Source organism: Paenibacillus sp. NN59, from assembly GCF_057597225.1.
On sequence record NZ_CP199678.1, the window covers coordinates 3517698 to 3575368 of the forward strand.

Annotated in this window: 49 protein-coding genes and 2 pseudogenes (2 of these 51 cut by a window edge); 38 read left to right on the forward strand and 13 right to left on the reverse strand. The window is 40.5% G+C overall.

Annotation, left to right across the window (positions count from 1 at the left end; genetic code table 11):
• Window positions 1-178: the beginning of a nuclear transport factor 2 family protein gene (locus ACT89M_RS15430; RefSeq protein WP_308721743.1), read on the reverse strand. The gene continues 284 nt to the left of window position 1, outside the view; only the first 178 of its 462 coding nucleotides appear in the window; its start codon is at window positions 176-178; its stop codon lies beyond the left edge, outside the window.
• A 284-nt stretch (window positions 179-462) separates the two neighbouring features.
• On the opposite strand from ACT89M_RS15430, the gene ACT89M_RS15435 reads away from it, so the two are divergent.
• Together ACT89M_RS15435 and ACT89M_RS15440 are read left to right on the forward strand one after the other, a co-directional pair.
• Window positions 463-879, forward strand: a complete 417-nt coding sequence (locus ACT89M_RS15435) for a GNAT family N-acetyltransferase (protein WP_154959225.1) — start codon at window positions 463-465, stop codon at window positions 877-879.
• 34 nt (window positions 880-913) lie between these two features.
• The gene (locus tag ACT89M_RS15440; protein ID WP_154959226.1) at window positions 914-1369 is read left to right on the forward strand and encodes a GNAT family N-acetyltransferase; all 456 of its coding nucleotides are present in this window, start codon (window positions 914-916) and stop codon (window positions 1367-1369) included.
• 78 nt (window positions 1370-1447) lie between these two features.
• On the opposite strand, the gene ACT89M_RS15445 is transcribed toward ACT89M_RS15440, so the two are convergent.
• The gene (locus ACT89M_RS15445) at window positions 1448-2044 is read right to left on the reverse strand and encodes a TetR/AcrR family transcriptional regulator (protein ID WP_261769257.1); all 597 of its coding nucleotides are present in this window, start codon (window positions 2042-2044) and stop codon (window positions 1448-1450) included.
• Window positions 2045-2238: 194 nt separating this feature from the next.
• Between ACT89M_RS15445 and ACT89M_RS15450 the strand changes: the two genes are divergently transcribed.
• The 5 genes from ACT89M_RS15450 (at window position 2239) to ilvD (ending at window position 6932) form a co-directional block, all read left to right on the forward strand.
• Window positions 2239-2898: an SDR family NAD(P)-dependent oxidoreductase gene (locus ACT89M_RS15450; RefSeq protein ID WP_154959227.1), complete on the forward strand. Its 660-nt coding sequence runs from the start codon at window positions 2239-2241 to the stop codon at window positions 2896-2898.
• A gap of 39 nt (window positions 2899-2937) precedes the next feature.
• Window positions 2938-3582, forward strand: a complete 645-nt coding sequence (locus ACT89M_RS15455; protein WP_154959228.1) for an NAD(P)-dependent oxidoreductase — start codon at window positions 2938-2940, stop codon at window positions 3580-3582.
• 51 nt (window positions 3583-3633) lie between these two features.
• Entirely contained in the window at window positions 3634-4278 is a 645-nt protein-coding gene (locus tag ACT89M_RS15460; protein ID WP_308721742.1) for a DsbA family oxidoreductase, read from the forward strand.
• 281 nt (window positions 4279-4559) lie between these two features.
• Window positions 4560-5225 (forward strand): GntR family transcriptional regulator, encoded by a 666-nt coding sequence (locus tag ACT89M_RS15465; protein WP_308721741.1) that lies wholly within the window; start codon window positions 4560-4562, stop codon window positions 5223-5225.
• Window positions 5226-5240: 15 nt separating this feature from the next.
• The gene (gene ilvD, locus ACT89M_RS15470) at window positions 5241-6932 is read left to right on the forward strand and encodes a dihydroxy-acid dehydratase (RefSeq protein ID WP_090916349.1); all 1692 of its coding nucleotides are present in this window, start codon (window positions 5241-5243) and stop codon (window positions 6930-6932) included.
• Between the two features lie 389 nt (window positions 6933-7321).
• Here ilvD and ACT89M_RS15475 read toward each other — a convergent pair whose 3' ends face one another.
• Window positions 7322-7981 carry a YczE/YyaS/YitT family protein gene (locus ACT89M_RS15475; protein ID WP_308721740.1) on the reverse strand — a complete coding sequence of 220 codons (660 nt, stop codon included), beginning with the start codon at window positions 7979-7981 and terminating at the stop codon, window positions 7322-7324.
• On the reverse strand, window positions 7978-8418 hold the full coding sequence (locus tag ACT89M_RS15480) for a GNAT family N-acetyltransferase (RefSeq protein WP_308721739.1): 441 nt from the start codon (window positions 8416-8418) through the stop codon (window positions 7978-7980). The genes ACT89M_RS15475 and ACT89M_RS15480 overlap by 4 nt, the downstream gene beginning before the upstream one ends.
• Before the next feature lie 358 nt (window positions 8419-8776).
• Here ACT89M_RS15480 and ACT89M_RS15485 point away from each other — a divergent pair, with 358 nt between their 5' ends.
• Both ACT89M_RS15485 and ACT89M_RS15490 read left to right on the forward strand, forming a co-directional pair.
• Window positions 8777-8923, forward strand: coding sequence for a paeninodin family lasso peptide (locus tag ACT89M_RS15485; RefSeq protein ID WP_145331132.1), 147 nt, complete (start codon window positions 8777-8779; stop codon window positions 8921-8923).
• Between the two features lie 323 nt (window positions 8924-9246).
• Window positions 9247-10083: a class I SAM-dependent methyltransferase gene (locus ACT89M_RS15490; protein ID WP_308721738.1), complete on the forward strand. Its 837-nt coding sequence runs from the start codon at window positions 9247-9249 to the stop codon at window positions 10081-10083.
• Between the two features lie 346 nt (window positions 10084-10429).
• Here ACT89M_RS15490 and ACT89M_RS15495 read toward each other — a convergent pair whose 3' ends face one another.
• Entirely contained in the window at window positions 10430-11059 is a 630-nt protein-coding gene (locus tag ACT89M_RS15495) for a hypothetical protein (protein WP_308721737.1), read from the reverse strand.
• 774 nt (window positions 11060-11833) lie between these two features.
• Here ACT89M_RS15495 and ACT89M_RS15500 point away from each other — a divergent pair.
• A complete protein-coding gene (locus ACT89M_RS15500; RefSeq protein ID WP_373323179.1) occupies window positions 11834-11950 on the forward strand; it encodes a hypothetical protein in 117 nt (38 codons plus the stop codon).
• 130 nt (window positions 11951-12080) lie between these two features.
• Here ACT89M_RS15500 and ACT89M_RS15505 read toward each other — a convergent pair whose 3' ends face one another.
• Both ACT89M_RS15505 and ACT89M_RS15510 read right to left on the reverse strand, forming a co-directional pair.
• Window positions 12081-12995: an IS3 family transposase gene (locus ACT89M_RS15505; protein ID WP_341181917.1), complete on the reverse strand. Its 915-nt coding sequence runs from the start codon at window positions 12993-12995 to the stop codon at window positions 12081-12083.
• On the reverse strand, window positions 12992-13321 hold the full coding sequence (locus ACT89M_RS15510; RefSeq protein ID WP_308723560.1) for a transposase: 330 nt from the start codon (window positions 13319-13321) through the stop codon (window positions 12992-12994). Before ACT89M_RS15510 ends, ACT89M_RS15505 begins: the two co-directional genes overlap by 4 nt.
• 177 nt (window positions 13322-13498) lie before the next feature.
• On the opposite strand from ACT89M_RS15510, the gene ACT89M_RS15515 reads away from it, so the two are divergent.
• Window positions 13499-14125: a spore coat protein gene (locus ACT89M_RS15515; protein ID WP_308721736.1), complete on the forward strand. Its 627-nt coding sequence runs from the start codon at window positions 13499-13501 to the stop codon at window positions 14123-14125.
• Between the two features lie 86 nt (window positions 14126-14211).
• Here ACT89M_RS15515 and ACT89M_RS15520 read toward each other — a convergent pair whose 3' ends face one another.
• On the reverse strand, window positions 14212-14391 hold the full coding sequence (locus tag ACT89M_RS15520) for an H-type small acid-soluble spore protein (protein WP_308721735.1): 180 nt from the start codon (window positions 14389-14391) through the stop codon (window positions 14212-14214).
• A 1117-nt stretch (window positions 14392-15508) separates the two neighbouring features.
• On the reverse strand, window positions 15509-16225 hold the full coding sequence (locus ACT89M_RS15525) for a collagen-like protein (RefSeq protein ID WP_308721734.1): 717 nt from the start codon (window positions 16223-16225) through the stop codon (window positions 15509-15511).
• A 656-nt stretch (window positions 16226-16881) separates the two neighbouring features.
• Between ACT89M_RS15525 and nirB the strand changes: the two genes are divergently transcribed.
• From nirB to ACT89M_RS15550, 5 genes are all read left to right on the forward strand, one after another.
• Window positions 16882-19323 (forward strand): nitrite reductase large subunit NirB, encoded by a 2442-nt coding sequence (gene nirB / locus ACT89M_RS15530; RefSeq protein ID WP_308721733.1) that lies wholly within the window; start codon window positions 16882-16884, stop codon window positions 19321-19323.
• Window positions 19324-19343: 20 nt separating this feature from the next.
• Window positions 19344-19709 carry a nitrite reductase (NAD(P)H) small subunit gene (locus ACT89M_RS15535; protein ID WP_154891889.1) on the forward strand — a complete coding sequence of 122 codons (366 nt, stop codon included), beginning with the start codon at window positions 19344-19346 and terminating at the stop codon, window positions 19707-19709.
• Window positions 19710-20182: 473 nt separating this feature from the next.
• Window positions 20183-21520, forward strand: a complete 1338-nt coding sequence (locus ACT89M_RS15540; RefSeq protein ID WP_154891874.1) for an ABC transporter substrate-binding protein — start codon at window positions 20183-20185, stop codon at window positions 21518-21520.
• An 84-nt stretch (window positions 21521-21604) separates the two neighbouring features.
• Window positions 21605-22501 carry a carbohydrate ABC transporter permease gene (locus ACT89M_RS15545; RefSeq protein ID WP_154891873.1) on the forward strand — a complete coding sequence of 299 codons (897 nt, stop codon included), beginning with the start codon at window positions 21605-21607 and terminating at the stop codon, window positions 22499-22501.
• 31 nt (window positions 22502-22532) lie between these two features.
• On the forward strand, window positions 22533-23351 hold the full coding sequence (locus ACT89M_RS15550; RefSeq protein ID WP_373323178.1) for a carbohydrate ABC transporter permease: 819 nt from the start codon (window positions 22533-22535) through the stop codon (window positions 23349-23351).
• 970 nt (window positions 23352-24321) lie between these two features.
• On the opposite strand, the gene ACT89M_RS15555 is transcribed toward ACT89M_RS15550, so the two are convergent.
• Window positions 24322-25710: an MFS transporter gene (locus ACT89M_RS15555; RefSeq protein WP_154891870.1), complete on the reverse strand. Its 1389-nt coding sequence runs from the start codon at window positions 25708-25710 to the stop codon at window positions 24322-24324.
• Window positions 25711-25825: 115 nt separating this feature from the next.
• Here ACT89M_RS15555 and ACT89M_RS15560 point away from each other — a divergent pair, with 115 nt between their 5' ends.
• From ACT89M_RS15560 to ACT89M_RS15575, 4 genes are all read left to right on the forward strand, one after another.
• The gene (locus tag ACT89M_RS15560) at window positions 25826-26713 is read left to right on the forward strand and encodes a LysR family transcriptional regulator (protein ID WP_154891869.1); all 888 of its coding nucleotides are present in this window, start codon (window positions 25826-25828) and stop codon (window positions 26711-26713) included.
• Window positions 26714-27341: 628 nt separating this feature from the next.
• Window positions 27342-29792 (forward strand): chitobiase/beta-hexosaminidase C-terminal domain-containing protein, encoded by a 2451-nt coding sequence (locus tag ACT89M_RS15565; protein ID WP_261769644.1) that lies wholly within the window; start codon window positions 27342-27344, stop codon window positions 29790-29792.
• A 21-nt stretch (window positions 29793-29813) separates the two neighbouring features.
• Window positions 29814-35897, forward strand: coding sequence for a polymorphic toxin-type HINT domain-containing protein (locus tag ACT89M_RS15570; protein ID WP_487344739.1), 6084 nt, complete (start codon window positions 29814-29816; stop codon window positions 35895-35897).
• A 6-nt stretch (window positions 35898-35903) separates the two neighbouring features.
• Entirely contained in the window at window positions 35904-36443 is a 540-nt protein-coding gene (locus ACT89M_RS15575) for a hypothetical protein (RefSeq protein ID WP_154891867.1), read from the forward strand.
• 487 nt (window positions 36444-36930) lie between these two features.
• On the opposite strand, the gene ACT89M_RS15580 is transcribed toward ACT89M_RS15575, so the two are convergent.
• The gene (locus tag ACT89M_RS15580; RefSeq protein WP_308722008.1) at window positions 36931-37425 is read right to left on the reverse strand and encodes an arsinothricin resistance N-acetyltransferase ArsN1 family A; all 495 of its coding nucleotides are present in this window, start codon (window positions 37423-37425) and stop codon (window positions 36931-36933) included.
• Between the two features lie 146 nt (window positions 37426-37571).
• On the opposite strand from ACT89M_RS15580, the gene ACT89M_RS15585 reads away from it, so the two are divergent.
• The 15 genes and pseudogenes from ACT89M_RS15585 (at window position 37572) to ACT89M_RS15655 (ending at window position 50948) form a co-directional block, all read left to right on the forward strand.
• Window positions 37572-38000, forward strand: coding sequence for a MarR family winged helix-turn-helix transcriptional regulator (locus ACT89M_RS15585; protein WP_029881702.1), 429 nt, complete (start codon window positions 37572-37574; stop codon window positions 37998-38000).
• 68 nt (window positions 38001-38068) lie between these two features.
• Window positions 38069-39481, forward strand: coding sequence for an NAD(P)-binding domain-containing protein (locus tag ACT89M_RS15590; RefSeq protein ID WP_308721730.1), 1413 nt, complete (start codon window positions 38069-38071; stop codon window positions 39479-39481).
• Window positions 39482-39556: 75 nt separating this feature from the next.
• Entirely contained in the window at window positions 39557-39679 is a 123-nt protein-coding gene (locus tag ACT89M_RS15595) for an NAD(P)-binding protein (protein WP_308722007.1), read from the forward strand.
• Between the two features lie 21 nt (window positions 39680-39700).
• Window positions 39701-40585 (forward strand): annotated as a pseudogene (locus tag ACT89M_RS15600) (flavin-containing monooxygenase); the annotation flags it as partial.
• 28 nt (window positions 40586-40613) lie between these two features.
• Window positions 40614-40880, forward strand: a complete 267-nt coding sequence (locus ACT89M_RS15605) for a hypothetical protein (RefSeq protein ID WP_308721729.1) — start codon at window positions 40614-40616, stop codon at window positions 40878-40880.
• A gap of 93 nt (window positions 40881-40973) precedes the next feature.
• Window positions 40974-41303 (forward strand): ArsR/SmtB family transcription factor, encoded by a 330-nt coding sequence (locus tag ACT89M_RS15610; RefSeq protein WP_154891865.1) that lies wholly within the window; start codon window positions 40974-40976, stop codon window positions 41301-41303.
• Window positions 41300-42736: an arsenic transporter gene (locus ACT89M_RS15615; RefSeq protein ID WP_154891864.1), complete on the forward strand. Its 1437-nt coding sequence runs from the start codon at window positions 41300-41302 to the stop codon at window positions 42734-42736. Before ACT89M_RS15610 ends, ACT89M_RS15615 begins: the two co-directional genes overlap by 4 nt.
• A 2-nt stretch (window positions 42737-42738) precedes the next feature.
• A complete protein-coding gene (arsC, locus tag ACT89M_RS15620) occupies window positions 42739-43164 on the forward strand; it encodes an arsenate reductase (thioredoxin) (protein ID WP_024634603.1) in 426 nt (141 codons plus the stop codon).
• Between the two features lies 1 nt (window position 43165).
• Complete coding sequence (locus ACT89M_RS15625) at window positions 43166-43603, forward strand: protein-tyrosine phosphatase family protein (RefSeq protein WP_154891863.1); 438 nt, start codon at window positions 43166-43168, stop codon at window positions 43601-43603.
• A 723-nt stretch (window positions 43604-44326) separates the two neighbouring features.
• On the forward strand, window positions 44327-44845 hold the full coding sequence (sigV, locus tag ACT89M_RS15630; RefSeq protein WP_154891862.1) for an RNA polymerase sigma factor SigV: 519 nt from the start codon (window positions 44327-44329) through the stop codon (window positions 44843-44845).
• Window positions 44838-45722, forward strand: a complete 885-nt coding sequence (gene rsiV / locus ACT89M_RS15635) for an anti-sigma-V factor RsiV (RefSeq protein WP_154891861.1) — start codon at window positions 44838-44840, stop codon at window positions 45720-45722. Before sigV ends, rsiV begins: the two co-directional genes overlap by 8 nt.
• Before the next feature lie 185 nt (window positions 45723-45907).
• Window positions 45908-47026 (forward strand): stalk domain-containing protein, encoded by a 1119-nt coding sequence (locus ACT89M_RS15640; protein WP_308721728.1) that lies wholly within the window; start codon window positions 45908-45910, stop codon window positions 47024-47026.
• 757 nt (window positions 47027-47783) lie between these two features.
• A complete protein-coding gene (locus ACT89M_RS15645) occupies window positions 47784-48914 on the forward strand; it encodes a dimethylarginine dimethylaminohydrolase family protein (protein WP_154891859.1) in 1131 nt (376 codons plus the stop codon).
• A 26-nt stretch (window positions 48915-48940) separates the two neighbouring features.
• Complete coding sequence (locus tag ACT89M_RS15650; RefSeq protein WP_154891858.1) at window positions 48941-49636, forward strand: response regulator transcription factor; 696 nt, start codon at window positions 48941-48943, stop codon at window positions 49634-49636.
• Window positions 49623-50948: a sensor histidine kinase gene (locus ACT89M_RS15655; protein ID WP_154891857.1), complete on the forward strand. Its 1326-nt coding sequence runs from the start codon at window positions 49623-49625 to the stop codon at window positions 50946-50948. The genes ACT89M_RS15650 and ACT89M_RS15655 overlap by 14 nt, the downstream gene beginning before the upstream one ends.
• Before the next feature lie 196 nt (window positions 50949-51144).
• Here the strand turns inward: ACT89M_RS15655 and ACT89M_RS15660 are convergent, their stop codons facing one another.
• Together ACT89M_RS15660 and ACT89M_RS15665 are read right to left on the reverse strand one after the other, a co-directional pair.
• Window positions 51145-53316, reverse strand: a complete 2172-nt coding sequence (locus ACT89M_RS15660; protein ID WP_261769641.1) for an amidase — start codon at window positions 53314-53316, stop codon at window positions 51145-51147.
• Window positions 53317-53360: 44 nt separating this feature from the next.
• A complete protein-coding gene (locus ACT89M_RS15665) occupies window positions 53361-54665 on the reverse strand; it encodes an agmatine deiminase family protein (RefSeq protein WP_154891856.1) in 1305 nt (434 codons plus the stop codon).
• Between the two features lie 287 nt (window positions 54666-54952).
• On the opposite strand from ACT89M_RS15665, the gene ACT89M_RS15670 reads away from it, so the two are divergent.
• From ACT89M_RS15670 to tnpA, 3 genes and pseudogenes are all read left to right on the forward strand, one after another.
• The gene (locus ACT89M_RS15670) at window positions 54953-55657 is read left to right on the forward strand and encodes a response regulator transcription factor (protein WP_154891855.1); all 705 of its coding nucleotides are present in this window, start codon (window positions 54953-54955) and stop codon (window positions 55655-55657) included.
• Window positions 55654-57459, forward strand: coding sequence for a sensor histidine kinase (locus tag ACT89M_RS15675; RefSeq protein ID WP_154891854.1), 1806 nt, complete (start codon window positions 55654-55656; stop codon window positions 57457-57459). The genes ACT89M_RS15670 and ACT89M_RS15675 overlap by 4 nt, the downstream gene beginning before the upstream one ends.
• Window positions 57460-57645: 186 nt before the next feature.
• A pseudogene (tnpA, locus tag ACT89M_RS15680) lies at window positions 57646-57671 on the forward strand (IS200/IS605 family transposase); it runs 447 nt beyond the window's last position.

The following is a 57671-nucleotide window of genomic DNA, read 5'->3' on the forward strand; positions in this document are numbered from 1 at the left end:
TTAGTAAAGAAATAATTTCTTGGCGGCCTGTTATAAACTCGCTCCGATTTCTCCAATAACAATCTTCAGTATACACAAGTGAGACACGCTCAGGGTCTCGGCTATTCCAGCTGTCTTCTGCCATACGAGTTTTTTGAATTGCTGTCTCAAGTGTGAATGGGGGAGTTAAATTATTCATTATTTTTTCCTCACTTTCTAAACTGTTTGTATCAGTATAAACCGATCGGTTTATAAAAGCAAGTTCATATCACAATACTTTAGCTGACAAACGTGAAGATCTTGTGGTGGACCAAATAGCAGAATTGGTATGTTGTAAAAGAATACAAACTGGTACTTACTTGATCCCAATTTAAAATGCTAACATAATTCTTAGATTACGATGAGTTTGACTCTGATGAAAAATACCAAGGCAAGCACTCGACTTCATGGTGAGTCTAAGCATAGAATTAGGGGGTTGATCTGATGCTAATCAGAGAAGCAAATATAAAAGACTATCCACAATTGAGACAAATTTATCTGGATTCGCGTCGTAAGAGTTTTCATTGGGCTAACAAAGATGAAATGACGCTTGATGATTTTGACCGGGATACATCGGAAGAACAAATCCTTCTTGCTGAGGAGAATTCCCATATTCTCGGATTTGCTTCATTGTATGTACCTAACCGATTTATTCATAATTTGTTTGTACACCCCACTGCTGCTGGCAAAGGTGTTGGCGATCTGTTACTCAAACGGGCGGTAGCCGAACTGGGAACGCCAGTCACATTAAAATGTGTTTCCGAGAATCAAATAGCATTGAATTTTTATAAGAAACGGGGTTGGAAAGCTCTTGTTGAGGAAGGAGAGCCTGGAGCGAAATATTGGGTTCTGAATTTATGAGGTTCATACTTAACATTAACGCAGGAGGGTTACAATGGATATTCGTGTAGATGATTTGACCGGGGCACAAGTGATTGGGTTAATTGCAGAACATTTGCAAGGAATGGCAGATGACTCTCCACCAGAGAGCATTCATGCCCTTAATCTGGACGGTTTGAAGAAGCCCGAAATCACATTCTGGTGTGCATGGGAGGAGGAAGAGATTCTTGGTTGTGGGGCTATTAAGGAATTACACAAAGAGCATGCAGAACTCAAATCGATGCGTACAGCTAAGAATCATAAACGCAAAGGTGTAGCTAGACATATTCTTGCTCACATTATTGAAGAAGCTATCAAACGTGGATACAAAAGGATCAGTCTAGAGACTGGCCCCACGGATTCATTTATTCCAGCTCGCAAGTTGTATGAAAATTTTAGCTTCACGTATTGTGAAGCATTTGCAGATTATATCCCAGATGGGAATAGTACATTTATGACGAAGGAACTGTAGATCTTGTAAAGAAGAGGAGCCCTCATTCGAAGGGCTTCTCTTCTGTTATGTCTCCCCGTTACGTAAGCATGGATCACTTTAATCATTGATTGGAATCCCCGCAGCTGTTAAATGTCCGTGAGTTAAAATTTTTCCAAATTGAGAGGCAAGTTCACTCGGAGTATACGAAAAATCATTTTTAACCCACCATATTACAATGCCCATAAAAGTAGATGCGATATATTGAAGTAATAATTCCTTTGAAATCTTCAGAGGGGTATGATCCAAGCCATCTTCCACAGTATTTTTTATAATCTCCTCCATTTTTGATTGAAAACCATAAATTCTGTTCTCATCCAGTAAGAATGCTTTGTAAAAGGGGATATTGTCCTTAATTTTCTCCAGTATGGTTTGCATCAGTTGTTCAAGCATAGAGCCACTTATACTAGATTTGCTACTCGAACAAAGCTTGAGTGTACTCTTTAACTCATCTAATAATTCGTCCATAGATACATTTAACAAATCGGGTTTGTTCTGATAATGAAGGTAAAATGTATTTCGGTTAATCATCGCCTTATCGGCTATATCTTGGATCGTAATCCCCTCGTATCCCTTCTCATTGAGAAGTTCTATAAATGCTTTTTTTATCGAATGTTTGGAGCGAATGATACGCAAATCGGTTTTTTTCTTCATCATGACCCGTTCCCTTAACTTTTTTTGTTAGATATACGACATTTGAGTTGAAACTGTATTTTATCTCTCAAAATCAAAATTAATAAACATTGAATGCTGATCTTTTATTAATCATAATAAACAAAAGATAAATATACAACACGTTGACCATTATTTATCTTACTGATCATTAACTCTATTCGAAGGGAAGATATGAAATGAAAACGATAGCGATTGTTGGAGCAGGAGCAGGATTAGGAGTGTCCATTGCGAAGAAATTCGGACACAATGGCTTTCGCGTAGCTCTTATTGCGCGAAATGAAGAAAAGTTGAACCAACTGGTTATTGAATTAGAACAATTGGGAATCGAAGCGGCTTCTTTTCAGGCGGACATATTAAACAAAGAACAAATTGAGATGGCATTTGCTGCTATTAAAGAGAAATACGGATTTATCGATGTTCTTGAATACAGTCCAACGCCGAGCTTTGATTCCGTAGCGCCAACATTAGATGTAACTGAAGAAAATGCGTTATACCAATTTCAATATAATGTTTTAGGTGCTTTATCGAGCATTAAACAAGTACTTCCGGATATGCTGGATAAGCAAAGCGGTGCTCTGTTATTTACAACCGGAGGTGCTTCAGTCCACCCCGTTCCAAGGATGGGTAATGTCGGAATTGCAATCTCAGGACTTCGTAATTATATCTTTAATTTGAACAGCGAATTAGCGGACAAAGGAGTATATGCAGGGCATCTTTCGATCGGAATCTGGATGCAGCCGAATTCAGGCGTTCAGGATAAAATCGCTGATATTTGGTACGACATGTACACCAAAAGAGATAGAGTAGAAGAGTTTATAACTGAAGATAAAGTGTGAGTTGAATAATTTATTTTAAAGGAGATACAAGAGAAAAATATGAATATCACTGTTTTTGGTGCAAGTGGTGCAATTGGACAGCTTGTAACACAACTAGCTTTAGATCATGGAGATTTCGTTACGGCATATGTTAGAAACCCCGAAAAAATCAGCCTCAAACATCCAAATTTGAGCCTTGTACAAGGGGAACTTTCGAATAGTTCAACTATCGAGAAGGCCGTTGCCGAATCAGATGTAGTTATTAGCACATTGGGGCCAGCATCCGATATGTCACGAAAGCTTAAAGGCACGCCGATTGCTGACGGGCACGAACGGATCATTAAGGCTATGAACAAACTTAACAAAAAAAGGCTCATTACACTTGCGACGCCGGCTTTGCAATCCGATGACGATAAGAAAAACATTTCCACGATACTTCCAGGTGTCTTAGCGAAAGTTTTCCTACCAAACGGTTATGCAGAAATGAAGAAACTGGAAGGAATGATTAAGGAATCCAAACTGAATTGGACAGTCGTTCGAATTATTAATCCCAATGTCAAATACAAAGGGCAATCTTATGATTATTCATTCGGTGATAAACCAGCTAAATTAGGTGTTTCCAGAGAAAATGTTGCTAAATTCATGTACTCTTCCGCTCTTGACAACGCATTGATTAGGAAAATGCCTATTATTTATAACAAATAAATTTAAATGTAGTATTCACCGATTAAGGTGGTTAGTGAGGGAGGATTCAAAATGAAAATCGAGATATGGTCGGATTATGTTTGTCCATTTTGTTATATTGGTAAACGACGATTAGAATCTGCACTGGAGCAATTCGCTACTCCGAATGAAGTGTTTATTGAATATAAAAGCTTCGAACTTAATCCGCAAACATCCATGTACTCAGGCAAAAGTATGCATCAAATACTTTCGGAGAAACATGATATGAGTCTCGAACAAGCGAAAAAGGCACATGCTGAACTTGAACAACAAGCAGCAATGATGGGTCTCGTGTATAATATCGACCAAATAAAGCCCACCAATACGTTTGATGCGCATCGTTTAACCCAGTATGCCAAATCTGTGGGTAAAGATCAGGAATTAGCTGAGAAGCTGTTCTATTCTTATTACACGGACGCCAAGTTAATTAGTGATCATGATACTTTAGCCAGTATTGCAGAATCAGTTGGAATGAATAGGGACGAGTCAATCGCAGTTCTCCATGACTCCTCCAAATATGCTAGCGAAGTGCGTTCAGATGAAGCCACAGCAAAACAATTAGGCATAACAGGAGCGCCTTTCTTTGTCATTGATAGAAAATACGCGATATCCGGTGCACAACCAACAGAGGTATTTTTAAAAGCTCTTAAACAAGCATCTCAGGAACCCTTCGTATGATTTAAATGATTATAAGCAAGTTTTAGTGAACATTTTAACACAACATTTTGGTTTAACTAACTAACAGATTCAATGATGAATGTAAATCTAACCGTGCTTAATAAATCAAGGAGGCAACTGATCTATGATTGGTTGCTTTTTTCATGCATTCGAACGGGCAAAAAAAACAGGTAGTTATCAGAATAAACTTAAATAAGCGAGTTAAAATGAAATAATAATTGCTTCTCAATCCTGTATGCGATATATTGCATATAAGAATAATTGTAATGAGGATGAAAACCATGCCAATTCCTAAAGATTTTGCCTTACCCGTCCGTATGTCCGCAAAAGAAAGAGCCTTTTCTCAGATTCAGCGATGGATTATTGATGGAACACTGCAGCCAGGTGAAAAGCTGATTGATGCGGAAATGGCTGAATCACTTGGAGTCAGCCGGACTCCGATTCGAGAGGCATTTCAGTTACTCGAAGTTCAAGGCCTCGTGTCGATGCATCCAGGGAAAGAAACAAAGGTAACGAATATTGAGAAAAACGATATTTTTAAAATGTATTCAACGATGGCTGCTCTTCAGGCATTAGCTGCTGAAATCACCGCCCAGATTATTGTTCCAGAACAGATCGAGAAACTAAGATCTATTAATTTGGAATTCGCAAGTTCCATTAAAAATGGACAAGTGTATCAGGCTATGGAGGTAGATGAGCAATTTCATAATTATATTGTGGAGCTCTCAGATAATCCTTATGTAGCCACATTTAATGTCTCTCTTCAGATTCACATTAGGCGTTTTAAATATGTGTTTTTAAAACAACATATTACAGCTACACTTGCTTCAGTCGAAGAGCATGATTTGATTATTAAAGCTTTTGAAGGCAAAAATAGTGAGGATGCTCACAAGTTAATGAAACAAAATTTTATCAGGCCGATGCAGGAACTGAGTGAAATACTTTGAAATGAGGGAAGAAACATGGAAAATAAAAAAGATCTTCGTATTCGAAGCAAGGTAATCAGTGAAGGAGCTAACCGGGTACCAAACAGAGCAATGCTGCGTGCGGTTGGTTTTCAGGATGAAGATTTTAAAAAGCCAATGATCGGCATAGCGAGTACCTGGAGTGAGGTAACACCATGTAATATGCACATTAATGATTTAGCGGTACAAGCTAAGCAGGGCGCACGCGATAACGGCGGTGCTCCACTAATTTTTAATACGATTACCGTTTCGGATGGGATTTCGATGGGGCATGGCGGGATGTTGTTCTCACTACCAAGTCGGGAAGCTATCGCTGATTCGATTGAAATTGTGACCGGAGCTGAGCGTTTTGACGGCGTTGTTGCAATCGGTGGTTGTGACAAGAATACGCCTGCATGTCTGATGGCTATTGGACGGATGAACATTCCTTCCGTTTATGTATACGGTGGAACCATTCAACCAGGTAATCTCGATGGCAAAAAAGTAGATATCGTTTCCGCTTTTGAAGCCGTTGGTCAATATCAAGATGGCAAAATAACAGATGAACAGCTACATAAGGTTGAATGTAGTGTTTGCCCAGGCCCAGGGGCTTGCGGGGGTATGTATACCGCTAATACGATGGCCGCAGCTGCAGAAGCAATGGGTATGTGTTTGCCTGGTTCTTCTTCGACATCAGCGATTTCAGCGGATAAAGCATTAGAATGCGAAGCAGCCGGTAAACAGGTCATCTCACTGCTTGAACAGGAAATCTATCCAAGAGACATTATGACGAAGAAAGCATTTGAGAATGCGATCACCGTTGTTATGGCTCTGGGAGGATCAACTAACGCATTTCTCCATCTGCTAGCGATTGCGCACTCGGTAGAAGTCGATTTAACCTTAGATGATTTTGAACGCATTCGTTTGCGTGTTCCTCATTTGGCGGATCTGAAGCCAAGCGGCCAATATGTGATGCAAGATTTGAATGATATCGGTGGCGTTTCAGGGGTGATGAAGCTATTGCTTGCTGAGGGATTACTTCACGGGGATTGCCTCACGGTAACAGGTAAAACGTTGGCGGAGAATTTAGCGGAAGCTGATCCACTTCCGAATGATCAAGAGATTATACGTCCGCTCGATAATCCGCTGAAGCCAGATGGACCATTAGTTGTGCTTCGAGGAAATCTCGCCCCTGAAGGTGCTGTTGCCAAAATGTCAGGCATGAAGATCCAGCAGTTCTCCGGCCCGACCAAGGTGTACGATAGCGAAGATGAAGCAACAATAGCGATTACGAATGATGAAATTAAAGAAGGCGATGTCGTGGTCATACGTTACTGTGGTCCGAAGGGCGGCCCAGGTATGCCAGAGATGCTTTCCGTTACAGCACTTATCGTAGGCAAAGGACTCGGCGGGAAAGTGGCTCTCATCACGGATGGTCGATTCTCGGGTGGCTCACACGGATTTGTAGTCGGACATGTATCACCTGAAGCACAAGTAGGCGGACCGATCGCGTTGCTCAAAAATGGGGATATTATCACCATTAACAGTGATATTCAGGAAATGAAGGTTGAAGTATCAGAAGAAGAATTAGCCGCTCGAGCGAAAGCGTGGGTACAACCTCCGCTGAAAGTAAAATCCGGTGTACTCGCCAAATATGCTAAATTAGTTTCCTCCGCTTCCAAAGGGGCAGTAACCGATTTGATGGAATAGACCAATAACCATTGAGGCTGGATATGGATGGAAAAAAATTGTTTAGTGTGCAATTATCAAGGACTGTATGAAGCACCATACATAGAGGTGTACCCTCTGACGAAATATGTCCTTGTTGCGGATTTCAGTACGGATTTGATGATGATGGAATTTACAACAATGAGGAATCATATCGAATGTGGAGAGACGTTTGGATAAACAATGGTTGTAATTGGTTTTCAGGAGGTAGAAAACCTCCTGATAATTGGAATGCAAAATCACAAATAAAAAGATAGGTAACAATTAAGCAATGCAAAGTACGGTGTCGTGGGAAAGAACATGTTCCAATTCAAGTCGCTATTTTAGCGGCTTTTTTATTTTGTCAGTACAAGTTCTTGCCCTCGGGTATTCTAAACGGAATGGTTTCCATCGACCTCATTACTTCCTGATTCTGTTGAACTCCATTTTTCTATCATCTCTCCAATACATGGCATAAAAACATTTAAAATAGCCCCGCTGAAGCAGACAGCCAGTGCAGTTCCTATACCTATAGGTCCATTAAAAATGAATGCCATGAACAGGATTACAACATTAATCAGAGTTCTCGCAAAAAATATATTCGTTCGAGTTATTTTTTGTAGTGAGAGTGTTAACCGATCGATCGGAATCGGTGCAAAATTGGTCTGTAGATACATGGCCGTTCCTATTCCTGCAACAACCAAACCAGAGCCGAAACACAAAAATTTCAAAAACAATAGATCAGGTGCCACCCAAGTCCGTAACAATAACAGCCAGAAATCAATACAAATGCCTGTTATAAGTGCAGTTACTAAACCCAAATATTCAGGTTTCTGTTTTTGTAGCAACGAATTTAAAAATATCATAACTAGAGCGATGATAATCTCCCAGCTACCAATAGTTAAACCTACGTTTAGGGACAATCCGACTAGAAGAGCGTCGAATGGAGAGCTTCCAAGCTCTGATTGTATGGTCAACGTAATGCCAAGAGTTAGAATTAAGATACCTATTGCATAAATTAAATATTGATTTACACGTGATAACGGCATCATTTCGATAATAATTCTTTTACCATTAGATAATGCGGAATTCCATCTTCCATAAATACATCGGAGGTCGTCTTGTATCCTAGCTTGTGATAAAACCCCTCTGCATGTGTCTGTCCGTGTAATTTAACTTTGGATATTCCTTTATTTTCTGCAATTTCTTCCAGTGATGTAACGATTAATTTCCCAAGACCATATTGGCGATAAGGTTTTAAGATACATATTCGATCGAGTTTACCTACGCCATCTTGAATAATAATTCTGCCTGTTCCGGCGGGTAGTTCATTAAAATAGACCAGGATGTGCTCACACTGTCCATCTAAATTATCATAATCATCAAACTCATCTTCAAGTGGTACATTTTGTTCTTTCACAAACACCTCTTCTCTAATTTCAAAAGCGATCTTGAGCTCCTCAATGTAGTCAATTTTTTTTGATTTCATTTCTAATAATCCTTTCAGAAATTCATTTTGTAATTAAAAACAAATTAAACGTTCTTTTAGATAATTATAAATGATAGCATTTTTGTTGTAAATACAACAAAAAAAAGGGGGGGTAAGGGACTAGAATTACGAAAAGATGGTTCCGATCAAGGTAACCGATAGATGAATTAGCACAGTCTTTATGTGGGATGTCGCACTTCATATAGAAAGGGATGAAATATTTGTTTACTTAGATACGTAATGTATCTTATAATTTTCATAAAGATACATTAAGTATCTCAAAAGGTTTGTATTGCGCAAGTAATGTAAGGGTGCTCGCGTCTTGGTTCTAGTTTTTGTTGAAAGGAGGGGACGACCGATGGAAACGAAAAAAGCACCTTGGCAGGCACCGAAATTAGAGGTTCTGGATGTGCGGCAGCAAACGATGGCTGGCCGTGGATATAAGCAAATTGATTGGATCTCCGAACATGATGCAGACCTCTATAATCCAGCGTCCTCAAGTTGAAAATCGTATTCTTGCTCAAAAGGTCGCCTATGGGCGGCTTTTTCGATGCTCAGATGAGGGAAAATAATATGTTTCAATTACCTATTAGATAAATATCTAAGTGTAGAAGTCATGTGATAGACAAGGGAATGACAAACAATTTGACTTTGGAAACCAAAATACATTGGTCCCCAATCTAATGAAGGCCTTCTTCTTCGTATACATAAGCGATTTCAACAAAATCATGGTGATGCATCATCGTAAACGGCTCTTCTTTGAATTATTTGTTATGTTAGAACAGCTTCTACACCATTTATAGTGTTGTGAGAGGGGATTGGGTCATTTTGAATACATCTAAACAAATGATGCCTCAGAATTCCAATGATCTTTTTAGTAAACTTGGAATTTATAGCGTCCAAAGTGTTTTTATTATTTTGTTCTTGCTGTTAACCCCTGTCTACTATTTGAACAAATGGGACTTCAAACGTCACAAAAAACGGAAACCTTTCTACACTAGTAAATTGGTTCGATTGCAAGAGCGTTATCCGATTTTCTACGAATTGGCCATGTACGTTCAAAATTTCCCTATTCCTCGTAATGTCTACAAAGTTCTACCCCCTTTAAAGGGCGATGTTCTACAAGTGGGCTGTGGTACAGGTTTATTGAACAAGTATCTTCGCAAGCAGAAAGATGTTCGTTTTCTCAACATGGATCCGAATTTAAATGCTCTAAAACTTGGAAAGAAGTGGGGACGGTTTGATTCTTATATCCATGCTTTCATTGATAAGCCTACTTCTTTACCTGACCATAGCTGCGATATGATTTTGTTTGCAAGAAGCTTTCATCACATTCGCTATCACAAAAAAGCCTTCATAGAGAGCTGTAGACTGTTACGTGACGGTGGATCTATTATTATTGCAGACCCGGTCATTCTCAAGTCTCTTTCAGGTTCTGTAACGGACGGTGGATATATGGCGAACTCTTCGATTGATGGTGTAATTTGGAGATTTACCAAAGAAACATTAATTACTCACATAGAGCGCTGTCTTCCTCCTGAATTAAAGATTGAATCCGTAACCGAAACGAGACAAGTGCATGTAACGAATTATAATTTATTTGTACCTCAGACAGATATCGTAGTGGTACTGCGAAAAAGAGAAGCTGTAAACAATGACAACTAAATCTATTTATGGTGTTTGAAATCTGTAGCATTATTCAATGTTTATCCTTTGCTCAGCCAGAAACATGTCTTGCGGATAAATTAGCCAAAGGTACCTCTCCACAGAGGTGCCTTTTTTTGTTTATGATAACGTTCAGCCACTAAATAATGATTTTGAAAAATAGAAAAAGAATTTTTGATACCAAGAGTAAAGTCTGCCAAGGCATGAAAAAAGTTCAACACCACAAATCTATACTCAACAATGCAGAGCAGTGTGTACATAGTTTGAAGATAATGAAGCAGTTTTTATTTAGAATTCATTTTAATGCTCTTAGGATGACTAACAATTCTATGATTAATATTGCTGGTTAATCACAAAGGCCGCTGATCCACCTGTTTCTAATCACTCCAGGCTCATCGTATTCACTATTCTCAAGTTTTGGTTTTAACCTCCAAAAACCTTTTTCCCACTGTGAACAATCGGGTTCAATATATTGAAGTCCGCTAATTACAGAATCAATATACGAAGGGGAGAGATCGATGAGTTCTTTTTTATGGAATAGGGCTGTAAAGCCGTGTTCAATAGAAACTCTGCAGTTTTTGTTAAAATTAAGGGAATAGTATGAATGCCCATCTTTAGCATGTTCATGTAGAATCTGAAGTATAGGAAGACCTACATATGAATGGAGATCCTCTATTTTTTTAGGATAAATCGATTCAAACGAGTGATTTTGTTCATCATATATCTCATAAGCAATGCCGTATAATTGCCATTCCAACAAACTTTCTAAGAAGATCGTATATATCTCGTGAAAATGCTTTTTAACAAAATGAATTGTACTTAGATCTTCGGTGGTTAGAGCATATTTAGTATCAATAAACGTATTAAGCGAATATATCTCCGTATTAAATAAATCTACCGAAGCTTTAACCTCCAATGATCCTTCCCAACTTTCATATTTTTCGATGTATCGCACTTGATCTAATGTTCCGTTCATTGTTCACCTCATAATCAATCTTTATTGAATCGTACAGCTTTCTCACAAGAACTAAAATCCATACTAAGTCGGCAGAGAGAATCAGTGTTTTCTTGTCACTCTGTATTTTTAACAGAGAAAGAGCAGGTAGCTATTAAAGATGCAACATGAATTAAATGTGTTAAGAGGGTCCAGCTTTATATATGTAGCTTGTGTCATATACACAAAGATCGAGATACCTAACATAATTCTCAGCACTTGAGCAGATGACTGACAAGAATTTTGATATGGTTGAAAGTAAAATATATGATATTCCACATATAACACTAAAAAGTAGAAGTGTACCATGATTAGCAAAGCAAACCTTTTTTTATAAAAACTGATACGTCCTCTCTATCACTAATTAATATAACAAAAAATTAGGCTTGTTCCTTGACATGCCCGGTAAAATCCTTGTATTACGTGCAGCTCCCAACACGTAGTGCACTCCTTCATGACGAGGGTGGTCAGCCACTATTTTGTTAAGTTCATTTCTTCCCTACCATGGTTCTTATTGTTGATTAGGCGTGTATCTAATCGTCATCTTGCCCTTCAATTCATTAAACTAAGGCAGGATCGTTCGTTTTAGTCATGGAGAATCGTATCCATAAATAGCGTGGGAATTTTTCATGAATATAGGTGATACGGATACTGGGAAAAAATACCATTTAAAAAAAGGAGTTACTTATTAGACTAATTAATGAGATTGATAGAGAACGAGAACAGTAGACACATTTATAAGCTAATCATCCTAGTATATTTGCGTATACGCGTACATTGGCTTATGAACAGGTGTTGGTCTTAGTTAATCTTTGTGAACAACACGTAAAGCTGCGTGTAGATGAGAAGGAGAATAACTTTTTTGAGATCTAGCTGATAAACTACGAAGATTGCGACCATTCTAAACAAGAGTTGGATGAAAGAATTTGGTACAGGTGATCTATAAAAATCGGTTCAACCCCTTAATATTGGACACTAGCTAGCTTTTTCTCAGATTGACGCATCATAATGCAATGGATTTGGGCTCTATGGTTCCTTCGTTGACCAGGCGCAGGTAATCTGTCGGCGACCAGTCGTGTAGACTGCCGTGAATACGGTCTTTGTTGTAATAACGGATATAACGGTCTACCTCGGAAAAGGCTTCTTCGTAGCTTTCGAAACAATGTCGCTGGTAACACTCACGTTCCAGAACACTATGAAACGATTCAATAAAAGCATTTTTATTCGGTGTTCGAACGGGTGTCCGCTCATGCTCTAAACCTGCTTCTTCACAGAAGTTATAAAACGCTTTGCTTATAAACTGAGGGCCGTTATCGGTACGAATCACGAGCTTTGGCTCGGTCTTAGGGATACGTCGCGTTACCATAGCCTGCCGGAGCGTATGCAGGATGCTCTGCGTGTCGCAGGCTTTACCGCGATGGTGAGCGACGATTCGACGATCAAAAACATCAATAATACTTGCGAGGAAAAAGTGCCGGCGTTTCCCCGCAACATAACCGTACTTGATATCCATCTGCCACAATTGGTTAGGCCCATCTACCGTTCGGTTATTAGCTACTTTTCTCGGTACGGTATGGATTTGTTCGCGCTGAGGGAGAAGGATACTGAGAGACTTACAGAGCCGATATACTTTCTTTTTGTTAATTACCAGATTGTACTTTCGGCGTAACAACACGGTTAGTTTTCGGTAGCCAAACGCTGCATTTGGCCCTTGAATCAAACGACGAAGAAACCCGACAATCCGAGTGTCCGAAATACGATTCCCTTGCTGGTTGTAAGAGTATCCAGGGATTTTTCGTCCGCTACTTATGGGTTGCTGGCGTTCAGGGTGTTTCAAGTGATAATAATATGTTGAGCGAGGAACATCGCAGATCCGGAGCACCGTACGGACAGGATATCCTCGCTCAATCCAACCTATCGCGGTTTGTAGTCGGGATACTTTTTTTTAACGAGATCCTTAAGAATCTGGTTTTCTAATTCTTTTGCGCCAAGAAGTTTCAAAGCTTCATTGTATTTCTCCTGTAATTCTTGATAGTTGGCTACATCTTGCTGTATTTGTTGTGTTTCTTTTTGTTTTTTAGCCACCAGTTCCCCCACCTCATCTTCGTATTGACGAACCCAAGTCGTCAGCGTTTTAGGAGACATGCCGTACTTTCGTGCCACGACCTCTGTCCGGAGGCCAGAAAGCACCTCTACGACATACTCCTTTTTCGCCTCAACTGGGCATCTAAATCGTCTTTTCATGAACACTCTCCTCATTTCATTTAGTGTATCTGAGGTAGCTTTGAGTGTCCAATTGGATTAGGGGGCTTTAAAGAAATTATTCTGAATATATTGAGTCCATGATATTAATAATAAACACTGACTGCGAATGTAAGGAATCATTATTTGCAGGAAACAACACATAGGAGGACATACGAAATGCAGCAGCAAAACCATCAAAACATTGAGACAGGCATAGTTCCACCCCAACTGAATCATGGCGGACATGAGATGTTTGATGTCCATGAGGTATTGGCAGGAAGTATCAATACAATGAACACGTATACCATGCTGAGTGAGCACGTACAAGATCCAGAACTTCGGGATATCTTACAGCGTCAGAAGCAATTTATGGCTGATGAATATAACATTACATTGGAAAGTTTCAAAACCGGACAAGATCCTTCAAAACGGACCCAGAGCTATAAAATGAAACAAGATAATGATTTTACTTATGGGATGAAACCAAGTCAACCGACAAAGCCAATTCAATCTGCGGCTGAGATATGTGATCAATCCATATCCCTTAGTATGTTAAACTCAGTAAAATCAGGGGCTGTAATGAAAACAACAGCAGCATTGGAAACAACGAATCCGGTTGTACGTCGCGTACTTGCAGATTCCTTACCAAACTGTATAGAGATGGCTTATGAGATCTCGATTTATCAAAATAAAAATGGCTTTTACCAAGTGCCGCAGCTTACCCAGCAAGACATGCAGCAAATGCAAAATGGTTACGCTCTTGCACCGGTGCAGCCACAAATCCCTGGTAATCTTCCCCACTAAAAATCAAACGCCGTATCTCATGTCAAGATACGGCGTTTGATTTTGTTACCCCTTTGAAACAGGACTGTAAGAAGCGAGCTTACAAACTAGGGATGCTCAGTTAAACTGGACAAAGGTACTGTCATTTCCTTCTCCGAATTTCCGATCGGATAGATTCGAGCCGTCTCATCCTCATTAACATGCTGGATAAAAACCAGTGCATCCTGATAAGTTACATTTTTCATAATGGTCGATTCCGAAATTTCAATCGCTCTTTGTTTGTTCAACAAAATCCCTCCTTATTTTTGATTTCTTTACTTTTAGCTGATAACGCTCCCTTCCACTTTTATGATCTCCCATCTTATGCAAAATATTTGTCGATCAATGGATCGGCTGTCTTTTATGTTGAACGAACGGGTGGGATATGCAAAAATGCAATCGTCAGAACTCGTCCGAATACTTAGGGTTACTCAGAGAACAGGCATTGAAAAAGCCCTTATTGAGTGTGTAAAAATTCTATGATTAATATTGCTCGTTAAAAAAGGCCGCTGATCCACCTGTTTCTAATCAATCCAGGCTCATCGTAGTGACTATTCTCAAGTTATTAAAGATGCAACATGAATTAGATGTGTTAAGAGGTCCAGTTTTATATATGTAGCTTGTGTCATAGACACAAAGTTCGGGATACTTAACATAATTCTCAGCACTTGAGCAGACTGACTAGAATTTTGATATGCTCGGAAAATATATGGGTACCATGATTAGCAAAGCAAACCTTTTTTTAAAAAAAGTGATACATTCTCTCCCAGCAGTAATTAATATAATAGAAAATTAGGCTTAATAGAATGACCTTTAATAACGGAGGCCGTCAAACCATTGTAATAAAAACTTAAAATATTATGAGACAACTGACACGAGTTCCTTTTGCAATAGATGAGGAGGAACCTGCGACTTTAACGGACAATTGTTATACGAAGCCATGCTTGATTATCAACAGCGTAAGTTGCGGGCATTAGAGGTTTAATGTCGCGATGGTTCATCCTTACCCGGCGATTATAAAATCAATGAGGCATCCGCTCTCCAGCCATATGTACCGTAACATTCCGAACTCTGCACCATATACTATGTTCTATGTTATCTTACAACAAGATTTGTTCGAGCCTAATCACTGTTATCCGAAGGCTGACCCTTCAATAACAATCCTCCCGATCTAGAATCCATTCTCCTCACTTAGGTCTCGGCTACGAAAAGGAAAAGAGCAGCGGTCATGTCTTTAACAACAGCATCCCGCCGCTCCTGAATCCTAGCCATCCATACTATCTTTTCAATAAATAGACTTATGGACCGGACAAAAGGCATATACTTTAATTTCTATGCTGACATAGACTATATCGTGGATCGACATTAAGGAGTCAGTTTCAGAATAGTCACCGTGGTGTTCAGATTGTTATGCAACTGTACAGGAGTTGCATTCGCATTGACCAGTTGAATCGTTGTCGGAACTGTTGTGACCGTAATAATAACTTCAGCAGATATGGGGCCTCCGCCATTACCTGTGAAAGGCACAGGTGTGATGGGCGTCCCATTCACTGTAAGGTTGAAATCGGCATCGCCCTGATTATGAATGGAGAAAGAGATAAAGTAACTTCCTGTTTCATTGATGGTTATCGTTGAAGATGGCGGCACGAAGGTAAAGGCACCCCCCACGTTAGCCAAAACACCAGTCAACGTAATTGGCGAGTTTCCTGGAACGGTGTCCGTACCTGTGCCGGGATCAGCTCGGAAAACACTCAGGAAATCGGAGATTCCAGCCCCCGTTGGCCCGGCAGGACCTGTTGCTCCTGTTGCACCTGCTGGGCCAACTGCTCCGACCGCACCAGCCGGACCCACGGGTCCTTGTATACCAGGAATTCCTTGCAATCCGACTGGACCCGGTATCCCTTGAGCACCAGTGGCCCCTTTGGGACCTATCGGCCCTATTGGACCAGGAATCCCTGGTACGCCTTGTGGAGCATTAACTGTAACCTTAGGTTTAACCTTTACTACCTTAACCTTCGCACCGCAAGGTACATGTTTTTTGAATTTACGTCTACAAATCCGTTTCCCGTGATGATTGATCAATGAACTCACCTCCGTGATATTTCTCCACATACTATGTGCAGTAATCACTGGGGGCGTAGACAACTAACTATAATTCAGAAAATTACAGGGCCCATTATGAGGAAAGTTGTCTATCTCATGGAGCAATATTTAGACGTTAAGCTTCTTTTACATATTGAAAAGCCTCTTACCAAACAGCCAAGAATACAATGCAAAGCATATTAAATTTCTATACGTTACACATGTTTGGTAAGTGATGCTCTACCCGCAAGCCAATACGTGAATGCACCTGCATACGAGAAAAAAATACTACCAAAACAAAACTTTTGATGGGAAAGTTTGAATTGCAAGGTAGATAATTCGATGGATCTATATGGAAATTTCCGCATCAGACAAAGAAACGATTCATACACCTCAGAAAATCTTAATGATAGGACAAGAACTTGTACCGATTACCGATTAGATGTATATCTAATCATTATTTAGTCGTTAATGCATTAAACTAACGGGCAGGTGATTATTTTGTTAAAAATTAAAATAAGAGTTGCCCTATATAACCCTTCTTTGATATAAATACTATAAATACTGCCAAAAATGGTTCAATTGTATGTTTGTTGTTTAGTAGGTTACAAGCTTTCTTTGTCATGGATAAGAATATATAGGTAGGAGGTTTCTGCATGGTAAAAGTACAAGACCGTCGGCATTTAGTCTTGATTGGTAACGGGATGGCTGGGATCAACACGGTGGAACAGATCTTAAAACTGGCGCCCAGCACCTACAGGATTACCATATTTGGGAGTGAACCTTATCCCAACTACAATCGCATTCAGTTATCGTATGTGCTAGAGAAGAGTAAAGCAGTAGAAGACATTATTTTGAATGACAGGAACTGGTATTTAGAGAATGGAATAGAGCTATATACCGGAACGACTGTAACACATATTGATACGGAACAAAAAATTGTGAAGGCAGACAATGGTATGGAGGTTCCATATGACAAGCTCATTGTTGCAACCGGTTCCAATCCGTTTATGCTTCCGGTACCAGGAGCAGATAAAGAGGGTATTGTAGGTTTCAGAGATATCGCGGATTGCCAAAACATGCTGCATGCAGCAGATCAGTACAAGAAGGCTGCCGTTATTGGTGGGGGCCTGCTCGGATTGGAGGCTGCCAAGGGGCTACTCAAACTGGGGATGGATGTGACAGTGGTCCATCTATTCGAGGAGATAATGGAACGTCAGCTCGATCATACCGCCTCACTAATGCTTCAGGCAGAGCTGGAAAGCCAAGGATTGAAATTTGCTACCGGCAAACAGACTGAGGAGTTTCTCGGAGATGATCGGGTCAGCGGGATTCGTTTTACCGACGGAACGACGCTGGATGCAGAATTCGTAGTCATGGCGGTGGGAATTCGACCAAACACTGCATTAGCCAAGAAAAGCGGCATTGTGGTTAATAGCGGGATTCTTGTGGATGATTATATGCGTACTTCAGCACCGGATGTTTATGCAGTAGGGGAGTGCAACGAGCATCGGGGCATTACATATGGGCTGGTAGCTCCACTATTTGAACAGGGAGCTGTCCTTGCGAAGCATCTGTGCGGAGTGGATACGAAGCCATATGAAGGATCTGTGGTATCTACTCAACTAAAAATATCTGGTGTAGACGTGTTCTCCGCTGGTGAGTTTATGGATGCAGAAGGACTGTCTATAGTGCGGATGCATGATGACTGGTTACGTATTTACAAAAAAGTTCTCCTGCGCGGCGGACGGATCGTCGGCGGTGTTCTGATTGGTGACGGAAAGGAATCTTCCAGACTGCAGCAGTGGATTCGAACAGGCACGGTAATGACAGAAGCCATTCATAATGCGATTATGGGACAAGCCTCGGTCGAAACCGGGAATACAGCCGCAGAGCTGGCGGATGAGGAAATCGTATGTGGTTGTAATGGTGTGACGAAAAAACACATTGTGGATGCCATTAACGAAAAAGGATTAACCACGGTAGAAGAGATCAAGGTGGCCACAAGTGCATCGCGTTCTTGTGGAGGTTGCCGACCGGTTGTAGAGCAGATTCTTCAATATGTGCTCGGAGACAAGTATGATTCAGCGGCGGCGAAACAGGAAGCAATCTGTTCCTGTACCACACTGAGCAGAGATGAAGTCGTGACGGCGATTAAAGAAAAGGGGCTGATCACATCTAAAGAAGTAAGATATGCGCTGGAATGGGATAACCCGGAGGGCTGCTCTAAATGTCGTCCTGCGCTGAACTACTATCTGGGTATGATCTGGCCAACTGAGCATGTGGACGAGAAGGATTCACGTTTTGTGAATGAACGGATGCATGCGAACATTCAAAAGGATGGAACATTTGGCGTTGTGCCGCGAATGTACGGCGGGGTAACCACACCGGACGATCTCAGACTTATTGCTGATATTGCGGTGAAATACAACGTCAAGTTGGTTAAAGTAACCGGTGGTCAGCGGCTGGATCTGCTTGGGGTCAAAAAAGAGGATCTACCAAAGATCTGGAAGGACCTTGGCATGCCGTCCGGTTATGCGTATGCGAAGGCGCTTCGCACGGTCAAGACATGCGTGGGATCACAGTTCTGCCGTTTTGGTACGAAAGATTCGATGGGGATGGGAATAATGCTTGAGAAGAAGTTCGAGCGGTTAGATATGCCGGCCAAGTTCAAGCTTGCCGTTAACGGCTGTCCGCGTAACTGCGCGGAGTCAACAACCAAGGATATTGGGATCGTCGGTAATGAGGGAGCTTGGGAAATTTACGTTGGCGGTAATGGCGGAATTAAAGCCCGACTTGCTGAACTGCTGTGTAAGGTGCGAACAGATGAAGAACTTCTGGAGATTGTCGCCGCGTTCATGCAGCACTACCGGGAGACAGGCAAATATCTGGAGCGGACCTCGGAATGGATTGAAAGGATGGGATTGGAATCCGTCACGGAAGCTGTAGTCAATGATCTGGATAACCGCCGGGTTTTGGCTGAGCGAATGGAGGTCGCTCTGGCGCAGGTGAAGGAACCATGGAGTGAAATCCTGAATAATTCGAATTTAAGGGAAAGGATGTTTGAAGAGATTAGCATCTCTACGAAACAGGACTAGAAACAGGAAGGGGCTGCATGATGGAACCGAAACTGAATAAAAATGAATACACGTATTATCTTGTTGGCAATGTAGATGATTTCACAGAGAGACTGGGACGAGTAGTGCGCTTAGGTAATGAAGAGATTGCGATATTTAAGACAACGGACGGACGTATCTATGCTCTTGAGAATAAAAGCCCTGGTCCGCGCGGAGGAACGATTGCAGAAGGAATTATATCCGGGGACGTCCTGTTCGACCCAATCTGTGACTGGAAGATTTCATTGACGGATGGTCAGGTGCTTGACCCTGATACGGGACAGGTTCGGATTTATCCGGTTCAGGTTGACGCAGAAGAGGTACGAGTTGGATTGGTTAAGAATGGGGGAGAGATTTCACATGAGTAAAGACCTTCAGAGCAAAAAAAATTGTCATTGCCGGCTCGCAAAAGACGGAAGAAATGGCTGAGATTATTGAACGAAGAGGTGGTCTGTAAAATATCACTCATATCATGTCGAAGGACAAGAACAGAATGACATTAAAGTCGCTATTTTTAGCGGCTTTTTTTATTTTATCAGTATGAACAAGTTTTTGGTCAGTCATGATTTGTCAGTGAACAAGAACATTTTTTCATTTCGAATCAGTTAATTGCTGATGACTCCTTAAATAACATTTTCTCGAATTTGTTCGCAGAGCGCCAGCCTTTTTAAAGAGTAGCATCTCCCCATAAACTTTATGATTTTATAATCAATTGGTCATATAAAGCCTAGTTCCTATATATTATAATACGGCACATTAAGCGCTTACAGTTTGAATCAACAAAACTAACTAGTCAGCCGACTTTTCAAATGCATAACAAAAAAGAGAGGATGACGAACAAATGAAAAAACGTAGTGCTTTAATCACCATCGTTACACTCCTTATTATGTCACTTGTTTTTACTGCATGTGGTAATTCTTCTGGTTCAAAAACGGAAACAAAGCAATTAGGGGCTAATGCCGGTGAGAATGCAACAGAATTGTCATTTTGGACATTCGTAGATTTGCACGGCAAGCATTTGGATAAAATGCTGGGGTTATGGAACCAACAGAACCCAGACAAACAGATTAAGTTGAATGTAACGGTTATGCCTTACGATGATATGCACAACAAGCTTTTATTGGCAGTTACAAGCGGAAAAGGTGCTCCTGATATCGCGGATATCGAGCTTGGTAAATTCCCTAAATTCTTGGAAGGTGACAACGTTCCCTTGGAATCTTTGAATGATGTATATGCACCATACAAAGACGCTGTTGTTCCTTCACGTGTCGAGATTTACTCCAAAGCCGATCAGGTTTATGGCTTTGATTATCATGTAGGTGCTACGCTTGCTTTCTACAACACTGAAATTCTTGAACAAGCAGGTATTGACTACAAGACCATCAAAACGTGGGAAGATTACAAACAAGCAGGTATCCAGGTTTACGAAAAGACTGGCAAGTATTTAGGTACTGCTGATACGTCAGCTTCGTTCCAAGCATCGCTGCTACTAGCTCAGCAAAATGCTGATTTTACTGATGAAAATGGTAATCCAAAAGTGAATTCGCCTGAAATGATTAAAGCGCTTGAAATGTTAGTCGATCTACAGAAGAACAATGTTATTCATACGATCCCTGGCGGACAACCCGACACAGAAGAAGCAAAAGGCGAATATAACAAAGGCAACTACGCAAGTGCATTAATGCCTGAGTGGTACATGTCCCGCTTTGTAAACGAAATGAAAGACCTTAAAGGGAAGTATGCAATAGCTCCATTGCCTGTATTCGAAGAAGGTAACCCTCGTTCTGTTGGCTTAGGCGGTACTGGCACAGTTGTTACTAAGAATGGTACAGACGTTCAGTTGGCAAAAGAATTTGTAGCCTTTGCTAAGCTTTCGAAAGAAGCTACTACTGAAATTTGGAATACACTTGGATTTGACCCAATCAACATGGAAGTATGGAAAGATGATGCAGTTACGAAAAACCCTGAAAATGAATACGTCCAATACTTTAAGACAAATGCATTTGATACTTTGAATGAAATCAAGGACGAAATTAGAGCGATAAAGTCCGTTAAAGCTTCACCAACCATTGGAAATATATTCAATACGGTTACTTTGAATGCGATCTTTGAAGATGGCCAAGACGTGAAGGAAGCGTTGGATGAAGCACAAGCAGCAATTGAACAAGAATTGAAATAAATATAATAAGTAAATGATTCGATTAAACCTGTTGGCAGGTATAGTGGTCGGCAGGTTTAACCATAGTCAAGGGAGATTGAGAATATGATAAAGAAATTTGTATACTCTCAAAAAGCTGCACCTTATGTTTTTGTATTGCCATTTATACTCATATTTTTGATCTTCTGGTTATATCCGCTTGTAAATTCATTCGTAATGAGTTTTCAAGATCGGATGTTGGGGCAGGATCCTAAGTGGATTGGTGAAGCAAATTATTCGAAATTGCTTACAGATAAAGTGTTTTTGATATCTATTAAAAATAGCGTTGTGTACATGTTAGGAACCTTAGTGCTGTTAATTCCCTTTCCCATGTTATTCGCCGTTATGATCAACAGTAAGTTAATGGTGGGAAGAGAGTTTTTTAAATCTTCGTTCTTTCTCCCTGCCTTGACATCTGTCGCAGTTGCGGGGACCATTTTCCGTCTTACATTCGGTGAAATGGAAGGTTCATTAATGAACAGTTTCCTGGGTCTATTTGGTGTAGAGCCTATTAAATTTTTGAAAGACGGAGCATGGAGTATGGCAGCACTGTTAATCCTCGCATGTTGGAGATGGACGGGCGTTAATATACTTTACTATCTATCCGGTTTGAAAAGCATTGACAATGAATATTATGAGGCTGCTTCAATTGACGGGGCATCTGCTTGGCAGAAGTTTAGAATGATCACAATGCCATTATTGAAGCCGACCACGGTATATGTTACCACAATTAGTGTTTATGCTGGTTTAGCCATGTTTACCGAGAGCCTGATGATGTTTAACGGTAACAAATCACCCCAAAATATTGGTCTAACCATTGTTGGATATCTGTATAGACAAGGGATTGAGCAGAATAAGCTGGGTTACGCAGCTGCGGTTGGTATCGTTCTATTAGTTATTGCTATGGTTATCAATTTAACGCAGTTGAAATTTAGTGGAATGTTCAAAAAGGAGGAGGATTAAAGTGGGCAGAAGTCAGACAAGGAGTGATTTCATCTCTAGAATAGTAATTATTTGTTTCTTTATTATACTATTCGTTATAATTATGATCCCATTCTACGCAGTGGCCCTATCTTCCTTTAAACCAGGTGAATCATTAGTTAGATATGGTCTTAACCTAAGTTTGGATTTTGAAATCATGAGTTTTGATAATTTTATTTTTCTGTTTACTGGAGAACATGATTATTTTGTGTGGTTTTGGAATAGTATGATTCTAACAATTGTTCAAGTGGTTTTAACACTTTTTGTAAGCGCATTTGTTGGATATGGTTTTGCTGCATATGATTTTAAAGGTAAGAACTTCCTCTTTATATGTGTTTTGCTCATTATGATGGTGCCTTTCGAAATATTGCTGGTTCCTTTGTACAGCCTAATTAATGATTTGGGAATGGTGAATAGCTATTCAGCAATCATTCTACCGGGTATAGCTAATGCCGCGACAATATTTTTCTTCAGGCAATATCTAAGAAGCATACCCAAAGAGATTATTCAATCTGGGCGGGTTGATGGCGCAAACGAGTATGCGATTTATTTCAGACTAATTATGCCGATTATGAAGCCATCCTTTGCGGCAATGGCTATTTTGAATGGGATGAATAGCTGGAATAATCTGTTGTGGCCATTCATGGTGCTCGGAGATCAGAGTAAATATACACTTCCTATCGGTTTGAAAACGTTGTTAACTCCTTATGGCAATAACTATGACCTATTGATCGTGGGCTCTTTCTTCTCCATCATTCCGATTTTCATACTATTCATTGCTTTTCAGAAATATTTCATAGACGGTATGACTGCAGGTGCTGTTAAAGGGTAGTATATATTATGAAACAGGTAATAAGATGGAAATCCAACAACGAGCATCACAAGACAGAAACGAATGAAGGGTTGTTCGACCATAGGACGTGCTAGAGAATGAAAATGTCAATCCGCTCCAAGGCCGTTGGATGGAAAGAGGGCAGGTCCGTACCGAATGGGAAAGTTTCGCCTTTGATTCCACCTCATGGCGCAAGTCGCAAACAGCGGTTCTCTCGACAGATGAAAGTATATCAATATATGCTCCCGGTCATAATTCCTTCCCGGTGTCAGAGGACGAAGAAGAGACGCTATTTGTGTTTCACTCAAGAACATACAAGAACATTATAGGAGATCGCTGTACGTTCCAAATCGCATACATTCGTAACAGCGCTTTTGTGGACGGCTGACGGCTGACGGCTGACCAGATTTCCGCGGCTCTGTTGCAGCACTTGCACGTTCTTTACAATGAACGAGTGTCCCAACAAGGCTGATTGATAGATTAGAGTTCGTTTATCCAACTTCCCAAAGAGAGACAGGAAGAACATCGAAGGCACCCTAATTGGGTACAGTGTGCCTTCGATTTCGCTCTAAAGATAATAAGCCGAACCGTATCATAAGGGCAAGATAGCTTAATAAATAAGTCGAAGAGTGAGATTAACTTTGCTTAAAGAGGAATAAGATAACGTAATTTATAAAAAATGTTGTTCACGGAATACTTAGGCTATCGCTAATATTAAATACTTTATATACATAAAAGAGCTCAAAGAACTATGGAAAGAAGAGGGCGAGGTTCAGTCACACGTTGATAAATGTCCAAGGACAAGAACTTGTACCGATTGCCGGAATGGACAAGAACATAGTCCGATTAACGATTAGATGTACATCTTAAGATTGATCACAAAAACAAAACAAAGATCACGTACGGAGGAGCTTTGATAAAGAAGAATAGTCCCACAGTTCAGTGAGGATTATTTGCATATGTCAGATAACTAGAACCCATGAGACTGCCCTGTCTCCTTTCGCCGCCAATTTATAAATACCAATGTCAATGCAATTAATGTGAGGATCATCCCAAGTACTCGAAATCCTTCAAAGCTGAAGCTATCTCCCATTACAATGCTAATCAGTATAGAAGAGAGAATGGTTCCCAGGTATCTTGAGGTATTAAATATTCCAGATGCTACACCTATCATTTCTTTTGGAGAACTTTTGAATAAGGCCGCTTGCATAGCGACATTGTTCAATCCGTTACTAACACCGAATGCAGCTAAAACCAGACACACACTGATAACTGGTGAATTCTGATCCAATGTTACGATCCACAACGACCCACATGTCATAAGCATTCCGGACATAAGCAATGCTGGCCCGGGACCTGATTTATCGATCCATCGTCCTGCCATTGGAGAAGTTACGAGCGAGCACAAGCCTAAGCTTAGCATCAGCATCCCTGTATTGAACTCGCTGACATGACGAACGATTTGCAAGTAGGACGGAAGGCCGAAAAAGAGAGAGTAAAAAAGCAAGTTAACGATCAAGAATTCGACATTAACCCAAGTCATTGCAGGATATTTAACGAATGTACGTAAAGGAATAAAGGGTGCCTTCGCTTTTAACTCATGTCGCACGAAAGCTCCCAGTCCAACGAAGCCAATCAGCCCCACAATAACGCTGCTGAATGTAATTTGACCAGACGATTTTATGGACAATAATCCGACGAGCAGAGCAACCAGACCCACGGTGAATAGGAGAACTCCTGGCGCATCGATCAAATCAGACCATTTGCGAAAGGACATGTTGCGGGCAGCGGATGTCGTCGACGGAATATCCTTAGGAATATGCCTCCAAGCTAATAAAAAGCTTGTCACTACGATCGGAATATTAACCAAAAAGATAGCAGGCCAGCCCCACCAGTGAATGATGACCCCGCCAATAAAGGGGCCAATCGCTGCCGCTCCGGATAGGAAAATACTCAAAAATGACAGTGCAGTCGCTTGTTTCTCCGTAATATGTATTCGCACAATAGCCATTCCAACCGCAACCATCATGCTTGTTCCGATGGATTGCACAATGCGCAATGCGATGAGCCACCCGAAGTTTGGGGAGAGTGGAGCTAATAATGATGCAATGAAGGATACAACAAGTCCCGTAAGAAATATCCTCCTCCGACCAAATAAATCGCTAGCTTTTCCCATGATAGGTTGAGCGATAGCGCTCGCAATGTAGAAAGAAAAAATAATCCAAGATACCACGGTAAAATCGAGTTGGAACTCATTTTGAAGCCTTGGAATTGCAACTGAAATCATTGAAGAATTTAATGGGTTCAATAGAATTCCTAGTCCAACGGAGATCATCAACCACCTATTGCGAAAACTCATTTCAATCCCCCGATCTGTGTGTTAGTGTCATCATCGTACTTGAAATCATTTATATATTCCAATGCATTTTATGTTATGATTTCATTGACTCAAAGGAATGAGTGGAGGGTGTAGAATGGAACTTCTTCAACTGAAATATTTTCTCGAAGTAGCTCGTGTGGAACATATGACGGAAGCAGCACGAAGTCTGCATGTCACTCAATCATCACTAAGCAAAACGATTGGGCGTTTGGAAGAAGATTTGGGAGTCCCGTTATTCGATCGAATAGGAAGGAAACTACGACTGAATGAGTTTGGAAAGAGATTCTATTACCGTGCAGAAAGAGCGTTGTTTGAATTGGAACAGGGGAGGCAGGAGATTCGTGATCTATCCAGCCCAGAACATGGCCTACTCGAATTGGCGGTGACCACCGCAAGTACATTGCCTCAGATCCTTCGAGAGTTTCGGAACAAGAGACCCGATATCTTATTTCATGTGCAAATGCTCACTACGCAGGAAATGGTTATGCTTCTTCATAGAGGAGACGTTGATTTTTGCTTGTCCTCACCAGCTATACGAGGGGAAGACATTGAAACTCAAATCATGTTCATCGACCCGATTCTTGTAGCTGTTCCCAAAGAGCATTGGCTTGCTGACCGAAGCAGCATATCTTTGACTGAGCTAAGGGATGAATGTTTTGTTGGTGTAAAAAGAGGATACGGTACTCGCGACCTGGTGGATTCGATATGCCAATCGGCTGGATTTATACCTACATATGTGTACGAAGGCGATGAACCTGCAAGGCTAAGTTCTCTAGTGGAAGCGGGGATTGGCATAGCCTTTATACCAAGTACTGCAAGGCATTCTTGGGAACATATCAAATATCTCAAAGTAGAGAATCATGAGTTGGTAAGGGAGATCGCTTTGTTATGGCACAGGAATCGGTACATTTCGCGGGCTGCTCTAGAATTCCGTGAGGTAGTTGTAGAATATTTCGGGACGATATCCAAACAGACAATTTAATTATCCGACAACTAATATAATGGTAATGAGAGATTCAGATGTTTGGGCAAAATCATGTTTTGAATCGACCTCATAAATTATCCGTCAAAAAAGGGGCTTAATTAAGCCCCTTTTTTGACGGATTTTCTTCAGAAAAAATCTAATTTGCAACTGTGATTCAATCGGGTCTTTGGAAAAAAGTGATTACAATTAAATAAGCTGCCTCTGGTAATGTACCAAGGGCAGCTTAAAACATAATCACAGGAGGAGGTTCCAACAGCCTACAGGGCAGAAGTTGTCCCCTCTCTCTGGCCGAAGAACTCTTGACGAGTGGCCAGGTGAGTTCCCACTCGCACGAAGCCTAGAATAGTGGGGACTTTCGAGTGTGATATTTAATTTGTTCCAGTAAGCTAACGTACCGTAGCATAATCAAATTATTCCGGTGAATTCAGAAATACTTCTTCCATGTAGAGCTTAGCCGTAATCAAATACATACGTTCTTGATTTCTGACTAAATAGAAAATAAACCATTAGTATAGAGTTAAAATTTTCATTGTAAAATTTTGAAAAATAAATATAATAGTAAATTGTTATATATTAAAATTTTCTTATAAGGGAGCGAGAAAGTGATTTCGAAAAAAGTAGCATTATGTATGGCTTTTATTTTAAGTTCCAACTGGTATTTATTGGTTCCTATGTGAGCTTTGCAGAGGAAAGTGTTTCAAATGAACAAGAAATACAAGATCTAAAGGAAAATAATGAGATCCTTAGGGCTAAAGAAACAGTCCATGATGATTCGGAGATTCAAGATATATCGGATTCATATGCAGTTCAATTAAAAAAATGGAAGCAAGAATTCCCTGATTATGAACCTCAAAAGGCCCCAAAAAATAAATCACTCCTTCAGTCAAAACTGGCCGTATCTTCTAAAACATCTTCCACTCATGATAATGAAGTTTATAAACTCCAACCCAAATATTTAACCAATAACTTCTCATTTTCAATGATGGCATCAACAATTACAAATGGTAATACAGTTACAACGATGGGGAACTTTCGTAAGCCTTCGGATCTTAGCGGGATGAGTTGGGAATCTATAGACCACTATAGTCACCCAAATTTAAAGTATCCAACCGATAGTAATTTTTCAGACGTCACTTTAAGTTACACTTACAATTTATACGGAAACGTACCCGACATGAATTCGACCCTTGCACCTGCGTTAACAATAGAAACAAATGCTGGTGAGATTTACTATGCTCGGTTGTGGAATTATGTCACGAATCGACCTCAAGATGATTGGGAGCATGAAAATAATATTATATTTCCGGCGGGAAGATCAGCTGGTGTAGCCACTGGTACACAAGGAAATATAAAGATTGATTTTAATAATCTTTATGCTGGATGGCAACCTTATCAAAAAGAATACAAAGTCATAACTGATAAAGATGGAAAAAAAGAATATCTTGAAGAATGGGTTAAAAATCCAGAGTGGAGAAAAATACCTGTTGATGATATTAAGAAAATCATGTGGGCTTATGTACCAACTCAATACGATGGTACAGCAGCCAATGAATATTTAAACGATTCTGAAAAGTTCATGGTTAAGATGACAAACTGGAACGTGTCCGGAAATGATTATCTAGGCGCGGAGCCAAAAACTAGACCGGCACAGGCTCTTCGTATTACTGATGATTACGATGACATTTACAATTTGACTCCCGAACGAGTCGTATCAGATTATCAAAAGTTAGGATTTAACGGCTATGTGACCATGTATGTGGGTGCATCACATTACTACGACAAAAAATATTCGAATGGTGCAATGGAAGTCATTACAGATTACCCATTCAATTCAGGATTTGAACAGTGGTATGACAACTATATTAAGAGATTGAGTGAGAATGATTTCAAGCTTATTAATTCTATCTCTATGGAAAGTGTTGATGCCCCTGCTGACTGGTGGCAACGAACATGGGACAATACACCAGCTACAAGTGGGTGGGTACCTGTTCCTCATCTATTAAGTTTTACAAACCCAGACGTACAGAAATTTTATAAAAAATATGTATTAGAGCTAGCAAGAATGTCTGTTAAAAATGGAATGGAGCCAATGATTCAGGAAGGGGAGCCTTGGTGGTGGTTTATGGAAGGTCTGAAGGATAAGCCACCCACATTTTATGATAAAGCCACCAAAGATCTCTACCAAAAAGAGACAGGTAAACGAATGTATGAGTTTAAGTCTAGTTTGGAGTCAATTAAAGGTCACGAGGATATGCTGTATTGGTTGAGGAATAAAAATGGTGAGTTTACATTAATGCTCAGAGACGCAGTAAAAAAAGTGTACCCCGATGCAAAATTTACTGTGTTGTTCTTTACTCCTTCTGTAGTTGACCGGGATAGAGTACCTCAAATGATGAGTATCGTTAATTTCCCTTATAAACAGTGGAAGTATCCAAATCTAGATTTCTTCATGCTGGAAGATTACGATTATCTGATCTATGACCAAAAGGACAAACACATCAAATCGTTGACATATGTACAATCCCATCTTAAATATCCCGTTGAGCTCATTCATTATTTTGCAGGTTTTGTTAACGACGTTGAGCACTTAGGTGTTTGGGACAATATTAATCAAGCTATAAATGATGGTTTTAATCAAGGTTTTGGTGAAGTTTATGTTTGGGCTTATGCACAAGTAAAACGGGATGGTTGGACTTTGCCAGATTTGATTAAAGTCAATAAACCAACAGGTCTGTACGAAAAACCATTTAACCTAACACTTTCCACAACAGCAGATAAGATCGTGTATACCAGTGATGGTTCGAAACCTACCTTAACCCATGGAACAGTTTATACTACGCCCATTCATATTTCTGGCTCGACAGATATAAATGCTGCTGTTATTAAAAATGGACAGATCACACAAATCTACAATTTCACTTATGATATCGGGATAAAGAAATATGAATATGATGCATTTAATAGGATCATTTCTGAAAGAATTGCCAAAGACGATAAGCTTTATATCATAGACTATATTTTTGATGCCCTTGGGAACATGATAAAACAAGACCGTATGATTATTGATAACAAATAGGTTAAATAGGAGATAATGAATTTGAAAAAAACAAATAGATTACAAACGATATTATCGTTTTTGTTAGTAATCAGCTTAGTGTTGAACCCATTTGCAGATATCAAAGTTTTTGCTGATCGAACGGAAGGAGAAAATGTTCAGGAAAACTCATTTAAGAGTATCTCATCTTTTGCTACATTTGATGAACAACAATTAAAAGAAATAGAGTCTTTATTTTCAAAAGATATGCTTTTAGTTGCTGCTTATTACTATTCAGATGTGATTTCTTTATTGGATACCGACTCACTAGTAGTACTATTAGATTTGAGTAAAGAAAAAGTTATTCAAATTATGAATGGATTATCTGAACCCGAAAAACAATTATTATTAAAGTACACACCAGTATCCATGCAAGTGTATAATTTTGAAAAGAATGAGAAAGCAACAACAGCATATTGGAATTCGATTCAAAGTCCTACTGTAGATTTCCCCACAGTAACCAATTCAGTCTACCAAAATAATACTGGAGATGTAAAAGGCGTTGAAGATGCAAAAGACGTCGAAGATACAAAAGACGTCGAAGATACAAAAGATGTTGAAGATACAAAAGATGTTGAAGATACAAAAGATGTTGAAGATACAAAAGATGTTGAAGATACAGAAGACATTGAAGATTCCGTACCTCTGGATTCACAATCATTTATGATGCAATCGTTAGGTTCGTTACCAGATCGATTTACGTTTACAGATCGTAACAGTTCGTTTGTGTATCAAAGTGATACTAACTCAGATGTCAACTCCACTTATAAAACTGCAACGCAAAGCAAAGTCGATTTATACCTAAAAGGAAAAGCCAATTTGGATTTTTCCTTAATCCGTACCTATGATTCTATAAATGCAAAAACGACAAACCCATCGTATGAAGCGACGCAAGTTTGCGATCAAGGGAATAGCGATTTTGATACCACTTCTCCAGCTTCCGATTGCATGGGAAATACAGTAAGTCAGGCAATTGACCAATTGACAAACACCGATTATTATATCGCGACAGGTTGGAGTTTGGCTCTACCTGTCATGCACACAAGTTATATATTTGAGTCCATTCCAATTACTTTTCAACCAGGTATAACTTATGATTCGTATAGTAGGAGTTACAATTACGATCACGGCATTCGTCGATTTTCGCTCGAAGATGGCACCACGTATGAATTTAATTTGAGTTCAGAAGATATGCAAAAGCGTCCGGAAAACTATCCATATGATAATGTTGTTTATCAATTAGATAATGAAGGAAATCATGTATTAACTATAAACGATCAAGTTACGTACGCATTTAATGATGAAGGTGAGATATTATACAAAAAGAATCAATTTGGAGATCGAATTACGTATCATTATTCTAACGATGGTATTCACATTATTGATTCGGTTGGTAAGCACATCGACATTAGAACTAATAACGGAGTCATTGAAGGTTATACAGTAGCCTCATCAAACGGAGATCAATTGTATAAGATGTTGTACAATACGACCCTAATTGATCATACCGCCTCTTTAAGGATAGCCGTACAAGATCAAGTAGACAAATATGAATTGCAAGAAGTTCCGGCTTCATATTATCAACTGAACGCAGTGAAAGATACACTCAATAATCGTACCATTGAATCTTATTCTTATTATTCACCAGATGTGAATTCCCATGCGGATTTCAATTTTGAAGATGATTACTATTATAACTTTGACGAGAATTATAAACCGATCCTTGACCAAGAAGGAGCAGAAGCGAGTCCAATCTTTAATCGTGATCGAGCAACATACGGTGAAATTGAATACCTTCTTTTAAAACAAGTTGAAAATGATCAAGGGTTTAGAACGCATTACAGATATTCTTCCTATGATAAATCTTGGTCCCTTCAAGAAAAATGGAGTGATCAAGCAGAACTTCGCGGAACGATTCGCAACTATCTTGATGCCAATGTATTGACTTACATTGGTTATCATCCAGTCAGCTCGGTTTATTACACCTTTACAGACAACAAAGATAGCTTGAAATTCCTTCAAAAAACGATAAAAGGGAACACGAAGGATGCTCAAGAAGTATGGAATGTTTCGAGAATGGATGAGGAGCTTGCTTACTTCAGACTTTCAAATAGTTCTTTTCGGACTGGGGACAACATCACCACAAAAACAAGCTACAATTATGGTGACTATGTATCAACTACGACAAAACGTTATACTCCGAACACTTATGGAACATTAAAAGAAACTTATACCACGACGGAATACTCAAATATACAAAACGCACTAACACACTCTTTTGGTAACGCTGATACTGACTTTGCAAATACAGAAGTAACATCGACATTTTACAAAGACGGATTCAATCCATCCCTGGTTAAAATGTTTACCGATGGATTGTCTGCAGATCCACGCCCTGATAATGTGAAAAAGGAGCTCTATTGGGGAGATAACACGTCAGTTATAAAAAATTATGCAGCTATGCAATCATTCCAATATGACAGTTACGGCTATCCCAAGAGGGTCGTTGATCTCTTAGGTAATGTAACGTCTTACTTATATAATGGCCCATTCCATCAGGTGAGCTATTCGGAGAAGACGGCTGCAGACACAGACAGTTCAACAAGACAGTCTTTTGATTACAACGCAGATGGTACCGTTTATAAAAGCACCGAGATTAAAGTTTATTCTAATCAAGGAAAAAGTTCGACAGATACACTCGTTACAGAATATCTCGACTACAATGCTGTTCACCAACCCACGCACATCAAACAATCAAGTTCAGGGGATGGATATGGAAAATACCGAGAAAGTAATCAGTACCTTGTTTATGATGATAGTGGCTTACATGTAACGAAGCAAACTGCATATTTAACTTTAAAAGATGGATCATCACCAGAACCGATCAGTTACTTGTATACGTATGATGCCTACGGGCGACAAACATCTATGACATATCCTGATAGCAGTAAAGTCCAGTTTAGTTACGATATTCAAAACCGAGTTATTGGAGAAAAGTATTTACCAGCCGACGGGAGTAAGGCCTTGGATTATACGTACTCATATAACAACGGTAACCGAGAGATTACTGCAACAGAGCCGAGCGGGATTAGTACTGTAACAGCTTATACTCCTTTTGGAGAAGTTGAAACTCAGACAGCTGTCTCCAATGGAAGCACAAGAACATTGGTAGAGAATATCTTTAATAATAGTGGCGTTTTATTAACTTCTACTTTACCTTATGGAGATGAGAAACAGAAAACCATATATAACTATGGTTCTAATGGTGATCTTGCTAAAGAAATTGATCCTGAAGGAAATATTACAAGCTATTCTTATGGTAATACCGTAAAGGAAGCTTCAACAATCCTCCCAAAAAATTCAGTTAAAATTGTGCATCCAAATGGTAAGGTAGAGGCTAAACTCGATACTCTATCCGGACAACCAACAAGGGTTCAAGAAAAAAGTGCAACTAAGAATAGAGAAACCTTATTTACGTTTAACTCGCTAGATCAAAACACGAAAAAAATTGTAAATATGGATGATGGACAGCAGATCACATACTACAGCTACGAGCCAAGTGGCAATCTGGTAGCTATGAAGGATGCTGAGGGAACAAATTATACGTACACGTATGACGTGAGTGGCTTACTTACAAAACAATTCATAAATGGTGAATTACAACAAGAAAGTACTTATAATGAATCCGGCTGGCAGTTATCATCAAAAAAAGTACAAAAAAGTGATACACCCGATCTAAAAGATACAATTAGAGAAAAACACTATGAATATACACCTATTGGGTTACTTGCTAATTATAAAAATGAACTCAATGAGACGCATTCTTTCCATTATAACGGATATGATCAGCCGGAATTAATTGATATTAGAGATGCACAAGATCACACGATTTATAGTGTTAATAAAACGTATGATGCGAACAATCTCATGCTCACCTCGCTGAAATCAAGTAGCGAAAACGAGGCTATTCAATATTCCTATGATACATGGAATCGTTTAAGCTCTCAAACGGTCGGAGGCCATAAGTATCATTTAACTTATAACCAATCCGATCAAATAGAAAGACTAGCTTATCCAGATGGTAAGAGTGTCCAGTATGGATATGATTCTTTAAATCGGATCTCTTCTGTCTCTTATCCAGATATGGGTACGGTAAAGATAAACTATACCATTGGTGAGGATTCCAGTCGTTTAACGACCGAGTTTCCGAATCAACAAAAGCAATCCTTAACACTTAATGCATTTGATGAAGTAGTTTCAAATCAGTTTGACGGTTATAATCAGCAAATTAACTATGACGGATTCAGTAATGTAACTCAGAAACTAACAAATTCTAAAATTACTTCATTTCAATATGATCAACTGAATCGTATACAAATGGAAAAGAGCAATCTAGGAAGTAAAACCTACAGGTATGATGTTAAAGGAAACATAGCATCCACTGAAGAGGATAATCCAGTCATCTTCAAAGAAGGAAGCACTGACTTACAGTATGATGGGCTGAATCAACTGGCTAAGGTAATTACTACGAATGAGCAAGATGTTGAAACCTCGACACGATATACCTATTATGGGGATGGACTCCGTGCAACTAAAACTGTTGAAGACAAGAAGACTCAGTATATTTACTTGAATGACCAAATTATTGAGGAACTAGATGGTCAGGGAAACACTAAGGCGAGAAATATCTGGGGAAACACATTACTATTCCGTGTTAATGGTTCGCAAGGTGGCTATTATTACTACAACGATCATGGGGATGTCGTCGAGATTAAAGATTCGGCTGGAAACAAGCTGAATTCGTATGACTATGACATTTGGGGCAATTTAGTTTCAGAACAAGAAGCGTTCGAGAATTCATTTAAGTACGCGGGAGAAATGTACGATGAAGAAACGGGTTATTATTATTTAAGAGCTCGATATTATGATCCCCATGAAAAACGATTTATTACTGAGGATACGTATGAAGGCGAATTGAACGACCCGTTGACTTTAAATTTGTATTCATACGTAAGCAATAATCCTTTGAAGTATGTGGATCCAAGCGGGCATAGACAAGAGTGGGGTTCAGGCGGAGGTGGTGGCGATGATTTTGGGTTCTGGCAAAAGGAGTGGAATTCATTCAAGCAAGCAAATTCCACTTGGTCTGGAGCGATTGACTATTGGACGATGGGAACCCTCAGCTCATTAAATGAATATTACAGAGTGTCTATGGAAAACCCCTGGTCTGTACAACAATTTATTCAAGCAGGTTATTTAGTCATGGAACTGAATCCTTATGGTAAGGCTACAGCCAAACTGTCTAAAAAAGGCGGGAAATTCATAGATAACGCCATCAGCAAAGCGTGTAATTGCTTTACAGCAGGAACTAAGGTTCAAACAGACGAAGGGGAGAAAAATATCGAAGACATTGAAGTCGGAGATAAGGTTCTCGCTAAGAATGAAGAGACAGGTGAACAGGCTTATAAGGAAGTAGTTCAACTTCATCGAAATGAAAAGGATACAACTTATAAGTTGTCAGTGGGTAATCAAATTATTGAGACGACTGACAATCATCCATTTTGGGTAGATGGCAAGGGATGGGTACTTGCTGTTGACTTGACGGTGAGCGATGAACTAGTTCAAAGTAACGGAAATCATTTAAAGATTGACAATATCGTAATAGTTCATCACGATGAAACAGTAAAGGTATACAACTTTACTGTTGCCGATTTCCATACGTATTTTGTAAGTAGTTTAGGTGTTTGGGTTCACAATATTGATTGTGGTTTTACTTTAAGTAGCAACAATATTCAACACATTGGAAAACATATTGCTAGCGAATTTGCGAATCAGGTACCACATCTTTCGGATAAAGCACTAGCGTCAAAGTTGAATAAAAACTCATTCTTTAACCCTAGTTGGACTAAGCAAGATATCATAACAGGCGTTCAAAACGGTGCAAATGAAGCAATTAGTAAGGGATTCACAAGTGGTTACTATAATTACTCTTATAAAGGCGATACCATTCAACTTTTCTTCAAGGATGGGAATTTTGACACAGCATTTGGTTCACATAAGTTAACTCCAGCTGATTTCGGGAGGTAGTCAAATTTGTTTGAGATAAAATACCGAATTATCGTTGATGTAGATTATTGGGAAAAAATGAACTTAGAGCAAATTGAAAAGGAAGGAGGTATTGAGGGCTTCTTTCAGTTAAACCTACACTCAGAAGAATATGGTTATTACCATAATAGGGAACTGGCTGAGGGTGAAGAGGGTTTTGACATTATTTCAACTTGGTTATCAAATCTATTAGAAGTATGCCTGTTGATAGGTGTTAATAAGTATGTAGCCATAAAGGACACGGAAACTTACAATACATGGCTTGAATTTATCTCTGCAGATAATGACTTACTAGTGAGTGTGGTGCAGTCGGACAGCTTCATTAGTGATTATGTCATTACCAAACCTGTAGAAAATCGTGTTTATCCCGAATGGAGAGACATCAAAGTCAACAAGAAGAAGTTTATCGAAGAAGTAGTTAATAAAACGGAAAATTTTATTACTGACCTATCCCAAATAAACCCTCTCCTAAGTATGAGCCAAAGAATAGTGCAACTGCAATCACTGCTCGAAAAAACAAGCTGGTAGATATTAAGAGACCTTGGGGACGTAAATCCTTTCAAGGTCTTTCTTTTAGTATCGTGGGAATTTGTCGAGGGACAAGAACATATACCCATTGAAGTCGCTAATTTCGCATTTTTTTATTTTATCGGTACAAGTTCTTGTCCCAAGCTAAGGACAAGAACTTGTACCGATTGCCGATTAGATGCGTATCTAAACAATACGCGAATGGACTTAAAACCTTTTTAGCACCACAATACATGAAAATGTTCACATTGTTATGGACAACTGACAAATTAAGAGGGAAGAAACACGCGTGGTTAGGTATTTAATCGGATTGAAACTAGCTGTTGAGGACAAGAACATAGTCCGATTCCCGATTCCCGATTAGTCGTATATCTAAGCGGCGTCTTGCCCTTCAATACATTAAACTAACGGGCAGGATAGTTTAATGTATCGTGTTCAAGTAATTCGAAAACCTAAGTATTATAAGATCAAATACGGCTCGCGAAGCTTATAAAATTTTCTCCATTGCCATCACATCTACAAATCTCCCTTCTAAAACACCTTGATTCTTAAAAACACCTACTTCCCGGTATCCAGCTTTATGATATAAGCTCTGACCTAGCGTATTAAATGGAAAGGTGAAAAGAACAAACTTATAAAAGTTATTCTGCTTACCGATTTCCTCTAATTTCTCAAGCAACTGTTTTCCGACACCTTTGCCACGATGATCACGATGAATATAAATGGAGAGGTTACCGACACCGTCATACGCGCTTCTTGAGCTATACGAATTGATAGAAGCCCATCCGACCACTTGATCATTCTGTTCGGCTATAAGTACCGAGTAACGTCCCTGGTGCTTGTTAAACCATTCAGACATGTAAGCTTCATCTTTTATATCTGTTTCTAGCGTGGCAATACGATCTTCAATACCTTGGTTATAGATAGTTAGAATGCTTCCCAGATTCACTTCGGTAGCATGCCGCAGAATTATCATGTTGATCGCTCCTACGTTTTGGTTTGTATATGTTTATATATCATAATGTTATTAAAAATGGGAAGGGGATAGAAAATAACATTTGCACATTGCAAATAATAAAGGTATAACTATAACAAGAGGTGAGGTAATTGGAAAACAACGTAAGAGAGATGTTTCAGATCATGACACGGCGTTTTGGATTATTGGATAAAAACTGCTGCACCGCAGGAGGGCTTGATATTTCGCTTGTTCAAAGTCATATCATTTATGAAATTGATCGAAAGCATAATCCATCCATTCAGCAGGTGGCAGATGCACTCTCCATTGACATCACGACGTTTAGCCGCCAGGTTCAAAGTCTCGTAAAGTTAGGTTTGGTTCAAAAAACGCCCTTACCTGAAGATCGAAGGATTTACATACTATCTTTGACTACACAAGGTAAGTTTGTTGCTACGGTTATTGATGAGCAGATGAATGATTATTTAAAAGAAGTCTTTTCGCATATGTCTGAGTTTGAACGGGATATGGTCATCAACGCCGTCAAACTGCTAAACGAAAGTATGGCGAAATCCAGCGTTTGCTGTACACCACTGGGATAATAAATAATTATCCCATTTATTTAATGAAATACTTGCAAAATGCAAATAATTATGAGGAGGAAACTAAGATGGTTAAACATATCCCTGTAAACCAAGTGAGCTGCTGCGAAGCACCAGTGCAAGAGAAGGGCAACTTACCTGTTGCGATCATTGGAGCTGGACCGGTTGGTCTTGCGGCAGCAGCACAACTCATTTCAAAAGGTGAGCCGTTTATGTTGTTTGAAGCTGGAGATGAAGTGGGGGCAAACATTAGAAAATGGGAACATGTACGACTGTTCTCGCCATGGCAGTATAACATCGATAAAGCTGCCAAAGAGTTGCTGCTAAAGACGAATTGGGTTGCTCCACAAAACGAAAAGATCCCAACGGGTAAGGAGATTGTTGAGCATTATCTAAAACCTTTGGCTGCGCTGCCTGAATTAAGTCCAAATGTGCATTTGAATACGAAAGTTACCGCGATCAGTCGTAAAGGGTTGAGTAAAGTGAAAACAAATGGGCGTGAGAAACTGCCTTTTGTGATTCATGTTGAACAAAACGGATCTTCGTTTATCTATGAAGCGCGGGCTGTTATCGATGCCACGGGGACATGGTCCAATCCTAACCCGCTTCGTTCAGACGGTATATTTTCAGAAGAGGAAAAAGCGCTTAAAAGTCACATTTCTTATAGTATTCCTGCGGTATTAGCAAAAGAGAGAAATCGGTATAGCGGCAAGAAGGTGCTTGTTGTTGGAAGCGGACATTCTGCAATCAACACTTTGCTTGAACTTGCCCAGCTTCAAAAAGAGGAGCCGGGAACTGAGATCGTTTGGGCTATTCGCAAAGCAAATATTGAGGATGTTTATGGAGGACGAGAACTGGATGGACTTCAGGCCAGAGGTGAACTGGGTGCTCGTATCCAAAAGGTGGTTGAATCCGGTGCAATAAAGGTCCTGACAGCATTTCATATTGAAAAACTTCAAAAACAAGGTGAACAGATTCAGGTTTCCGGAACCATTAAAGATGAACAAGTGGTTATTGATCACATCAATGAAATTGTAGGTAACACAGGTTCTCGCCCTGACTTATCGATGGTTCGAGAAGTACGGGTATTAACGGACCCAAGCTTAGAATGTGTTTATGAACTTGCGCCATTAATTGATCCCAACATCCACAGCTGCGGAACAGTTCGACCACATGGAGAAAAAGAACTCCGTCAACCAGAAAAGGACTTTTATATCGTAGGTGCCAAAAGTTATGGAAGAGCACCAACCTTCCTCATGGCAACGGGATATGAGCAAGTCAGATCCATTGTAGCTGCTCTAGTGGGAGATATGGAGTCAGCACAAAAAGTAGAACTGGTACTGCCGGAGACGGGTGTTTGCAGTCTTGGTGCTAGTAGCACGGAAAGATGCTGTGAACCGGTTCAAGTGAAGGAAGCATCTTCGGATTGTTCCTCTCCTGCAAAAACGGAAAAGGCAGGATCAAATTCCTGCTGCGGATAATCAAGAATTCAGAGCTACTGCATCCGAATGGTGATGTAGTAGCTTTTTATAGAAGGAGGAAGAACATTGAAAAACATGATATATGATTGCATCGTTATTGGTGCTGGTCAATCCGGTCTGGCAGCAGCATACTACTTACAGGAAGCTAAACGTAACTTTATCATCCTTGAAAAAAGTAAAGAGTATTTAGGATCATAGGCAAATTACTACGATAGCTTAACCTTGTTCTCGCCTGCACCGTATTCCTCATTGCCAGGACTCCCATTCCCAGGAGGTGCAAATGTTTATCCGCGTAGAGATGAGGTTGTTCAATACTTAAAGTCTTATGCAGCTGCATACAATTTCCCAATACACTCAGGGCGAGAAGTAATCAAAGTGGATAAGGAAAGTAATATCTATATAGTCCATACCTCAAGGGGAGAACAGTTTCGTACACGGTCCATCATTTGTGCAAGCGGGGCATTCGTAAATCCTCATATTCCAGACATTCCTGGCATGCATGAATTTAGGGGGGAGATACTTCATGCCAAGGACTACCGAAATGAGAAAGAGTTTAAAAACAAACGGATCATTGTTGTGGGAGGAGGCAATTCGGCGATCCAAATAGCGGTTGAACTTGCTAGGACCGCACATGTAACGATTGCATCCAGAAGCCCGATCAAATTCAAGCCGCAGGTCATTGCAGGGAAAGATATTCACTTTTGGCTAACCATACTTAGGCTTGATCAATCCAATTGGGGTAAACGGTTATTGCAACAAAGCAGTGATGGTTTCCTTGATACTGGTATATATAAAAATGCTATTGATCAAGGTAAGCCTGATGCCAAACTGATGTTTAAAGCTTTTACGGAAAATGGGATAGTGTGGGCAGATGAGACTCTTGAAAATGTGGATACCGTTATTTTTGCCACAGGGTATATTCCTAATTTCGAATATCTTAGTGGTTTGAATGTTCTTGATTCGTCAGGTGTACCTTTAAAACAAACCGATGAAAATATTCATTTTGTAGGTATACCGTGGCAGACTTCATTTGCTTCAGCGACGATTCGAGGCTCAGCGAAAGATGCGAAAAAAGCAGTACAATCGCTTGGGAAAAGATTGTGAGTTATCGGATCTCAGGAGGATATTATAATTGGTGATTATAAATATTCTCGAGGTGACTATAATGAAGGGCGCACTTTTGTATACAGCAGCACAACTTAATGAGGCAATCTTAAAACAATGGCATGTAGTGAGATATCAGCATGATGAATTATTAGATCAAGGTGGAGCCATTGAGTATCAAACGAAAGATATAGTTAAAATGAAAGACGGTCAATATTTTATGAAGTCAACATGTGAATTTTTAGTTCAGAGTAAAGTCGGCAATCTTTTTCGCCGACTTTTTTGGTGTATTTAAACCCTTTATATTCGTCATTGCTTATATAAGTAATTCATTATATGATTATATCATTAAATGAAGCCGACAAGACTAATCACAGGAGGTGTACATATGGAACAAAGAATTCAGCAGATGGCTGAGGCGTATAAGTTATTAGCTGATAAAACGCGGTTGACCATCGTTGCATTACTTCAGGAACAGGAACTTTGTGTCTGTGATATCACTGACATTATTGGCATGTCACAACCAAACGCCAGTCAGCATCTTCGAAAACTAAAGGCAGCCGGTCTACTAAATGAAAAGAAAAGAGGGCAGTGGGTGTACTACTCTCTTAATCCAGATGCAGAAGCATATGTTCAGTGTGTGTATCCGTATCTGCCATCCATGAAAGATAAAATAGCAGGATTGAACAACTGCTGCGGTCCTCAGGAGGAAGCATGACTATTATCGCGATTTTAATCTTTTTACTTACACTGACTTTTGTGATCTGGCAACCCAAGGGACTTAATATTGGATGGTCAGCGTCAGCTGGAGCTGTCCTTGCTCTTCTTTTTGGAGTTGTGAGTCTATCCGATGTAGGTACGGTCACAGGAATCGTATGGAACGCCACGCTTGCTTTCGTAGCTATTATCTTAATTTCGCTAATCTTAGATGAAATCGGATTTTTTGAATGGGCTGCACTGCACATGGCAAGGCTGGCAAGAGGTAATGGCAAGCTGATGTTCGTTTATGTGGTGCTGCTTGGAGCAGCAGTGGCAGCGTTCTTTGCAAATGACGGTGCCGCACTGATATTAACACCCATTGTGCTTGCCATGGTCCGAGCGCTCAAATTTGATCAAAAGATGATTTTACCTTTTATCATCGCAAGTGGTTTTATTGCAGATACAACTTCACTTCCGCTCGTCGTTAGTAACCTCGTCAATATCGTTTCTGCGGATTACTTCGGTATTGGTTTTGTGGAGTATGCAAGTCGTATGATTGTTCCGAATTTCTTTTCAATATTAGCGAGTCTTCTGGTCTTATTCTTGTTCTTTAGAAAGAGTATTCCAGGCAACTACGAAGTCAGTCAGCTCAAAAAACCAGCTGAAGCGATCAAGGACAAGAAACTGTTCAACGTATCTTGGGTGATTTTAGCCGTGCTACTGGTGGCGTACTTGATGAGCGAGTTCATTCAAGTTCCGGTGTCTGTTATCGCTGGGGTTATAGCCATCTTGTTTATTTTAGCTGCAAGGCGGAGTCACGCTATTCAAACCTGGAAGCTCATTAAAGGGGCTCCATGGGCAGTCGTGATTTTCTCTATTGGTATGTACGTCGTCGTTTATGGACTGCGAAATGTGGGATTGACGGATGAACTTGGTAAGGTAATTCAAGCTATTGCCGACCAGGGACTCTACATCTCCACACTTGGCATGGGCTTTCTAGCTGCCGTATTGTCATCGGTTATGAACAATATGCCGACGGTGATGATTGATGCGCTTGCTATTGACGGAACCAGCACGGAAGGTGTCATTCGGGAATCGCTGATTTACGCCAATATTATCGGCAGTGACTTGGGTCCCAAAATTACACCGATCGGATCGCTCGCCACACTTTTGTGGATACATGTACTGTCCCGTAAGGATGTAAAAATCACATGGAGAAGTTATTTCAAAATTGGAATTGTGCTCACCATCCCAACGCTCTTTATCACGTTAACAGGACTGTATCTGTGGCTATACCTGATTCATTCAACAAATATAAACGTTTGGTTAATAATTGCCGTAATCACAGTAGCATTGGTTGTTATTGCTATGGTCATAAAAACGTTGGCTAATTCAAAAATGAGGGAAGCCAAAATACAAGTAAACCATATCAAGGATAAAGGAGATCAATAATCATGAACAACAAACCACTTGTTTACTTTTTGTGTACAGGAAACTCTTGCAGAAGCCAAATCGCCGATGGATTTTTAAAGGCACTTGGTAGTGACAAATATGAGGTGAGAAGTGCTGGATTAGAGGCGCATGGCTTAAATCCTCGTGCTGTTCAAACGATGAAAGAAGCTGGAATCGATATTTCGAATCATACATCGGATGTGATTGATCCTGAGATTTTAAAACAAGCAGACTACATCATCACGCTTTGTGGTCATGCTAACGATAATTGTCCCGTTGTACGTAATGACAAAGCTGAAAGATGGCACTGGGGCTTCGATGATCCAGCCAAGGCGACAGGTACAGAGGAAGAAATCACAGCTACATTCGCTGAGGTTCGTGATTCAATTAAAGCTCGTATCGAGCAATTCTTGAAAGAAGGTAAGTAAAATGGATTACGCCGAAAAGAAATACCATGCACTTATCGCTGAACGAGTTTTTATGGGCGGAGCTGCTGACGTAAAGGCAATGGTTCTTAACGAAGGTATAGAAGTCGTGGTGGATCTTCGAGAAGAAGCAACAGAGTGCGCGTATCCAACAGATCAGGTGAAGTGGATAAAGGTTCCGCTTGATGACGATACGAAAGAATATGAAGCCAAACTTTTTAAACAAGCCATTCATGAGGTTGTTGGAGCATATAATGCCGGTAAGAAGGTCGCCTTTCATTGTGGTGGAGGCAAGGGCAGAACGGGGACTGTTGCAGCTGGCACTCTGTTAGAGCTAGGGTTAGCCAATACAATAGAGGATGCTGAACTGAAGGCAAAAGGCATTAGAAGTATCATTAATATTAAGCCAATTCAAAAGGAATTATTAAATAAACTATTCTGAAACAAGGTTTTTAATCGTTAAGCTAACGGGAAAAGGTAGCACAATAAAATTAGAAGAAAAGCAGCTGATCAATGTGATTGGCTGCTTTTTGTCGAGAGACAAGAACATGTTCCCATTGAAGTCGCTATTTTTAGCGGCTTATTTATTTTATCGGTACAAGTTCTTGTCCCGAGCCAAGGACAAGCACTTGTACCGATTGCCGAAATGGAAAAGAACATGTTCCCATTATCGATTAGATATATATCTAATTGTAGTTTACAGCTTCTTCATTATACTAACGGGCAGAAAGTTGCGATATGTGCTATTATTAATGGGGTAGATAAGGACCAGTGATCTAGGTTAGAATAATGATTGATTGTACTTGGTATCGCCTGAAGAAATTGTATTAGTTGAAATAAAGTATATTTCTAAAAACGAGCTGATGATTTAAGTCCCAACGGGTTACTATTTTTTGCTACAAAAGTTCGTTTGGCTTCGGCGGACATCCTTCCGCAATACATATCCGAAAATATGAAAGTGAATAGAAATTAGCTCAGGACCCCGGTGAAGCAGGGGTCTTTTATTTGTTGCGCACTTGATTGGCCGGCCAAATCGCAGATAAAATCACAGCGGTTGAATTTTTTTATTGCAAATCAAACTTTTTGAACAACTCGCCCGTCTTGCTTCCGTAAGGCAATTGCAATTGATGGTTACCCGCGCGGGCCCAAAGGAGTGTCTGATTACATGAAAGTCAGCCGGAAGCTGGAGAAGCTTCTAATCCAATGCATCACCGAAAACCAGGAAAGGGCGTATCGACTGGCTTATAGCTATGTCCGCAACAAAGAGGATGCCCTCGACATCGTACAGGATGCCATCCACAAAGCGTTCATGTCCATCGAAAACCTGAAGAATACGGGTTCATTAAATAGCTGGTTTTTTCGGATCATTGTGACAACGTCCCTGGATTTCATACGAAAACAGAAAAAAGTCCAAATCATGGACGATGAAAAACTGGAGGTTGTGCTACCAAGCAGCCAAGACCATTATGCCGATCTGGATCTGGCAAGATCACTGGATGAGCTGCCGGACAAATACCGGATCTTGATTATCCTCCGCTTTTTTGAAGATATGAAGATCGAAGAAATTGCCGAAGTGTTTAACGAGAATCTCAATACCGTGAAAACAAGGCTCTATCAAGGACTGCAGAAGCTTCGGGTGAACATGAGCGAGGAAGATCAAGAGAGGAGAGAGGATAATGGATGACAAGCTGAATAGGATGAAGCAGGAGTATGAGTCCATTCCTATTCCCGATGAATTAAATGAGATGGTGAACAGAACGATCGCCTCCCGGCGAACAAAAATAAAGGCCATGCCCTGGCTCGTAAGCGCTGCGGCTGCCTGCATCCTGCTGTCTGTCGGCGTAAACGCCAGCCCGACCTTCGCCAAGGCGCTGTCTGAAGTGCCGGTGCTCGGGCAGATTGTCAAGGTGATTACCATTCGGGAATATGCCGAACAGAACGAAAACAACGATGTGCATCTTAAAACGCCCGGCATTGCCAGCACCGGCAATCTTGAACTGGAACAGTCCCTGAATACCAAATATTTAGAGGAGAACAAGAAGCTGTACGAGGGCTTCAAGGATGAAGTGTCCCAGCTGGAAAAAGGCGGGGGCGGGCATCTCGGGCTGGAAAGCGGCTATAAAGTCGTCACCGATACGGATCGGCTGCTGACCCTCTCTCGTTATGTCGTCGAATCAGCCGGATCCTCCGCCGAATCCCGCAAATACGATACGATCGATAAAGTCAACCAGATCGTCATCATGCTGCCGAGCCTTTTCAGCGATGACCGCTATATTCAAGTGATCAGCGACAATATTAAAGAGCAAATGCGTCAGCAGATGAAGGACGACCCAAGCAAGGTTTACTGGGTTCAGCAGCCGGGGACCGAGGCGGATATGCCGGAGGATGATCTGTTCCACAGCATCGCGAAGGACCAGAATTTCTATATTAATCAGGACGGCAAGCTGGTCATCAGCTTTAATGAATATGACGTAGCGCCTGGCTACATGGGCGTTGTCGAGTTTACGATTCCGACGGAGGCGATCCAGGACTTGCTCGTCAGCAACAAGTATGTCCAATAAGAGCCGTTTTGCACCGCGCAATCGCTCCTTAGCGCACTGCGCGGGGGCGCATTTCGGGAATCAACTACATGAGCCCCACGAAAGAGAGCAGGAAATCGCCTCGGGCGAGTCCGGCTCGGTAATGATTCGAATGTAACAAATACTGTACGACTAAATCATTTTTTAATCACCAGGAGGTAATTACAATGAAAACGATGCAATATACAACAAAATGGACTAAAACCTTAGCCGTAGCCAGCTTGGCAGGCATTCTGATGGTATCCGCTTCCGGGCTTTCTTCCGCACATGTCTATGCACAGGCCCAGCCCGCTTCCGGCAACGGACAGATTATGGCTCCTGCGCTTGCCGCGAAGTTGGTGTCAAGCAAGAAACTCCACTCATCTGAGAAATGGCTGAAGACGGATATCACCATTCCCGTATTCAAAGGACTCGCCGACACCAAATATCAGGATCAGCTGAACGATATCATTGAATCCCATGCCTCCAAGGATCTTGCAAAATGGGAAAAGGAGGCCGCTAAAGCAGCCAACTTGGCCAAAAAGAATGGCTACACCATGCATCCCTACCAGCTGTTGATCCAATATGATCTAACATCGGACGGCTCGGACAACGGCCTGGTCTCCCTTAAAATCACCACGGAGGGGACCGGCATGAACAATCCGGAGACGCTTGTCGACACGTACAACTTCACGAATGAAGCCGAGGCGAAGCGCGTAACGCTTGAAGACCTGTTCGGCAGTAAGTACTCATCCATTCTGGATGCGCATATTCAATCCGCAATCGCTGCAGACCAAGATCTTTATTTTAAAGGGGAGAACGGGTTTCAGGGCGTAGATCTCGAGCAGAGCTTTTACGTCAAGGACGGCCATGCATACATCGTGTTCCAAAAATACAGCATCGCTCCGGGATCGACCGGCACGCCGGAATTTGCCGTGAAGCTCCCGGATCAGAAAGACATACACGGAGCGGTCCAATCGATCATTCCTTCCAGCCAGCATTACATCGGCAAAGACGGCAAGCTAATGGTGCCTTTAGCCAGCGTGCTGCGCCAGCTGAATTTCGACGTTACCTGGAATGGCAAACGCAAAGCCGCCGACATTTCCAAAGGAGCCCTCTGGAGCTCCATCAGCTTGAACAAGGACAGCTACTTTCTTGGAAAAAAAGCTCCCCGCAAGCTCGGTGCGGCACCGGAAATGAAAAATGGATCCGTCTACGTGCCGCTTGAGTTCCTGTCCGATATTCTGAATTTGAAGGTCATCCAAGACAAGCACGGTCAGATCACAATCTCCCATGCAGGAAATTAAAAAGTACGCTTTTCCTCCTTTTCTGCACGCCCTCATATTCGATTACAGCAAAAGACCGCCCGCAATCATTTGCGCCAGCGGTCTTTTTTCTTGGCCTTAAGGCATGTAAAGAGGGTAAAACAGTTTCGTATAAAACTGTATCGGACAAATCAAAAGAAATAGATCCAGATGGGTTAGGTATACATCAAAATACAATCCGAATCAATCAAATCTATCGGCAGCCTTTTGTGCGGCGACACAAAACAGCTTAAATAAAATGATCGAAAACAGTATATCTTTATATAAATATAATTAAGCAGACCTATGTCGCGCTGTACTTCGGAAGCGAAAAGGACCCCGTACTCGTGTGGAAAAAAGGAATGGAACTGCCGCCTGCGAGCGCGGAAGTCGAAGCTCATTTCGCACAGGACACCTATTGAACTAACGGGAAACGTTAGCTCAGCAGTTAAAGCGTTAGAGAAACAACGAAAAGGATAGAAACGACAATTTTAAGAAATCAGCTAATCCAGCGCGACTCTTTTGCGTGTTTGAATCGTGTTTTCTCGTGGAGAGAAAAAAACTTGCGAAAGAACTTGGCACTCATCACTAATATTGATTCTAAAACCAAAATGCAGCAGATGTCTTTAAAGGCCTCAGAGGTGAAAAGACATCCTAGCAAACAAACGTAAAAAAAAAACATGCCTTCATAAACTGTTAAGAATTGCTCTCTATAATACGAACTGTAAGCATCAAAACAAATTATTAGGAGGGTAATAATATGAAAAAAAAGCATTTGAAGTGGGTTGGGTTAACAGCATTATCACTTGTAATAGTAGGTGGGATATTACCAACGGTAGGGGCGACTGGTGTGGCTAAGGTTAGTAAAGTTACGGAAGTAAATGGGACAGTGACTACTGAAAATGGGGAGAATAAAGTATATGTAGAGAGTGAATTTGCTACTCTAAAAAGAGTTGTATTGACACAATCTGAAGCTTTCATGAACTTCAATTTTAACGATTTGCCAGAAGAAAAAGAAGTTAAAGACGTAAATGAGAAAGACATGCCTATGATGGATATGGATCCAGCCGATTTACAGAAAAAGTGGGAGAAAGAGCGTGAAGAACTTAAAAAGGTTCTTGAAAAATACGGGGTTGAGGTTCAACGTCCACGCCTCTTAACTGAAAAGGAAAAAGAATTGGGATACGTGAAAGATGGGATTACAGGTGGAGAAGGAGTAACCAATTTTTTTGTTAGGGATCCGTTCTTTACCATAGGGAATCATCTGATTGAGGGTTCATTTAAATCCGCTTACCGGAGACTTGAAGTTTTACCAGTGAGAAGTATTCTGGATAAGGAAGCGGCCCAAAATAAGATTCCACATGTAGCTGTACCACAACCGGACGTTTCTAAAGGAATTAACTCTGAAACGGGTCCTTACCTTGAAGGTGGAGACATCCTGGTGTATGGAAAGACTGTATTCGTGGGCAATTCTGGTCAAGCTTCAAACCAAGCTGGCATTGATTGGCTCAGAAACTACTTGACACCATCAGGTTATAAGGTCGTTGAGGTGAAGCTTGAGCCGGGCACGTTGCACTTGGATTGTGCGATCAGTTTTGTAAGGGATGGATTAATGATTGTTAGCATGGATTCGTTAGCTAATGGGCTTCCGGAAGAACTTAAAAATTGGGATAAAATCGAAGTGAGTTATAAAGATGCTAAAGATTTGGCGGTAAATGGATTGCCGATTAGTAGCAAAGTATATGTTACGGATATCGCATACAAAAATACAATTGGAAAAGAGCTGGAGAAAAGAGGAATCAAAGTAGAGTATATTGATTACGAAATTTCCCGCTCTTTCGGCGGAGCCTTCCGTTGCAGTACCCAGCCATTGCTTCGCTCGGATAGCTAATAGTAAAATTAAGTATGAGGTGAACTATGACAGGCCGGATTTTAGTGGTGGAAGATGATAAGGATATTCGTGATCTGCTACATTTGTCTCTTGTTCGTGAAGGTTACGAAGTAACAACAGCTAATGATGGGGAACAGGGACTGGATATAATAAATGAATCATTTGATTTGGTTATTCTGGATGTTATGATGCCTGGAATAAACGGATTGGAGACATGTATAAGAATCAGAGAAAGATACAATGTTCCTATTCTTTTTTTAACTGCTAAATCCGGAACTTTGGACAAAACGGAAGGATTGCTTGCTGGTGGAGATGACTATTTAACTAAACCTTTTTCTGAACAGGAATTTCTGGCAAGAGTTATTGCTCTGATGCGCAGGTACACGATTTATCAAGATAAAAAGGATTATGGCGAAACTTTCCTTATCGGAGGACGCTTAAAAGTAAGTGAGCAATTTAATGATGTATATAAAGGTAATCAGAAGATTGAACTTTCCGATCTGGAGTATGGGATTCTAAAACTGTTGATGACCAGAAGAAACAAAATTTTTACTGCTCAAAATATTTATGAAAGCATTTGGAAGGAACCTTACTTCTACAGTTCAAATAATACGGTAGTCGTACACATCCGAAAATTACGTATGAAGATTGAAGAAGATCCTGCAAAGCCAGCATATATCTTAACAGAATGGGGAAGAGGTTACCGTTTTGGCCAAGTATAAACTTACTATTACTAAAAAGCTGACAATATTAATCATTTTTGCTCTGACCGTAAGTGTTCTTTTTTTCCTACTTATACAGTTGGCAAGCAATCGGGTTATGGATTATTATTATACTTCAGACGAGCGTTTAAAGGCCGAATCTCAAGTTTACGTTCAAAAATTTTCAAAATATGTTTCAGCAAACGATCTGTCGACGACAGATCGTATTGCGTTTTCAGATTGGATTAAAAGTCAGAAGAGTAATATAGTTTTATACGTATTCCAGAACCAGGTGCTTCAATATGACTCTTTGTATTTTAGTGATGACGAAAAAGCCTATGGAAGTCAACCTGAAACTGAATATGATCGTCGAAACTCTTACCCGGTACAATTTAAGAATGGGACAGGTAACGTTTCGATCTATGGATATTATTTTTCCCACTATTATAATTTGGCGTACATGATTGAAATATTGTTATCCACAATATTGTTTATGAGCATTGTGTTGTTTGGTATACGTAGAGGGATCAAGTACCTACGCATAATTAATAATGAAATTCATATCCTTGAAGGCGGTTCATTAGACTATCCTATGACCATAAAAGGGTATGATGAATTTGCGATGATTGCTGAAAGCATTGAGGAACTACGAAAAGCATTTTTAAACAGATTAGAGAGGATAGACCATTTACAAAAAGAGAGTCGAAATCTTGCAACCGAAATGTCTCATGATATACGCACGCCATTGACATCTCTAATCATGTACCTGGAGTTTGCTCGCAATTCACCAGAAAATTTAGGTATAGAGACAAGGGAGCAAATTGAGAGCGCGTATCACAAGGCTCTCCAACTTAAGAAGCGTACGGATAATCTTTTCTTATATTTTTTATTGGATAAAGAGAAGGAGGCCGACTTAGAAACCATTTCAGTTCGGGAATCAATTTATGATGTTTTGTCAGATATTACAGCTGTACTTAGATCGGAAGGTTTTCAGGTGCTTGTAAACACTGGTCCTACAGATGTGATGATCACTGTGGATATGGATAATATTGGGCGTGTGTTTGATAATTTATTATCAAACATAATGAAATATGCAGATCAAGAACAAAAAATCAAATTATTAACATATACAGAAGAGAATCACTTTGTGATTTGTGTAGAAAACAAATTAAAAATAAATAATGAATCAGTGGAAAGTTATAAATTGGGTGAAAAAATCATATACAAAATTATGAATCGGATGGTAGGACAATTCTCTTCATCTCGAGATCACGAGAATTACAAAATTATGTTGAAATTTAAAATAAATCAAACCTATTTACGCAGAGAATAAGAAACCCGTATAGCAAAAAGGATAAGATTTCTCGACAATCTGGGAGTTCATACTTGAACTCTGCTTTTTATATGTGGGATTGCACCTTTATCACACGGGAAACGATAACTCAGTGAAACGATAGCGGTATAAAAACTAGAAAGCAGCCGATCAAAAATAATCGGCTGCTTTTTTATTAAATTCAGTGGAAGGAACTTCATTCTTCTACAATAGGTAGATTCACTTGTTGCATTAAGGCGGCGGTATTCCCAAATTCATCTTTACTTAGTGCAATGATAGTCAATGTTTCGGCTTTAAACGGACCTTCTTTTTGATATCTGTCAATGGGAATGGATGCAGACCATTTTTCATTTCCGCCGGAGAGTGTTGCCTTAATACCATTGGCATAAACTCTCGTGCTATCAATCTGACTTTGATCCTGGGAGGTTCCCCGAATGGATAGTTTATTGCCGATTAATTTGGCAGTAAGGGTCATATCCGGAATATCTTTATCCTTTCGTTTGTCCGCAGGTATTGCGGTTTGCGCAGAATAACGTAAAGTTTCATCAGATAAGGCAGGAGTACGGGTCGCGATAGTCCGATTGTGCGTGGCTTGTTCATAATCGTATGCATAACGCAGGAGGTCGTTGTCTGTGTATGCCGCCCCTATAAAAGTCAGGTTGACGGGCATACCGGTATCTTTCATAGTACCCATGCTAACCGAGACACTAGGGATACCTAAATGTCTTAACATATGATTGGTATTTGAAAAATAATTTCCGTTTGCCCAAGCTTCGTCATATGAAGTTGGATTCACGTCTGCATCAGCTTTACCTATGTCTGCATTTGCCGGAAAGACAACAAAATCTAGGTTGTTCGATGTCATCCAGTCTTCAAAGTCAACTTTTCGAGCCTTCTCCAATCCTTTCATAGCACTTTCAAACCCAGGGAGCTCGGATACTGGACGTACGCCTTCTTTAATGGTATCAATCGTAGCTTTGTAATTTGCATTTTCCCGGTCTCTTGCTTCATCTACAGATCCAGGAGGATTAGGAAACACCGTTTTCGGATCAACCTCGGTCCAGGAAGGATAGTTCGGGTCTCCAACTCCTTTCAAAAACTCTTCCGCAAGATATGGGTTAAGATAGCCCCATTCTTGCTCTGCCCATCCTGCAGGGACGAAACCTCGTTCAACCATCGTTTGAGAGGTCACCCTGTCATTTTCATAGTTGGATTGCACCGGAAAATCTACCTCTACAACCTCTGCGCCTTGTGCGCGCAAATCCTCCGCAGCTTGTTCCCATAATTCCAGGATGGAAGGGCGGATTTTGATGGGACGAGTGCCGCCAAAATCTTTGCCGATATACATTTTGGGAACGCCAATGCGTTTGCCAGATAGAGCTTGAGTATCTTTTAATTGTAAAAATGACTCCGGTCGAAGACTCGCGACGGTTGGTAGTTGTACTGCTTTTTGATCACGCCAAAAATCGCCTTGGGTTATAGGATCATCGACCTGAATAACGTCCAAAACGCGAAGCATGTCCTCTACAGTCCGTGTATGAGGCACGACCACATCCCTGACGGGGAAAAGAGGCCAGTTACCGCGAATGGACAACATTCCCCGGGACGGTGTATATGCGACTAGCCCATTGTTGGACGCAGGGGATCGACCAGAAGACACCGTTTCTTCTCCCATACCAAATGCGGCAAAATTCGCTGCAGTAGATGTAGCTGATCCGTTTGAAGATCCGGAAAACCATGCGGCAGTTAAATAATTCGCATTGTAAGGACTTTCCGCTCTGCCATAAACGCCTCGTTGCATTCCACCTGCTGCCATAGGAGGCATATTAGTTTTACCGATGAGTACACCACCAGACTTTCTTATTTGCTGAACAGTAAATGCGTCTTCGTTTGCGGTCAGATTAGCAAAAGCAGGAGAACCCGAAGCAACGGTCATGCCCTTGACCTTGTAACTGTCCTTAACTGTATAAGGAATGCCATGAAGTGGACCAAGTTTTTGGCCTTCGGAACGTAACCTGTCTGCCTCCAATGCCTCATCAAGTACGTTTTTATTCAGAACAGGGATCGAATTAAGTTTAATTCCGTTTAGGTCATAAGTGTAAATCCGATTCAAATAAAGGACGGTCAGTTCAGTACTGGACAAGGCACCCGCATCCATAGCTTGTTGCATTTCCTCTATCGTTGCCTCTTCGAGTTCAAATACTTTTATAGAAGTATGCGTACCGGAGGCATACGATACACTTACGCCTGCTGACATAAATAGCATTGAGCTCGCCAGAGCCAGGGCCAACAAGTTTTTACTCCGTAATGTTAATCCCTTTTTTCGTACAGAATTATTTTTATTCATTTTTTTATTGGCTTCAACCATTCATATTCATCCCCTAAGAAGATTATGGACCTGCTTCAGCTCCCTTAGTCAAACAACGGCATTTGCTGCGTAATACAGTGGATTCCACCACCCCAGAAGTTAACTGCCAGAGGGTTTAGTTGAGCAATGGTATAACCGGGGAAAGCATCCTGCAGAACTTTTTTAAAATCCTCATCTAGTTTTTTCACATGATCTGGCATTCCGGGTTTCCAGTATTTCGGGGCGACTACAGTATTATTGGAAATTATAAAATTCATATAACTTACTGCAGGTACTTGGTATACTGTTTCGCCAGGTTTTATGCCATGCAACGTGTATCGTTCATCTTTCTTTGTCACCTTGCTGGCTTTCCAAAACAGAGACAAATCTGGATTTTCGACCCGAATGACTGTAAACGGTTTTCCGTTAGCATCTGTTGAATTCTCAAGTGTTTCAGCCACTTCCTCATATACCAGGTAGTCAGCTTTGGCAATCGCATGGCTCTTGGCTGTTGGTTTTGGGTAAGACGCTACTAATACAGTATTGGGGCTAACAAACCGGGCAACTTCATCGATATGTCCATTGGCACCACCGCCAAAGTAGTTGCCAATCAATGGTTGGTTATCTGGTGTTCTACGGTCTTGAACGGGACTGCGTTCAAGCCAAACGACTTTTTTCTGACCGTACATGCGCAGATATTCTGACTCAATCTGTGCTAAGCTCTTGCCGGGATTGCGCTGAAGAGCGGTATCCTTAAAGGTGAGAAGCACACCTTCTCCATTCACTTCGAGCCCTCCGCCTTCAGCGACGTAAGATGACTTGATTGTTTCGATGCCCAATTTTTTTGCCATATATTTGTCTACGCCGCCGCGTTCCAAAGAGTATGCCGTACGTGTTGTATCAACACCATAATTGTTCCAGTTGAAGTCGGCAATCATCGCGGAGCCATCATCTTTTTTCAAGAAGAGAGGGCCTGGGTCGCGAATGAAAATATTAGCTCCTTTGTAAATATGAAATTTAATCTTTTTCGTGTCGACCTTGTATTCTTTCAAAAACCTAGAGGCTTCATTTAACGTTTTTTTATCTTTGACAACTAAGTCAACTCGGGTACTCGGTAGTAACGCCTGAATAATTTCCGTTGAGACAATATTTTGTTCGGGAGATCCGGACCATGCAAGCCAGACGGATTGCTGTTTCTCCCACTCAGCCGGATACGTGTATCCATATTTGCTCACATAGGATGAGTTGGATACTGTTTCTTGCTGGCTCGTTATGGCTTCTGCGTATGTGGTACCAGTGCTCGTCAAAGGAACCGATAGCAGCCCTGCTGACAAAATAAGTATTGCAATTTTGTGGTTGTACTTGCTCATGTAAGTAACCCCTCCTGAAAGTAGATGTGCATTACATTGTGGGCAGCAAGTGCCTGCTAAGCTGTAATGTTAGGGTTATTATAATGGATTGATTTGTAACTTCTGTGTCATGAAATCTACTTCGTTTAAATCGTTCAAATGATATTAATTAGATTTTATGACGTTTTTTATGCGAAAATCGAATGGGTTATGTGTTAATTGCTTCGTTATTCAAAATTTCATGTTATGCTTGTCTTTTTTATGTCACATATATTAACATAATAAAAAAGAGATTTGGAGTTGATCTAATGAAGCGAAATCTTCTCCTTGTTGATGATGAACCCAGAATTAGGCACATTGTAGCAGAATATTTTGTCCAAGATGGTTGGGAAGTTATAGAAGCTGGAGATGGGGGAGAAGCATTGTCCATTTTGAAGAAAGAGCGCGTAGATTTAATGATTATGGATATCATGATGCCAAAAATGGACGGATGGTCACTTTGTCGCGAAATAAGAAAATATACTGCTTTACCTATCATCATCTTGACAGCGAAATCGGATGAGGAAGACATGATCAAGGGATACGATTTGGGGGCTGATGAATTTGTAAGCAAGCCATTTAGTCCCAAAGTTTTGCTTGCCAGATCCAAGATTTTGATAAAACGTGTTGAGGGTAGGCTGTTGAAAGCGGTTAGCACGGATGATTACAAACACGATGAGGTTCTTCGGTTTGAAGGACTCTGGGTTGACCCGGCTTCTCGTAAAGTGTGGATGGATAACATTCTGTTGCATCTACGACCTAAAGAGTACTCCATTTTGTTGTACCTCATTCAAAATCGCGGTATCGCCTTGTCACGGGAAAAAATTTTGGATTTTGTCTGGGGGCTGGATTTTGACGGTGAACTCCGAGTCATTGATACCCATATCGGGAGGGTCCGGGCAAAGCTGGGCAGATACGGACACTATATTCATACGATTTCTGGTTATGGTTACCGCTTCGAGGTCAACTCGTGATCCGAACCAGCGTTGTAAGAAAACATTTTTTACTTACAACCGGACTCATGTTATTTGTATACATTCTGATATCGGTTGGACAACTTACCTTTTTTGAAGACTTCTATTATCATCACAAGGTAAACAAACTGATTAATAACCTCTCCATCTTTGCTCGCCACATCGAGCGAGGGGATTGGAATGAAGAACAGCTAATTGAGGAATATTCTGTTTTTTTGAATGAAAACAAATCTCAGGTAGCGATTCTCGATACAAAGGGGAATTATCAGTTTGATAACCCATTCAAACTTGAGCTGCAAACCCAGTATAACGGAGTAGTCGATGTGCCTTTGTATATGTTTAGCGATAAGGCTGCGCTTAAAAAGGCTGAACTTCATAAAGGGGATAAGGTTACGGTTAAGGGGCTTTATCAGTATGAAGGAAACAAAGTACTCTTTTATCCATCGCAGATTCGAAAAGAGGGAGGTTCTGCAATAGGACGCAGGCCTGAATACAAGGAAAATTCTTTAGTAGAGCTCACCGGTGTTGTTCATAAAATTGTGTCGCCTTCTCCTGATCAATGGAATATGAGAGAAGGCGTTCTTAATTTCGGAATTACGAACACCTTCCCCCTTAACCGCAATCAGATGGATCGTCTTCAAGAAGGGGAAGTGTTGGTTCAAAAGTGGAGGGAAGCCTGGAGCGATGGAGAGAATATCGTCGTCATGTTTCCGATAAAACAGGAGAACGGAGTGCTGAAACATATCGTGTTTGCTGTTTCTTCATTAGCACAAATCGAAGAATCTTACGATGCTTTGAAAATATACTATTTGTATATTGCTATTATTGCATTGGTTTTGATTCCTTTGATCTCCGTGTTCTTTTCGCGAACCGTATCAAAGCCATTGTTAATGTTAAGGGAGAGTGCTAATAAAATGGCCCGTCTTGATTTTTCGAACGTTTCTACAGATTATCGAAACGATGAGTTCGGCGAAGTAGCCTGTAGTTTGAACACATTGGCCACGAAACTGGATAATACTCTCCAAGAACTTCAAAGGTCCAATCAACAGCTTCACTCCGACATTCAGCAGAAAGAGCGGCTGGAACAATTACAAAAAGAGTTCATATCTAATATTTCCCACGAGCTTAAAACTCCACTTAGTATCGTTCAGAGCTATGCAGAAGGGGCTAGAGACCTGGTTGATCAATCCAATCACGATGAGTATCTAAGCATCATTATTGATGAAAGCGATAAAATGGACAGACTGATCCGACAAATGACCCAGTTGGTCAAATACGATTCAGATATGTTCCAGCTTCATATTCGTACTTTTTCCATAAAAGATTTGACAGAGCGTATCTTGGATAAATTCCACATCCTGCTTAAACAACGTGAGCTCAACATCCAAATCAAGTATTGGATTCAGGATAGGGTCAAGGGTGATCCCGAACAGATTGAACATGTTATATTCAATATCTTGAGCAATTCTATTCGCCACGCAGAGCCTGGTTCGGTGATTGTAATTGATATGGAAAGAACTTTGGAAAACAAACTGCAGGTAAGTGTTAAAAATACTGGAGATCACATCCCGGAGGAACATTTACATCGCGTATGGGAGCGTTTCTATCAAGTTGAACCTGGAAGAAGCAGGGAATCCGGCGGTAACTCTGGATTGGGTCTAGCCATTGTTAAACACTTACTTGATGCGCACGGTAGCAATTATGGTATCTTCAATGTTCAGAACGGAGTAATTTTTTCATTTACACTTGAATTGTCAGATGAAAAAAATCAAGAAAATGTTCTTAATAAAACCTACGATTGAGTTGGCCATTATTAGTATGTCGAGGTATAAGAACATGTTCCTATTGAAGTCGCTAGCCAGTTGAGTGCGTGTAACGCGCGAAACAAAAAACCACCCGCTATGCGGGTGGAGGGACCTGAGGTTTGACCACCAAGACCATCCCGATAAAGTTGAGATGTTCAGGCTCAAAGAAAGGAATGGTCTTCAATGGCAAACAAGAGCTACAGCCTAGC

Excerpts from the sequence above, each read along its gene's own strand:
- ACT89M_RS15460 (WP_308721742.1), top strand. The coding sequence starts at position 3,634 with ATGAAAATCGAGATATGGTCGGATTATGTTTGTCCATTTTGTTATATT.
- ACT89M_RS15445 (WP_261769257.1), bottom strand. The coding sequence starts at position 2,044 with ATGATGAAGAAAAAAACCGATTTGCGTATCATTCGCTCCAAACATTCG.
- ACT89M_RS15610 (WP_154891865.1), top strand. The coding sequence starts at position 40,974 with ATGGAACAAAGAATTCAGCAGATGGCTGAGGCGTATAAGTTATTAGCT.
- nirB (WP_308721733.1), top strand. The coding sequence starts at position 16,882 with ATGGTAAAAGTACAAGACCGTCGGCATTTAGTCTTGATTGGTAACGGG.
- ACT89M_RS15585 (WP_029881702.1), top strand. The coding sequence starts at position 37,572 with ATGTTTCAGATCATGACACGGCGTTTTGGATTATTGGATAAAAACTGC.
- ACT89M_RS15615 (WP_154891864.1), top strand. The coding sequence starts at position 41,300 with ATGACTATTATCGCGATTTTAATCTTTTTACTTACACTGACTTTTGTG.
- ACT89M_RS15480 (WP_308721739.1), bottom strand. The coding sequence starts at position 8,418 with ATGAAATCAAAAAAAATTGACTACATTGAGGAGCTCAAGATCGCTTTT.
- ACT89M_RS15495 (WP_308721737.1), bottom strand. The coding sequence starts at position 11,059 with ATGAACGGAACATTAGATCAAGTGCGATACATCGAAAAATATGAAAGT.
- ACT89M_RS15440 (WP_154959226.1), top strand. The coding sequence starts at position 914 with ATGGATATTCGTGTAGATGATTTGACCGGGGCACAAGTGATTGGGTTA.
- ACT89M_RS15665 (WP_154891856.1), bottom strand. The coding sequence starts at position 54,665 with ATGAGCAAGTACAACCACAAAATTGCAATACTTATTTTGTCAGCAGGG.
- ACT89M_RS15515 (WP_308721736.1), top strand. The coding sequence starts at position 13,499 with ATGCAGCAGCAAAACCATCAAAACATTGAGACAGGCATAGTTCCACCC.
- ACT89M_RS15455 (WP_154959228.1), top strand. The coding sequence starts at position 2,938 with ATGAATATCACTGTTTTTGGTGCAAGTGGTGCAATTGGACAGCTTGTA.
- ACT89M_RS15645 (WP_154891859.1), top strand. The coding sequence starts at position 47,784 with ATGAAAAAAAAGCATTTGAAGTGGGTTGGGTTAACAGCATTATCACTT.
- ACT89M_RS15590 (WP_308721730.1), top strand. The coding sequence starts at position 38,069 with ATGGTTAAACATATCCCTGTAAACCAAGTGAGCTGCTGCGAAGCACCA.
- ACT89M_RS15465 (WP_308721741.1), top strand. The coding sequence starts at position 4,560 with ATGCCAATTCCTAAAGATTTTGCCTTACCCGTCCGTATGTCCGCAAAA.
- ACT89M_RS15625 (WP_154891863.1), top strand. The coding sequence starts at position 43,166 with ATGGATTACGCCGAAAAGAAATACCATGCACTTATCGCTGAACGAGTT.
- ACT89M_RS15450 (WP_154959227.1), top strand. The coding sequence starts at position 2,239 with ATGAAAACGATAGCGATTGTTGGAGCAGGAGCAGGATTAGGAGTGTCC.
- ACT89M_RS15660 (WP_261769641.1), bottom strand. The coding sequence starts at position 53,316 with ATGGTTGAAGCCAATAAAAAAATGAATAAAAATAATTCTGTACGAAAA.
- ACT89M_RS15560 (WP_154891869.1), top strand. The coding sequence starts at position 25,826 with ATGGAACTTCTTCAACTGAAATATTTTCTCGAAGTAGCTCGTGTGGAA.
- ACT89M_RS15555 (WP_154891870.1), bottom strand. The coding sequence starts at position 25,710 with ATGAGTTTTCGCAATAGGTGGTTGATGATCTCCGTTGGACTAGGAATT.
- ACT89M_RS15535 (WP_154891889.1), top strand. The coding sequence starts at position 19,344 with ATGGAACCGAAACTGAATAAAAATGAATACACGTATTATCTTGTTGGC.
- ACT89M_RS15510 (WP_308723560.1), bottom strand. The coding sequence starts at position 13,321 with ATGAAAAGACGATTTAGATGCCCAGTTGAGGCGAAAAAGGAGTATGTC.
- ilvD (WP_090916349.1), top strand. The coding sequence starts at position 5,241 with ATGGAAAATAAAAAAGATCTTCGTATTCGAAGCAAGGTAATCAGTGAA.
- ACT89M_RS15435 (WP_154959225.1), top strand. The coding sequence starts at position 463 with ATGCTAATCAGAGAAGCAAATATAAAAGACTATCCACAATTGAGACAA.
- ACT89M_RS15475 (WP_308721740.1), bottom strand. The coding sequence starts at position 7,981 with ATGATGCCGTTATCACGTGTAAATCAATATTTAATTTATGCAATAGGT.
- rsiV (WP_154891861.1), top strand. The coding sequence starts at position 44,838 with ATGGATGACAAGCTGAATAGGATGAAGCAGGAGTATGAGTCCATTCCT.
- ACT89M_RS15565 (WP_261769644.1), top strand. The coding sequence starts at position 27,342 with ATGTATGGCTTTTATTTTAAGTTCCAACTGGTATTTATTGGTTCCTAT.
- ACT89M_RS15540 (WP_154891874.1), top strand. The coding sequence starts at position 20,183 with ATGAAAAAACGTAGTGCTTTAATCACCATCGTTACACTCCTTATTATG.
- ACT89M_RS15595 (WP_308722007.1), top strand. The coding sequence starts at position 39,557 with ATGATATATGATTGCATCGTTATTGGTGCTGGTCAATCCGGTCTGGCA.
- ACT89M_RS15650 (WP_154891858.1), top strand. The coding sequence starts at position 48,941 with ATGACAGGCCGGATTTTAGTGGTGGAAGATGATAAGGATATTCGTGAT.
- arsC (WP_024634603.1), top strand. The coding sequence starts at position 42,739 with ATGAACAACAAACCACTTGTTTACTTTTTGTGTACAGGAAACTCTTGC.
- ACT89M_RS15670 (WP_154891855.1), top strand. The coding sequence starts at position 54,953 with ATGAAGCGAAATCTTCTCCTTGTTGATGATGAACCCAGAATTAGGCAC.
- ACT89M_RS15640 (WP_308721728.1), top strand. The coding sequence starts at position 45,908 with ATGAAAACGATGCAATATACAACAAAATGGACTAAAACCTTAGCCGTA.
- ACT89M_RS15485 (WP_145331132.1), top strand. The coding sequence starts at position 8,777 with ATGGAAACGAAAAAAGCACCTTGGCAGGCACCGAAATTAGAGGTTCTG.
- sigV (WP_154891862.1), top strand. The coding sequence starts at position 44,327 with ATGAAAGTCAGCCGGAAGCTGGAGAAGCTTCTAATCCAATGCATCACC.
- ACT89M_RS15545 (WP_154891873.1), top strand. The coding sequence starts at position 21,605 with ATGATAAAGAAATTTGTATACTCTCAAAAAGCTGCACCTTATGTTTTT.